At 37.3% G+C, this 57,671-nt stretch carries 44 protein-coding genes and 2 pseudogenes (2 of these 46 running past the window's edge); 26 read left to right on the top strand and 20 right to left on the bottom strand.

Annotated features, from left to right (window positions below):
- From recO to rpoZ, 9 genes are all read right to left on the bottom strand, one after another.
- Window positions 1–483, bottom strand: partial view of a DNA repair protein RecO gene (gene recO, locus ACFINS_RS03355; protein ID WP_375638092.1) — the 5' portion only. It extends 264 nt beyond the left edge of the window; the window shows 483 of its 747 coding nt (coding positions 1–483); it begins with the start codon at window positions 481–483; its stop codon lies beyond the left edge, outside the window.
- A 25-nt stretch (window positions 484–508) separates the two neighbouring features.
- The gene (gene era, locus ACFINS_RS03350) at window positions 509–1,414 is read right to left on the bottom strand and encodes a GTPase Era (RefSeq protein ID WP_375612948.1); all 906 of its coding nucleotides are present in this window, start codon (window positions 1,412–1,414) and stop codon (window positions 509–511) included.
- Complete coding sequence (gene rnc / locus ACFINS_RS03345) at window positions 1,407–2,114, bottom strand: ribonuclease III (RefSeq protein ID WP_375612949.1); 708 nt, start codon at window positions 2,112–2,114, stop codon at window positions 1,407–1,409. The genes era and rnc overlap by 8 nt, the downstream gene beginning before the upstream one ends.
- On the bottom strand, window positions 2,095–2,907 hold the full coding sequence (gene lepB / locus ACFINS_RS03340; protein WP_375611213.1) for a signal peptidase I: 813 nt from the start codon (window positions 2,905–2,907) through the stop codon (window positions 2,095–2,097). Before lepB ends, rnc begins: the two co-directional genes overlap by 20 nt.
- A 79-nt stretch (window positions 2,908–2,986) precedes the next feature.
- Entirely contained in the window at window positions 2,987–3,388 is a 402-nt protein-coding gene (gene acpS / locus ACFINS_RS03335) for a holo-ACP synthase (RefSeq protein WP_375629295.1), read from the bottom strand.
- 20 nt (window positions 3,389–3,408) lie between these two features.
- The gene (locus ACFINS_RS03330; RefSeq protein ID WP_375606309.1) at window positions 3,409–3,999 is read right to left on the bottom strand and encodes a DUF2062 domain-containing protein; all 591 of its coding nucleotides are present in this window, start codon (window positions 3,997–3,999) and stop codon (window positions 3,409–3,411) included.
- 93 nt (window positions 4,000–4,092) lie between these two features.
- Window positions 4,093–4,671, bottom strand: a complete 579-nt coding sequence (gene pyrE / locus ACFINS_RS03325; RefSeq protein WP_375629334.1) for an orotate phosphoribosyltransferase — start codon at window positions 4,669–4,671, stop codon at window positions 4,093–4,095.
- Between the two features lie 16 nt (window positions 4,672–4,687).
- Window positions 4,688–6,913, bottom strand: a complete 2,226-nt coding sequence (locus ACFINS_RS03320; RefSeq protein ID WP_375611211.1) for a RelA/SpoT family protein — start codon at window positions 6,911–6,913, stop codon at window positions 4,688–4,690.
- 128 nt (window positions 6,914–7,041) lie between these two features.
- Window positions 7,042–7,440: a DNA-directed RNA polymerase subunit omega gene (gene rpoZ, locus ACFINS_RS03315; RefSeq protein ID WP_273791104.1), complete on the bottom strand. Its 399-nt coding sequence runs from the start codon at window positions 7,438–7,440 to the stop codon at window positions 7,042–7,044.
- A gap of 570 nt (window positions 7,441–8,010) precedes the next feature.
- Between rpoZ and ACFINS_RS03310 the strand changes: the two genes are divergently transcribed.
- The gene (locus ACFINS_RS03310; RefSeq protein ID WP_375630891.1) at window positions 8,011–8,679 is read left to right on the top strand and encodes a uracil-DNA glycosylase; all 669 of its coding nucleotides are present in this window, start codon (window positions 8,011–8,013) and stop codon (window positions 8,677–8,679) included.
- A 48-nt stretch (window positions 8,680–8,727) separates the two neighbouring features.
- Here the strand turns inward: ACFINS_RS03310 and smpB are convergent, their stop codons facing one another.
- Together smpB and dapA are read right to left on the bottom strand one after the other, a co-directional pair.
- Window positions 8,728–9,204 carry an SsrA-binding protein SmpB gene (gene smpB, locus ACFINS_RS03305; protein WP_012231306.1) on the bottom strand — a complete coding sequence of 159 codons (477 nt, stop codon included), beginning with the start codon at window positions 9,202–9,204 and terminating at the stop codon, window positions 8,728–8,730.
- 18 nt (window positions 9,205–9,222) lie between these two features.
- Window positions 9,223–10,107, bottom strand: coding sequence for a 4-hydroxy-tetrahydrodipicolinate synthase (gene dapA, locus ACFINS_RS03300; RefSeq protein ID WP_375612952.1), 885 nt, complete (start codon window positions 10,105–10,107; stop codon window positions 9,223–9,225).
- A gap of 250 nt (window positions 10,108–10,357) precedes the next feature.
- Here dapA and ACFINS_RS03295 point away from each other — a divergent pair, with 250 nt between their 5' ends.
- Window positions 10,358–12,448 (top strand): lytic transglycosylase domain-containing protein, encoded by a 2,091-nt coding sequence (locus ACFINS_RS03295; RefSeq protein ID WP_375705895.1) that lies wholly within the window; start codon window positions 10,358–10,360, stop codon window positions 12,446–12,448.
- A gap of 1,033 nt (window positions 12,449–13,481) precedes the next feature.
- Here ACFINS_RS03295 and ACFINS_RS03290 read toward each other — a convergent pair.
- Window positions 13,482–14,252 carry an energy transducer TonB gene (locus ACFINS_RS03290; RefSeq protein WP_375649667.1) on the bottom strand — a complete coding sequence of 257 codons (771 nt, stop codon included), beginning with the start codon at window positions 14,250–14,252 and terminating at the stop codon, window positions 13,482–13,484.
- 242 nt (window positions 14,253–14,494) lie between these two features.
- Here ACFINS_RS03290 and ACFINS_RS03285 point away from each other — a divergent pair, with 242 nt between their 5' ends.
- From ACFINS_RS03285 to ACFINS_RS03265, 5 genes are all read left to right on the top strand, one after another.
- Window positions 14,495–16,672, top strand: coding sequence for a TonB-dependent hemoglobin/transferrin/lactoferrin family receptor (locus ACFINS_RS03285; RefSeq protein WP_375611208.1), 2,178 nt, complete (start codon window positions 14,495–14,497; stop codon window positions 16,670–16,672).
- Between the two features lie 263 nt (window positions 16,673–16,935).
- A complete protein-coding gene (locus ACFINS_RS03280; protein ID WP_375611207.1) occupies window positions 16,936–17,979 on the top strand; it encodes a hemin-degrading factor in 1,044 nt (347 codons plus the stop codon).
- Between the two features lie 18 nt (window positions 17,980–17,997).
- Window positions 17,998–18,900 carry a hemin ABC transporter substrate-binding protein gene (locus ACFINS_RS03275; RefSeq protein ID WP_375649502.1) on the top strand — a complete coding sequence of 301 codons (903 nt, stop codon included), beginning with the start codon at window positions 17,998–18,000 and terminating at the stop codon, window positions 18,898–18,900.
- 5 nt (window positions 18,901–18,905) lie between these two features.
- Window positions 18,906–20,003, top strand: a complete 1,098-nt coding sequence (locus ACFINS_RS03270; RefSeq protein ID WP_375638085.1) for a FecCD family ABC transporter permease — start codon at window positions 18,906–18,908, stop codon at window positions 20,001–20,003.
- Window positions 20,000–20,833: a heme ABC transporter ATP-binding protein gene (locus tag ACFINS_RS03265; protein ID WP_375611204.1), complete on the top strand. Its 834-nt coding sequence runs from the start codon at window positions 20,000–20,002 to the stop codon at window positions 20,831–20,833. The genes ACFINS_RS03270 and ACFINS_RS03265 overlap by 4 nt, the downstream gene beginning before the upstream one ends.
- 1,122 nt (window positions 20,834–21,955) lie before the next feature.
- Here the strand turns inward: ACFINS_RS03265 and ACFINS_RS03260 are convergent.
- The gene (locus tag ACFINS_RS03260) at window positions 21,956–22,930 is read right to left on the bottom strand and encodes a tail fiber protein (RefSeq protein WP_375611203.1); all 975 of its coding nucleotides are present in this window, start codon (window positions 22,928–22,930) and stop codon (window positions 21,956–21,958) included.
- Window positions 22,931–24,792: 1,862 nt separating this feature from the next.
- On the opposite strand from ACFINS_RS03260, the gene thiC reads away from it, so the two are divergent.
- The 9 genes from thiC to ACFINS_RS03215 all read left to right on the top strand — a co-directional run bounded on the left by thiC (window position 24,793) and on the right by ACFINS_RS03215 (window position 36,502).
- Window positions 24,793–26,628, top strand: a complete 1,836-nt coding sequence (gene thiC, locus ACFINS_RS03255; protein WP_375688906.1) for a phosphomethylpyrimidine synthase ThiC — start codon at window positions 24,793–24,795, stop codon at window positions 26,626–26,628.
- A complete protein-coding gene (locus ACFINS_RS03250; protein WP_375671830.1) occupies window positions 26,625–27,575 on the top strand; it encodes an FAD-dependent oxidoreductase in 951 nt (316 codons plus the stop codon). Before thiC ends, ACFINS_RS03250 begins: the two co-directional genes overlap by 4 nt.
- A gap of 3 nt (window positions 27,576–27,578) precedes the next feature.
- On the top strand, window positions 27,579–27,776 hold the full coding sequence (gene thiS, locus ACFINS_RS03245) for a sulfur carrier protein ThiS (RefSeq protein ID WP_273791115.1): 198 nt from the start codon (window positions 27,579–27,581) through the stop codon (window positions 27,774–27,776).
- A 4-nt stretch (window positions 27,777–27,780) separates the two neighbouring features.
- On the top strand, window positions 27,781–28,554 hold the full coding sequence (locus ACFINS_RS03240) for a thiazole synthase (protein ID WP_375629378.1): 774 nt from the start codon (window positions 27,781–27,783) through the stop codon (window positions 28,552–28,554).
- On the top strand, window positions 28,551–29,156 hold the full coding sequence (locus ACFINS_RS03235; protein ID WP_375611199.1) for a thiamine phosphate synthase: 606 nt from the start codon (window positions 28,551–28,553) through the stop codon (window positions 29,154–29,156). Before ACFINS_RS03240 ends, ACFINS_RS03235 begins: the two co-directional genes overlap by 4 nt.
- Complete coding sequence (locus ACFINS_RS03230) at window positions 29,147–29,905, top strand: hydroxymethylpyrimidine/phosphomethylpyrimidine kinase (RefSeq protein WP_375611294.1); 759 nt, start codon at window positions 29,147–29,149, stop codon at window positions 29,903–29,905. Before ACFINS_RS03235 ends, ACFINS_RS03230 begins: the two co-directional genes overlap by 10 nt.
- Before the next feature lie 448 nt (window positions 29,906–30,353).
- Window positions 30,354–31,193, top strand: a complete 840-nt coding sequence (locus ACFINS_RS03225; RefSeq protein ID WP_375638082.1) for a uracil-DNA glycosylase family protein — start codon at window positions 30,354–30,356, stop codon at window positions 31,191–31,193.
- Between the two features lie 73 nt (window positions 31,194–31,266).
- Window positions 31,267–33,894: an aminopeptidase N gene (pepN, locus tag ACFINS_RS03220; protein ID WP_375705894.1), complete on the top strand. Its 2,628-nt coding sequence runs from the start codon at window positions 31,267–31,269 to the stop codon at window positions 33,892–33,894.
- Window positions 33,895–34,180: 286 nt separating this feature from the next.
- On the top strand, window positions 34,181–36,502 hold the full coding sequence (locus tag ACFINS_RS03215) for an ATP-binding protein (protein ID WP_375705893.1): 2,322 nt from the start codon (window positions 34,181–34,183) through the stop codon (window positions 36,500–36,502).
- On the opposite strand, the gene ACFINS_RS03210 is transcribed toward ACFINS_RS03215, so the two are convergent.
- Window positions 36,499–37,023: a methylated-DNA--[protein]-cysteine S-methyltransferase gene (locus tag ACFINS_RS03210; RefSeq protein WP_273791214.1), complete on the bottom strand. Its 525-nt coding sequence runs from the start codon at window positions 37,021–37,023 to the stop codon at window positions 36,499–36,501. The genes ACFINS_RS03215 and ACFINS_RS03210 overlap by 4 nt on opposite strands.
- A gap of 443 nt (window positions 37,024–37,466) precedes the next feature.
- On the opposite strand from ACFINS_RS03210, the gene ACFINS_RS03205 reads away from it, so the two are divergent.
- The 4 genes from ACFINS_RS03205 (at window position 37,467) to ACFINS_RS03190 (ending at window position 43,303) form a co-directional block, all read left to right on the top strand.
- Entirely contained in the window at window positions 37,467–37,595 is a 129-nt protein-coding gene (locus ACFINS_RS03205) for a hypothetical protein (RefSeq protein WP_375705913.1), read from the top strand.
- Between the two features lie 240 nt (window positions 37,596–37,835).
- Complete coding sequence (carB, locus tag ACFINS_RS03200; protein ID WP_375705892.1) at window positions 37,836–41,321, top strand: carbamoyl-phosphate synthase large subunit; 3,486 nt, start codon at window positions 37,836–37,838, stop codon at window positions 41,319–41,321.
- Window positions 41,322–41,568: 247 nt separating this feature from the next.
- The gene (locus ACFINS_RS03195) at window positions 41,569–41,778 is read left to right on the top strand and encodes a cold-shock protein (RefSeq protein ID WP_012754908.1); all 210 of its coding nucleotides are present in this window, start codon (window positions 41,569–41,571) and stop codon (window positions 41,776–41,778) included.
- A gap of 322 nt (window positions 41,779–42,100) precedes the next feature.
- Window positions 42,101–43,303 carry a pyridoxal phosphate-dependent aminotransferase gene (locus ACFINS_RS03190; protein WP_375612967.1) on the top strand — a complete coding sequence of 401 codons (1,203 nt, stop codon included), beginning with the start codon at window positions 42,101–42,103 and terminating at the stop codon, window positions 43,301–43,303.
- Between the two features lie 1,164 nt (window positions 43,304–44,467).
- On the opposite strand, the gene ACFINS_RS03185 is transcribed toward ACFINS_RS03190, so the two are convergent.
- Both ACFINS_RS03185 and trxB read right to left on the bottom strand, forming a co-directional pair.
- Window positions 44,468–45,373: a LysR family transcriptional regulator gene (locus ACFINS_RS03185; RefSeq protein WP_273791217.1), complete on the bottom strand. Its 906-nt coding sequence runs from the start codon at window positions 45,371–45,373 to the stop codon at window positions 44,468–44,470.
- Window positions 45,374–45,415: 42 nt separating this feature from the next.
- On the bottom strand, window positions 45,416–46,372 hold the full coding sequence (gene trxB / locus ACFINS_RS03180) for a thioredoxin-disulfide reductase (RefSeq protein ID WP_375638079.1): 957 nt from the start codon (window positions 46,370–46,372) through the stop codon (window positions 45,416–45,418).
- A 310-nt stretch (window positions 46,373–46,682) separates the two neighbouring features.
- Between trxB and ACFINS_RS03175 the strand changes: the two genes are divergently transcribed.
- On the top strand, window positions 46,683–48,077 hold the full coding sequence (locus tag ACFINS_RS03175) for a TrkH family potassium uptake protein (RefSeq protein WP_375611192.1): 1,395 nt from the start codon (window positions 46,683–46,685) through the stop codon (window positions 48,075–48,077).
- A 1,219-nt stretch (window positions 48,078–49,296) separates the two neighbouring features.
- On the opposite strand, the gene ACFINS_RS03170 is transcribed toward ACFINS_RS03175, so the two are convergent.
- Window positions 49,297–50,355 (bottom strand): glycosyltransferase family 4 protein, encoded by a 1,059-nt coding sequence (locus tag ACFINS_RS03170; protein WP_375705891.1) that lies wholly within the window; start codon window positions 50,353–50,355, stop codon window positions 49,297–49,299.
- Window positions 50,356–50,372: 17 nt separating this feature from the next.
- A complete protein-coding gene (gene greA, locus ACFINS_RS03165) occupies window positions 50,373–50,846 on the bottom strand; it encodes a transcription elongation factor GreA (RefSeq protein WP_375628657.1) in 474 nt (157 codons plus the stop codon).
- A gap of 338 nt (window positions 50,847–51,184) precedes the next feature.
- Between greA and ACFINS_RS03160 the strand changes: the two genes are divergently transcribed.
- From ACFINS_RS03160 to ACFINS_RS03150, 3 genes are all read left to right on the top strand, one after another.
- The gene (locus tag ACFINS_RS03160) at window positions 51,185–51,499 is read left to right on the top strand and encodes an SH3 domain-containing protein (RefSeq protein ID WP_375612971.1); all 315 of its coding nucleotides are present in this window, start codon (window positions 51,185–51,187) and stop codon (window positions 51,497–51,499) included.
- Window positions 51,500–51,757: 258 nt separating this feature from the next.
- Entirely contained in the window at window positions 51,758–54,067 is a 2,310-nt protein-coding gene (gene uvrB, locus ACFINS_RS03155; RefSeq protein WP_375705890.1) for an excinuclease ABC subunit UvrB, read from the top strand.
- Window positions 54,068–54,734: 667 nt separating this feature from the next.
- Window positions 54,735–55,526: a BA14K family protein gene (locus ACFINS_RS03150; RefSeq protein ID WP_375611188.1), complete on the top strand. Its 792-nt coding sequence runs from the start codon at window positions 54,735–54,737 to the stop codon at window positions 55,524–55,526.
- Between the two features lie 70 nt (window positions 55,527–55,596).
- Here ACFINS_RS03150 and ACFINS_RS03145 read toward each other — a convergent pair.
- Window positions 55,597–55,908, bottom strand: a pseudogene (locus ACFINS_RS03145) (MBL fold metallo-hydrolase); the annotation flags it as partial.
- A 4-nt stretch (window positions 55,909–55,912) separates the two neighbouring features.
- Between ACFINS_RS03145 and ACFINS_RS03140 the strand changes: the two are divergent.
- Window positions 55,913–56,311, top strand: a pseudogene (locus ACFINS_RS03140) (sensor histidine kinase); the annotation flags it as partial.
- A 471-nt stretch (window positions 56,312–56,782) separates the two neighbouring features.
- The gene (locus ACFINS_RS03135; protein ID WP_375649438.1) at window positions 56,783–57,406 is read left to right on the top strand and encodes a BA14K family protein; all 624 of its coding nucleotides are present in this window, start codon (window positions 56,783–56,785) and stop codon (window positions 57,404–57,406) included.
- Between the two features lie 67 nt (window positions 57,407–57,473).
- Here ACFINS_RS03135 and ACFINS_RS03130 read toward each other — a convergent pair whose 3' ends face one another.
- A protein-coding gene (locus ACFINS_RS03130) for an MBL fold metallo-hydrolase (protein WP_375617610.1) crosses the window boundary here: on the bottom strand, window positions 57,474–57,671 show its 3' portion. The gene runs 453 nt beyond the window's last position; only the last 198 of its 651 coding nucleotides appear in the window; its start codon lies off the right edge, out of view; the stop codon is at window positions 57,474–57,476.

Genomic DNA, 57,671 nt, shown 5'->3' with positions numbered 1-57,671 from the left:
ATGAAGCCTTTCCTGACGACCTGTTGCAGCACAACAAGATAAATCAAGACCAAAACCAAGTTCTTCAAGAAGCCGCATTTCAAAACGTACAAGCAATTCTGCATTTACAAATGGTTCATCAAAATTCTGCATAAAAAGGTGTAAAATATCATATAAAATGGGGTGCGGATCACGTTCGGGAAGAAGCCGCAAATGAAAAGCTATCAATTGCAAAGCATAAAGTGCTTCTGGTAGACAGATTAATCGTGCCGCATGTAAATCAAGAGCTTCAAGCCGAAAAAGTCCCAAATGTTCGTCTAAACGAGCCCACCATTCAGCCTCCACAAAATTTCCAGGTTGAAGAAGAGCTGCCATGCGACGCGAGCGCCCCCCTTTTACCACTCCCATATAACGACCATGTTCACGTGTCATAATCTCAAGAATAACACTTGTTTCACCATATTGGCGTGTACCAAGTATAACGGCTTGTTCTTTCCACTTCATTTTACTTTAATTATTTTTAAAAATCTTATTTTAAAAAATCCAATCCCATTTCACGATAACGTTCTGGATCGGTATCCCAATTATCTCGCACTTTCACAAAGAGAAAAAGATGCACCTTTTGATCCATAATTTCCATGAGTTCTTTACGTGCTGCTTGACCAATCGCTTTAATTGTATCGCCTTTTGCTCCTAAGACAATTTTTTTCTGACTCTCACGCTCGACATAAATAACTTGATTAATTTTAACGGAACCATCTGAACGCTCTTCCCAGTTTTCTGTTTCAACCGTTGAGGAATAAGGAAGTTCATCATGAAGACGAAGAAAAAGTTTTTCACGCGTAATTTCAGCAGCAAGATGACGCATAGGCATATCAGAAATTTGATCTTCCGGATAATACCATGGCCCTTCCTGCATCATGTTACTCAACGCATGAAGTAAATCCTTGCAACCAGAACCGTTTAGAGCAGAAATCATAAATGTTTGCGCAAACTTTACACGTTCATTTATTTTAGTGGTTAACGCTAGAAGAGATGATTTAACAACTGTATCAACCTTATTAAGAACAAGAACTTTTTCTTGTTTCATATTGTTTACAATATCTAACATCATATCAACTTCATCCGAAAGACCACTTTGAGCGTCAATTAAAACGAGTAGAACATCAGCGCTCTTAGCCCCTCCCCAAGCAGCAGAGACCATGGCTCGTTCTAAGCGCTTATGGGGTCGAAAAACACCCGGTGTATCAACCAACACAATTTGCACATCATCATGAATGACAATACCGCGGATTAAAGTTCGTGTTGTTTGTACCTTATGTGTTACAATTGAAACCTTTGTTCCAACCAATTGATTAACCAATGTCGATTTACCGGCATTAGGCATCCCAATAAGCACAACAAACCCAGAACGCTTTTTCATAACGTCACTCATGATCATTTTTTCCTACTGTTTTCCATACACCCTCTCGTCGCAAAATTTTTTCAGCTGCCATTCTTTCAGCATATCTTTTGGAGCTTCCCTGCCCAATCTCTGAAGCAAACCCAGAAATACTGACCTCTACCATAAAAACAGGATCGTGATCTGGACCTGAACGTTTTATAACCTGATAATGTGGTTGTGCATTGCCTTGGATATGCGCCCATTCCTGTAATTCTGTCTTGGCATCACGTCGACCAGCATCCATTTTCTTTGCCCGACTTTGCCAATATTTTTGAATAAAAGGGCGAACGCTTTCCAATCCTCCATCGAGATATATTACGGCAATCAAAGCTTCCACGACATCTGCATGCATGTTGATAAGTCGACGCCCCTCAAAATTTTTCATCTCAAAACCAACACGGATCATATCAGGAAGTCTCATTTCACGCGCAATATCAGCACATGTCTGTGCATTGACCAGATGATTTAAACGGACTGATAATTCACCTTCACTTGCCTGAGGAAAAAGTTGATACAGCATCTCTGCAATCAAAAGCCCTAAAACCCGATCCCCTAGAAACTCTAGTCGTTCATAATTCCCCTGTTCCGAATCTTGTACACTCGAGTGTGTTAATGCCTTCTTTAACCTCTCTTCATCTTTAAAACGATGCCCCGTCAGCTTGAAAAGCTGATCAATCATGAGACGTTTCATCGTTGTTTCCTTGCTTGATAAGCGGCAAATCATGAACCGTATTTATGAAAGAAAACAAACGTTTCCAACGCACATCAAATGGCCAGCGCCAAATCTGCCAAGCACTTGAACCATTACTGATAGAAAAGAAAATCACGCTCGCGCGACCAATAAGATTTTCTTCTGGAACATAGCCTACATCTAAACGACTATCATCTGAATTGTCGCGGTTATCTCCCATCATAAAGTAATGTCCTTGAGGAACTTCAAAGACTTCTGTATCATCAACTTTCGGGATGAAAGCTAAATCAAGTGTATCATAACTGACACCGTTAGGCATTGTCTCGCGATAAACCTCAACAGGATAGTTAACCTCTGTTATATCAGAATTATCAATCTCCCCCATAAAGTGACGTGAAACAGCCTCATCATTAATATAAAGGACACTTTGACGGACTTGTATACGATCACCTGGTAGCCCAACAACGCGTTTTATATAATCAATCTTCGGATTACTTGGTAAGCGAAAAACGACCACATCTCCACGTTGAGGTTGAGATGCCCAAATCCGTCCAGAAAAAAGAGGAGGAGAAAAGGGGATGGAAAAACGAGAATACCCATATGCATACTTAGAAACAAACAGATAATCTCCCACCAACAAAGTAGGACGCATTGAACCGGAAGGAATACTAAACGGCTGGAAAAAAAGTGTCCGAATAAACGCTGCTAAAAGCAGAGCCTGTATTAAAACAGAAATAAATTCACGAAGCCCACCTTTTTTTTCTTTTTTATGCACTTTATCTTTTTGGATCATCACCAACTGCCTTCTCATCACAGATATAATTTTTTTCATCATAATATTCAAATAACAAAAGCACAATCTCTCATGCCATCTATCCACGTGGAAGTGCTTCGATAATAATAAATGCCTGTGCCCAAGGAAAATCATCTGTTATACTAAGATGAATAACTGCATCATGATGAGGAGGTAATAACTTTTGAAGTTGTATTTGCGCACGATTTGTTAATTGCATTATTGGTTTACCAGACGGCAAATTAACTACCCCCATGTCTTTCCAATTGATACCACAAGCGATTCCCGTTCCTAAGGCTTTAGCACATGCTTCTTTAGCAGCAAATCTTTTTGCATAAGAAGAGGAGCTTTTTTTGAGATTTTCAGATCTATTTCTTTCAATATCCGTAAAAATACGTTCAATAAAACGCTCACCATAACGAACCAACATTTTCTCAATACGTCGTATATCAACCAGATCATTTCCAAGACCAATAATCATAAGATATTACCCGATCTTTCTTACGATGAGCGCTTCTTTAAACGCCTTTTTTTTATAATCTTTTGATATCGCTTTTGTTTAAAACGAACCGTTGCTCTATAAACACCTATATAAGATAAACCACCAAAAACAATACCTAAAAGAGTTCCCCCTAAAATCATAGGACTCATAATTGTGTCCCATGCGCCTTTAAAGAGGAGAGAGAGATTTGACAATGTCAAACCATTAAATAGAGCACGAATTTGCGAAAGAGAAATCTCTTTGACATCGCTAAAAAGTGATAAACAAAAATACCCTACTTTATAATCAGCCATGACAATCAATAAAAATGTGAGTGGATTAGAAAAAATTGTCCCAATGATTGCGGCAGCAAAGTTTGCACGCAAAAGCCAAGAAAAAAATATTGCCAAAATAATATGCAGCCCAAAGAAAGGGGAACAAGCTAAAAAAACGCCAACAGCAACCCCTAATGCTACTTCATGCGGTGTTGCTGATATACGCAAAATACGTTTATGTATGTAGCAAAATGAGCGAGAAAATGAACGACGTGGCCATAACCAAAGTCGAATACGCGTTACAAAATCTATTGGTTCTCGACGACGAAAAAGCATATGACTCTCAATATACATCTTTTGATGATGAAATAATCTATATCATCCAAATTAATCTTTTTAAGCTTTTGCACAAAAAAAATAGAACGACAATTAAATATTTCGACTGCCTGGTTTAATCGCGGGAAGAACAGAAAGCTCTGCAGGAAGTGCATCACTAGCATAAGAGGTTATCTCGTATTCAGCAAGCGCAATCAATGGAACTCCAACATTGACCTTACCACCAGAACGATCAAGGATACATGCACTGGCCAACACCTCTGCTCCTGCTGCAACAAGCGCTTCAACAGTCTCACGAATGGAAAGACCCGTTGTTACAATATCTTCAACAATAACAACCCGTGCACCCTTCTTGATTTCAAAACGACGCAATTCAAAGATGCCATTTATACGCTCTACCCAAAGAGAAGGAACACCAAGGTGACGTGAAGTTTCATAGGAAGGAATAAGACCGCCAATTGCGGGACCAACAACATAGTCAATTTTTCCCTCGATAGATTTTTTGATTTTTTCAGCCAATCCACGACATAACTTTTCCGTCAAGTCAGCATGCATGAATACTTTCGCTTTTTGCATATAAGTCGCACTATGGCGCCCCGATGTTAAAATAAAATGCCCTTCTAGAATAGCATCTGCTTGTTTAAAAATATCAATGACATCTTGTGTATTCATTGCAAAATCTTTCTTTTTATCCATGAACCCGCCGTACTGTACTTACTGAACCTGCCTTTTTTAACTGAGAAAAAATACGATTCAAATGTTTTAAATCCCACACTTCCAAATCAATCATAATTTCTGTAAAATCTGGTGCTGTACGGATAAAAGATAAATTTTGGATATTGGCATCGTTAGCAGAAATTATTTGTGTAATTTCAGCCAAAGAACCAGGACTATTTACAACTAAAATATTCATCCGTGCAGGAAAACGTTCATTCATTTGGGCATCAATATCCCAGCGGACATCAATCCATCGTTCTGGCTGATCATCATACGCCATCAAAGCTGAAGACTGTATTGGATAAATAACAATCCCAGCTCCTGGCTGCATAATACCAACAATCCGATCTCCAGGTACTGCTCCTTCCGGTGAAAAACGTACGGGTATATCTCCACGGGTTCCTCTAATAGGCAAGGCTTTAGATTGATGATTCTCGACCATTGCATTCTTTTCATTTTCTGGAACTTTAAAAATCATACCTTGAGCATTTTCAATATTAAACCAACCTTCTTCCCCAGGCTTAAAAGATGACTTTTGTACCACACGGTGATCTTGATAATCAGGATAAACCGCTTTAATCACATCAGCGGAAAACAGCTCTCCACGCCCAACAGCAGCCAATACATCCTCTACATCTTTACGTGCTAAACGTGGCAAAACTTTCTTCAAAAGGTCTTTTGAAAATTGCTTTCCCATATATTCAAATGAACGCTCGAGAATACGATATCCTAAACCCGAATATTGTTTACGTACCGCTGCACGACTTGCTCGTCGAATAGCTGAACGTGCTTTACCCGTGACAACAAGAAATTCCCATGCTGCTGGCGGAATTTGAGCGTGTGAGCGAATAATATCAACCTCATCACCATTTTTTAATTTGGTCATTAAAGGCATAATACGACCATTGATTTTTACACCAACACAAGAATCACCGATGTCTGTATGGACGGCATAAGCAAAATCAATAGGCGTAGCTCCTTTAGGAAAAGCAATTAATCGACCTTTCGGCGTAAAACAAAAAACTTGGTCTTGAAAAAGCTCAAGTTTTGTATGTTCTAAAAACTCTTCTGGATTATCTCCATCAGACAAAGATTGTATCGTTTGACGCAACCATGCATAGGCATTCGTTTCACTTGATAACTTCACAGTCGAATAATTGGAACCGTGCTCTTTATATATGGAATGAGCAGCAACCCCATATTCAGCAACTTCATCCATAGCAGCCGTTCTAATTTGCAACTCAACACGTTGTCTTGAAGGACCAACAATTGTTGTATGAATAGAACGATAATCATTTTGCTTTGGTATAGAGATATAATCTTTAAAACGACCAGGAACCATTGGCCATGTCGTATGAATGACACCAAGAGCACGATAACAATCATTCACGGACTCAACAATCACACGAAATCCAAAAATATCCGATAATTGTTCAAAAGATAATGCTTTACTTTCCATTTTGCGAAAAACTGAATAAGATTTTTTCTGACGGCTTTTAACATCTGCTTTAATGCCATTTTCCAAAAAAAGTTTTGTCAATTCATTTTCAATTGTGGAAAGCAAATCACGGTTGTGTTTCAATAATTCAGAAAGTCGATTGGTAATCGTACGATAACCTTCTGGATTTAAATAAAAGAAAGAGAGATCCTCTAATTCCTCACGCATATCCTGCATACCCATACGACCTGCAAGTGGCGCATAGATATCCATCGTCTCTTCAGCAATTCGCCGACGTTTATCATCACGCATAACACCAAGGGTACGCATATTATGAAGACGATCAGCAAGTTTGACTAAAAGAACACGAACATCATCAGAAATAGCAATAAGAAGTTTACGAAGATTTTCTGCTTGTACGGCTTTCTTTGATACAAGATCAAGCTTATTAAGCTTTGTAAGCCCTTCAACCAACTTCCCAATTTCAGAACCAAAAAGCTGATCAATTTCTGCTCGTGTAGCGCTTGTATCTTCAATTGTATCATGCAAAAGAGCAACAGCAATCGTTGCCTCATCCAACCGCATATCTGTCAAAATAGCAGCAACTTCTAAAGGATGAGAAAAATAAAGATCACCTGACGCACGCTTTTGATGTGCATGCTTTTTCATTGCATAATCATAGGCCCTGTTTAAAAGAGCCTCATCTACGTCAGACTTGTAACGTTGAACACGTCCAACAAGCTCACACTGACGCATCATACGAGCATATCCTTTATCTTTTCACACCTCTAATCTTTATTGAACATGTCCTATCAATAAAAGACAAGAAAAATAATTGCTCCTTACATGACAAGGTATCTTTACTCCTGTAACATAAATTGCTGCAATTAATAATCGTCACTTTTTTCTGGAACAACCAAACCTTCAATACCCGCTAAAAGCTCTTCTTCTGACATATGATCAAATGAAGTACCTTCTTCTTGCGACGACGTATTAAAAACACTTTCAGCTTCACCTGAATGGGTAATAAATTCACTTGCCATTTCTGGCTCATCTACTTCCACATGCTTTTGCAACGAATGAATAAGGTCTTCCTTTAAATCAGCAGGCGACAATGTTTCTTCTGCTATTTCACGCAAAGCAACAACTGGATTTTTATCATTATCACGATCAACCGTAATCTGCGCTCCTTGTGAAATCTGACGCGCCCGATGACCTGCTAAAAGTACCAATTCAAAGCGGTTGTCAACTTTATCAATACAATCTTCTACCGTTACGCGGGCCATTTATGCCTCTTTCTCAAATAAAAAAATTTAATAGCGGATAGAGGAGTATATACAATAATCAAAATAAAACACAAGAAAAACAACACAAACTTTTATATTTTTTGATTAAAGAACTTATTTAAAAAAAATCTTGGAAAATTTATAAAAATGTATAACCTATTCATGCTTGTTATCAAAATTTCTTTTAAAAGCATTCCAATAGATTGACTTCAAACAAAGGGAGGTCTTTCTTGACAAAATACTTGTCTGGAGTCCTTATCCTTTTAAAAGGAATACCTGCTGTTTAAACCCTTTGCAATAACAGCAGCCTTATACATACTTTTTATGATAATATCTTTATCTAAAGAGAAAACTTTTTTCTTTGAACATCATGTGTATCGCACTCTTATTCATCGAATAAATTACTGAAAAATGATCTCTCTTTACACAATAATGAGCAATAAGTTTATATTAAACTTTCTTCTAAAAAAGTTTATTTATATTCATTATAGATTGTTTATCAAAACATAACCCGTCATATACGCTATATAAAGACTCAAAAAAATAGAAAAACGATTGATGCCTAACACCATGAATAGCCAATTAACATCACTTTGCCCAGAACCACCCCAAAATTGCAATTTATGTCCTAGGCTTCATCAATTTATCGCTGGCTGGCGTGTAAAAGAACCAAGTTGGTATAACGCACCGGTGCGCCCATTCTTTCCTTATAAAGGGCCAGATACAACACGCCTTCTTATTGTTGGGCTTGCTCCTGGATTACGCGGAGCAAATCGAACTGGACGTCCATTTACTGGTGATTATGCTGGGCACTTACTTTATTCAACTTTAAAAAAGTTTGGTTTTGCCCAAGGAACCTTTGAAGAAAGAGCAGACGATACTCTTGAACTTATTGATGCAGCAATTGTTAACTCTGTTCGTTGTGTTCCACCAGAAAATAAACCCACCGGTGCAGAAATTAACACGTGCCGCTATTTCTTCTCACCTCTTTTAACAAATCTTCCCAAACTTAAAGCCGTTATTACCTTAGGCACCATTGCGCACCATTCAACGATACGTGCCCTTAATGCAAAAGTTTTATCTCACCCTTTTGGACACGGTGAAATCAATAACATCGGCAGATTACGCATCTTTTCGAGCTATCACTGTTCTCGTTATAATACAAATACTGGGCGCTTGACAGACGCCATGTTTCACCAAATCTTTCAAGCAGCAAAAACATACTTAGATCAATGCTAAAACTGTTTTAAAAAGTGCTATAAATAAAGAATATCGAAATTGCATCCATCATCCATATCTTTTTAAAAGTCTTGCTTTTTCACGTCCCCAATCACGCTTTTTTTCCGTTTCGCGCTTATCATGAAGCTTTTTCCCCCGCGCTAGAGCGATCTCCAACTTAACGCGCCCTCGTTCATTAAAATAAAGTTTGAGAGGAACAAGTGTCATTCCTTCACGAGACGTTGCATTAAAAAAACGTGCCATCTCACGTTTTGAAAGTAATAATTTGCGCAAACGTCGTGGTTCATGATTAAAACGATTAGCCTGCGTATATTCAGGAATATAGCTGTTTACTAACCATAATTCCCCATTCTCAAAACTCGCATAGCTTTCAGCAATATTGGCATGATTAGAACGTAAGGACTTCACTTCCGCTCCCTGAAGGACAAGACCAGCCTCGAGATTATTAAGGATTTCAAAATTAAAACGTGCTTTACGATTGTCAGCAATTATTTTCCGTACGGGCGCGTTCTTTTTTTTATTCATGGCTTTGTCAATATCATTTTATGCTTTTAAAAGACCAGCATGACTGAGGGCTGCATCAATAATCTTCTTTGTTCTTTCTGTTAATGGAACAATAGGAGAACGCACAGTATCACCACAAAATCCTAATTTTGCAGCAGCATATTTAATACCTGCTGGACTAGGTTCAATAAACACAGCACGATTAAGAGGCATCAAGCGATCATTTAATTCTCGTGCTGTTTTATAATCACCACGAAAACAAGCGGCTTGAAGCTCTGCACAAAGCTTTGGAGCAACATTAGAAGAAACTGAAATACACCCCATACCTCCATGTGCATTAAAACCTAACGCCGTACAATCATCACCGGAAAGCTGCACAAAATCTTTTCCACACTTTTCACCTTGTTCACTAACGCGCTCAATTCTGCTCGTTGCATCCTTAACACCAATGATATTGTTAAAATCTTGATAAAGGTCTTTCATCGTTTCTACAGCCATATCGATAATAGAACGACCAGGAATATTATAAATTATAATCGGAATAGAAACAGCTTTGGCAATGGAAGAAAAATGCTTGTATAAACCAGATTGATTTGGTCTATTATAATAGGGAGTGACAACCAAAACTGCATCTGCACCAGCTTTTTGCGCGTATTGTGCAAGCTCTACAGCCTCGCTTGTGCTATTTGATCCCGCTCCAGCAACAACAGGAACACGCTTTGCAACCTGCTCAACACACAATTCTATAATCCGCTTATGTTCTTCATGACTTAACGTTGCTGATTCACCTGTTGTCCCAACAGGGCTTACTCCGTTAATCCCTTGTGTGATCTGCCATTCAACAAAATCACAAAACGCCTTCTCATCAATCGCGCCCTTGTTATCAAACGGTGTGATAAGCGCAGTTATAGCTCCCTTGAGCATGATAAACTCCCTATAATGTTTGCTTTTATTTTTTTATAATCGCCTTTTATAAATTTTAAATAGAACATAATCTTGCTCTATCATTGAAGCAAGATGAATTTCAAAAAAAGCCCCCATAAGATGAAAATGTCCCTCCTTAAATGTTGAACATTTCTTTAAAATAAGCCGTCTATATTAACGCGTTTTTCATGCTTGTGTTCTATAAATCCTTAAGTTTTTACAAAAAGCAAGGTCTCAAGGTCTTTTCTCTATGCGTGTATTATCCACCTCTCTTTTCGTATCAACCTTTACTACACTTATACTGGCAATAAGAATTTTATTTTCAAGTGCATACGCGCAAACACCCCTTTTGCAAGGGAAAGTACCAATCCCTTTGGTTCGCCCTACTCCCTTTACCGCAAAAGAAGCTCAAGAATCTCTTCAACAGATACACACTACATCACACAATACTGCTACACTTCAGCAACTGAAAACTGGGCTAGATGCACTAGCAAACAACAATATTGCAAAAACAATAAATCTTCGTAATTCAATGGAAAAACATAGCCTTGATCGTCATATTTTGACATGGGCGCTGGGGGTGTCAAACCAAGCTAATATACCCAGTTCTGAAATATTTAATGCAATCAACATGCTAAAAGGATGGCCCGGTATAGAAACGATGCAACGCAATGCTGAACGTGCTTTTCTTAACGAAACCAATATCACACACGCCATTATCCAAAAATTTTCTCATCATCCCCCCCAAACAGCACAAGGGATGGCTCTCTTCGCTAAAGCACTTATCGCAACGGGACAAATCACCCGTGCTCAACACATTATTGCACCATGGTGGCATAAAACACGGCTTAATGCACAAGAAGAAGTATTTGTTCTTAAAAATGCAAGTGCTGCCTTAAAACCTATTGATCATTTAAAACGCATGCAGTTTATGTTGTATGCACATCGTTTTGATTCAGCGGCACGCGTTGCAAAATTAGCCCATGCTCAATCTCTTTTTAATGCTTTTGTGGCGGTTGAAAAAAATGATCCTAGCGCAACACAAAAATTAAAAGCTTTAGAAAGAGTATGGAAAAAAGATCCTCTCTTCCAGTTTGCTCGAATGCGCCATCTGCGGCGAACAGAACAATATGATGCAGCCGCAACACTCATGATGAAAACATCACAAGATGCATTCCATCTTATGAACCCTCAATCATTGTGGAAAGAGCAACGCGCCCTTTCTCGTGAAATGCTTGATTTAAACAAACCCCAAATAGCTTATCAACTCGTTGCAAGGCACACTGGTATGACATCTGCATTAGCCGTCGATGCTGAATTTCACGCAGGATGGTATGCACTACGGTTTCTTCATAACCCTAAGTTGGCAATACAACATTTTTCACGCATTCCTCAACTCTCCTCTTTACCTTTTGCTGCATCACGTGGATATTACTGGATGGGACGAACAGCAGAAACGCTAAAAGAACATCAAAATGCCCAGCTGTACTTTCATCGCGCCGCTCATTTTGGCGCAACGTATTATGGTCAATTAGCCGCTGCGCGACTCAACCAAAAAAAATTTAATATCTCTTTTCCTAAACCAACAATCGCTGAGCGACAACATTTTAGTGCACGAAAAGCGATCAAAGCAATTCAACGTCTTGAAGAAGCTGGATATGCTGAGTTTGCTAAAGTTTTTTATAGAGAACTCGGAAAAAAAATAGAAAGCCCCGGTGAATTAGCTCTTCTGGCTGTTATGGCAGAAAAAAATGGTGACTATTATACCAGCCTCAGAATCGGAAAAATGGCTGCTTTCCTAGGAAAAAATGTCGGAGCACTCTCTCATCCTCTGGGAGCTATACCAGACTCTGCTCATATTTCTGTAGAAGAAAAATCGCTTATCTATGCCATTGCACGCCAAGAAAGCGAATTTAATCCAACAGCCATATCACAAGCAGGTGCACAAGGGATACTCCAATTGCTTCCTACAACTGCAGAAGCACTAGCAAAAAAATACTCAATCGCATGGTCTCCTAAAAGATTTAGCAGTGATGCGCGTTATAATGTGACATTAGGCACCCATTTTCTCAATGAACAATTGGAACGTTTTAATGGATCCTATATACTAACTCTTATTGGCTATAATGCAGGCCCCCGCCGTGTCAATGAATGGATCAAGCGCTATGGCGATCCTCGAGGACAACCTCTCGATAACGTCATCGATTGGATTGAACGTATCCCTTATACAGAAACACGGAATTACGTGATGTGTGTCATGGAAAATTATGGTGTCTACAAAGCGAGACTCACTGGGAAAATAGATATAAAAACCGACTTGCTTTCTGGTCGACGGAAATAATATGCCTTAACTTCCCAAATAGCATTTGAAATGCGTTCACAAGAAGTGTTTTTATTCCTTTTTAAATAGTACCCACATACCAACCTTCTTAGGATATATAAAAAGTAATTTTAATTAATTCAGTATTAATAAATTCGAAATGAGAAAACCCTCCGCTATTTTGGTCTTTTATTCCAAATACAAAATGATGAATTATCATTATAAATAAACATGTCGTACAAATAGTTCATTTCTTCTCAACATAAACGACAATATCATAGAGATTACAAATATAAGAAAAGAGTGAAACAAATAGCTCATCCTTTTACTGCTGCTTATTAGACAATATTCAAATCTTGTGAAACAGCATTTTTTAAAACTATTTTTTCTGCTTATAACATTTCTATACCAAATAAGAGCACGTTATTATATATATATATATATCGTTTGGATTATTTCTGATAACAGAAAGACAGACACATTGAGTTAGAAAGCCTTTAAAGACAAACAATTCTCTTCTGCCCCTTCCCTTTTCATTCGGTTTTACGACTTTTAAATATGTCAATATCTTTTAATAATAAAGATGAAACTTTGCTTTTTTCTCATTTTTACATATAAGCTCACATCCTTTACACAAAACAGAGCATCCCCAAATAGTATGTTTTTCTTATTTATATTATTGTTTTATTTTAATGTTTCTAAGTCCATTTCACAACGGTGTATCTGAAAAGTACTTACGAAAATCCTCTCACGAATGGTATAAAAATCGATTAGACACGATTAACCTTTAATTAATAAAAGCTATAGCTCTATCATCCCTTAACTCCCAATGTTGCAAAAGCCCTTTCATTTAGAGCACTCATAAGAAGTATATTCACTGCTTTTTAGAAGTTTTTTATCCATGCTCCTCCTCAACTTGTATCATAAGTAAGCGGATGGTTTTGATTGATTCAACATCAAAAAAATTCGAATAAATTATATTTGAACTTTCATCAAAATTATAAACAATCATTATAAATCAATATATTATAAGAAAATCGCCCCGTATAAAAAATCAGCTAAATATTAGGGATACTCTAATTGTTTTATTCACTTTTGATGGTGGTGGTGGTGGAAAAGAACCAACGCGTCGAAGGGCTGCCATCGCTAATCGATCAAGTTCTGGATCTCCAGCAGAAACAATGACACGACTAGAAAAAATACTCCCCTGCTCATGCACCATAAATTCTAACTTCACCGTTCCTTTTGTACGATTGGTGCGCTGTCCCACAATATAATTTTTTTGCCTTTCTAATTGTGACTGTACCTTTGCTAACCACTCCATTAACAACATATCTTCAAGCCCTGCTGTACCGCCGCCCTTGTTGATGGAAGAAGAACGTACCGCCTTTGCATTGGAGCGCTTTACTACGGCCTTTGGCATCTGTATTGTTTTTTTGATAAACGCTTTATGCTCCACTTTTTGAGGTAGGGGTTCTTCCAAAGGCTTTAAATCATCTTGTTCTACTATATGCTGAGGTTCTTCCGATTGAACTTCATCCACGGATTCCAATCCTTCTGACTCCTGCTCTAGGAGATCAGACTGTAATATTTCTTGTTCTGTATTAATATCCGACTCTCTATGAATATCTGGCAAGTCTGTATCAACATCCGGATATACAGTTTCTTGCACAAAAGTCAGCATAATCTCCGATGAGAGCAAGCCATTACTTATACCAGTACTTTGAAAATAAAACTGTGCTGCCAATAATACATGCAAAAAGAAAGCCCCAATAAATGCACCAATCCAAAGAGTTAATAATTGTTTCGTATTTGCAAAAATCATCGTTTCTTCTGCCACTATTTTAAGCTTAATATTGGTGTTCAATCTCATTAAAACAGGCTATTTTGAAATTGCAACTTTTTTCTTGACTGATTTTGTCATGTTTAATATGGTCTTCTAATGATTTTGTGCCGTTGTCAAAATCATTCCTACTTGGCTGGCAAGTTTTAATCAGTGAGTCCAGCCTTTTTGTATTAAAAAATTTCAAAACAGAGAGGGGATGTTTAAAAGGGTTATGATGTGTTATGCAAATAAGACGAAAAAATATCTATAAAAGCTGTGTAATTTTAAGTGCATTATCGGTCTGTATACCTTCATTTGTTTTTGCACAAAATAAAGATGGAAGTGCTGTCACTGAACTCAAACCAATCCTTATTAAAGGAAAAAAAATAGAAGATGCTTCAAATTCAATAACCATTCTGACTGATCGTAAGACCAACAAGAATATTGATGAAAGACAAATAACTGATGTTTATGATGTGAGTCGTCTTAATCCTTCCGTATCCTATAACTCAGAAAATAACAGTTTCGTTATTCGGGGTTTAGATGCAAACCGTGTTCTTACGACAATGGATGGTATTTCTCTTCCATGGTTTAATGATATATTCCGTGGTGGAGGTGGAAACACAACTTTTGATTTCAATGCTCTTTCTACGTTTGATACTATTCAAGGATCAGATTCTAGTCTTTATGGTTCTGGCGCCTTAGGGGGAATCATTGCGTTGCGTACCCTTGATCCTGAAGACCTGATCGTGGAAGAAAAGAATTGGGGAAGCCTTATAAAAGGTGGTTATAATTCTGTTGATAACAGCTGGCGCATCGATCAAGCTTTTGCTGTGCGTAATTACCGAACATTTTTACTTTTTCAAGGATCTTATGTAGAAGGTCATGAGCGCAAAAATATGGGAACAGTAGAAGGGTATGAGGAACGCACGCGCAAAAACCCTTCTCACTTTGATAAAAATAACTTACTTTTTAAAATTCATCAATATTTGAGTGATAATCACCGCCTTGGTTTTACCGCAGAGCGTTTTGGTCATAATAGTAACACACATGAATTAAATTCGTCTAAAAGATACGCTCCAGGTTCCGTTTATGAGCAGGATAATAAACTTCGTGAGCGCTTTTCTCTTTCTTATAATTATAATGGTAATGGTGATGCAGTTCTTGATGCGTTTAATGGGCAGCTTTATTGGCAAAGGCAATCAAGTCGTTACGTTATGACAGGCGTTCGTGTTTCAGCTCCCAAAGGGGATTATTTGAGAGATAATTTCTTGCGTAATATCAATTATGGTTTCAATGCTGATGCCCTTAAAAAAGTGGATTTTGGCACTATAAACCATACGTTAAAGTTTGTAATGAATGTTTCGTCATCTAAATTTCATCACTATTTGTTAGGTAAAGACAATTGTCATATAAAAGAATACGCTCGGGGATGTCTTTTTGTTCCTGCTAATCGATCAGATTCACCAGACACAAATGGTTACAATTTAGGTTTTGTTTTTGAAGATGAAATTGGGTTGGTTGATGATCGTTTTCGTATAACACCGGGAATCCGGTATGATTGGTACAAATATGTTCCTCAGAAAACACCTTCTTATGAGAAAGCACTGATTTCTGATAAATTCCCTCCAGAAAGAAATGGTTCACGCTTTTCTCCTAAATTACGCGTGGAGTGGGATGTTCGTAATCAAGTAACGCTCTATGCTCAGTGGGCACAGGCTTTTCGTGCACCACGTATTTCAGAACTTTACGTCTCTTATATCAAACCTTCTGCTTATTACGTGAAAGGGAATCCTGATCTTCAACCAGAAACAAGCAATGGGTATGATGTTGGTCTACGGTATGGAAATGTAAATTTCGGTGGTTCCTTCAATGCCTTTTTCAATAAATATAAGAATTTCATAGATACTGAGGATAGAGGGCCATCAGAGGAATTTAGATTTGCGCGTCGGCATTACATGAATCGTTTTCACGTGCAAATTTTTGGTGTTGAGACAAAAGCCCATTTAGTTCTTAAAAATGGTTTTCATAGCAATGTTGCTCTTGCTTATTCACAAGGAAAAGATCTTGATAAAAAGGAGTATCTTAACTCAATTCCTCCTTTGAAAGCAGTTATCGGATTAGGATATGCAAAAGAGGTTTGGGGAAGCGATATTATCCTTACTTTGGCAGCTAAACGTGACAAAGTAGCCGGAGAATCTGATTACCAAAAAATTCCAGGATATCATGTCGTTGATATGACAGGGTGGTGGAAACCATTCGGTGAAACGGGACCTATTCTAAGAGCCGGTGTTTATAATCTTTTCAATACAAAATATTGGAATGTATCTGAACTTCCTTCAGGTAAAAGTTCAACACCAAAAGATTATTATAGCCAGCCTGGTCGTAACTTTAAGGTGTCGTTTGTACAAAAGTTTTAGTCACTTCTGTTAATTATTCGGTCAATAAAATCGTATTGATAAAAGGATTAATTATTGTGTTTCTATTTTCAACATCTTTAAAATTACAAAGATTTGGTAGAAAAGTTTTAATTCTTTCTGTTTTATCGTTTTTTGATTGCTCAGCTGTTGGCGATAGAGTGTTATTTTGTGATAGATTGAACTCTTAAAAGAATTTAATTTATTGCCTTGGAATTGTAAAATTTGAAAGTTAGTTTTTGAGTTAAGTAACATAAGGTAAATTCATGGCACATACAGCTGAAATGATTCTTCGTTTGCGTGAAGAAAAAAAAGAAATGCGAAACCGCGATTTTGCGGTTTCGATTGGTATATCTGAAGCGGAGCTTATTGCGGCTTATTGTACCATTGGAAAAGCAAAAAGGCTACAAACTGATGTTGCTACTCTCTTGGAAAATGCACCTCGACTTGGAACCGTCATGGTCTTAACTCGCAATGAATATGCTGTTCACGAAATAACGGGACGCTTTGAAAAAATTGTTCAAAACGAACATATTCCTATCACACTTGGTGAAATTGATTTGCGTATTTTTACAAAACAATGGAAGTTCGGTTTTGAATATGATGTCGTTATTCTTGGAAAACCTACAAAAAGTCTGCAATTCTTTGATCAACATGGCGTTGCTATTTTAAAGGTCTATTCTAAAGATATGACAAATATGGAAGAGTGGAATAAACTTGTTGAAAAGCTCCTTCTTGAAGATCAGTCTCCTGTTCTTAACATTCTTCCCGTTTCTCTCCCAGCCCAATGTGACATAACAGAATTGGATATTGAGAGTTTTCGGGATCGTTGGCGGAAAATGACAGATGTACACCAACTTCACAAAATTATTTCCGAATTTAAAATTAATCGACATCATGCTGTAAAATATGTTGGTAATGAATTTGCCGATGAATTACAGGTAAATGCTGTTGAAATAATGCTTAACCAAGTCGCACAACAAGAACTGCCAATCATGTGTTTTGTTGGGAATAAAGGGTGTATTCAAATTTTTAGTGGGACTGTAAAAAATATTAAGCAAATGGGACCTTGGCTTAATGTTCTTGATCCAAGATTTGACCTTCATTTACTCACGTCTGGGATTGCTAGAGTATGGCATGTTCGCAAACCTACCCGTGATGGTTATGTCAGTTCACTTGAAGTTTTCGATAAAGATGATGAGATGGTTATTCAATTTTTTGGCGTACGCAAGGAGGGTCAAAAAGAACGTGAAGATTGGCGTTCTTTATTGAATAGTTTGCCATCATGCCAAGAAAACAGCAGTAACTAAGATAAGATAAGGTTAGACATGTTCATATCTCTTTTACATAGGTTATCAAACCTTTTTCTTACGTGTTTACTGCTCTCTCTTACTTGTTTTTCTAAACAAGTAATTGCTGAACCTGCAACGCGTTTTCCTGAAAATGCTCGAATTGTTTCTATCGGCGGAGCACTTACAGAAATTGTCTATGCATTGGGAGCCCAAGATCAACTTGTCGCCCGTGATAGTACAAGCGTCTACCCACAAGAAGCGCTCAAGCTTCCTGTGCTTGGATATATGCGTGCTCTTTCACCTGAGGGGGTTTTATCACTTGCTCCAGAGGGTATATTGCTTGTTGAAGGAAGTGGTCCCGCTTCAACAATTGATATTCTCAAAAAAACATCAATACCTCTGGTGATCATACCAGAAGACTACTCCCGTGAAAATGTGATAGAAAAGATTCGCCTCGTTGGTCAAGCCATTCATCGGGAAGTGCAAGCCGCGGCGTTAATTGAGAAATTGAAGCGTAATTTTTTAGACAACGATGCGCGTTTGGCGAAAGTAACAACACCAAAGCGTGTTCTTTTTGTTTTCTCTGTGCAAAATGGACGCGTCATGGCATCTGGAACAGGTACTGCAGCTGATAGTATGATCAAACTTTCAGGCGCTATCAATGCTATCACCGATTATAAAGGATATAAACTTCTCAACGGCGAAGCATTATTGAAATCAGATCCTGATGTTATTTTGCTTGTAAAACATGGTGCAAGATCAACCAGCATTGATAAGATTTTAGCCATACCGGCAGTTCAAGCAACAACTGCAGCGAAAAATCATGCCATAAAACAGATGGATGCTATGTATTTTTTGGGATTTGGTCCACGTACTGCAGACGCATCAAGAGAGCTTATTGAGATACTTTATGGTGCACATCAAAACGGTAAGAGCTGATAAAAATGGTAGACGGTACATCCAAGATGCATTTACCTAAAGAAAAAGAAGGTAAAAAAATAAACCGTTCAAAGCAGGGGAAGATTTTATTATTAAGCTTAATAATATTCCTTATTTTCAGTATTTTTGGTGGGCTCTTGAATGGTGCAGCAAAGGTTTCTTTCGTTGATCTCCTCCATGTGATACTTACACAAGATTTTTCGGTAAGTAGTAAAACGCGTGATTACCTCGTGCTCATCGACATAAGGCTTCCCCGTGTTATCTTGGGATTATTGATTGGAGCAGCCTTAGCTGTCTCCGGTGTTCTTATGCAAGGGCTTTTTCGTAATCCTCTTGCAGATCCCGGAATTGTAGGTGTATCAGCAGGTGCTGGACTTGGAGCAGTCTTAGCAATTGTTGTCGGCATTGCTTTTCCTGTTTCTTTTGCACCTTTTCTAGAGCCTTATAAAGTTATCATAGGTGCTTTTTTTGGTGGACTTTTATCAACGATTATTCTCTACATAATAGCAACGCATAACAGCTTTACCTCTATTGCAACCATGCTGCTTGCTGGTATTGCTCTTGGTGCATTAAGCAGTGCTGTTGTAGGAACATTGATTTTTGTCGCAAATGACCAACAACTGCGTGATATCACTTTTTGGAGTCTGGGCTCTCTTGCGGGCGCTACATGGTTGAAAGTATGGCTTGTTCTCCCTTTTATCGTTATTGGTCTTCTTTTCTCTCCCTTTTTATCACGAGCACTTAATGCCCTTGCTCTTGGAGAAGCTGTTGCTGGCCATATTGGTTTCCATATTCAACGCGTCAAAAATATTGCTATTCCCCTTGTTGCTCTTATGTGCGGTAGTGCTGTTGCTGTCAGTGGTGGTATTGGTTTTATTGGTATTATTGTTCCTCATATTTTACGTCAACTCATAGGTCCTGATCATCGCTATCTCATTCCTTGCTCTGCTCTCTTGGGAGCAGCATTACTTATTTTTGCTGATATGTTTGCACGCTTAATTGTTGCCCCCGCAGAATTGCCGATTGGGATTGTAACAGCGCTTTTTGGTGCACCTTTCTTTCTATGGATCCTTATATGCAAACGAGGAACAGACTTTTCATGATTGAAGCGACAAATATTTGTGTTCAGCGCGGAAAGAAGCAGATTCTTAAACACATTAATCTTCAAGCTAAAAGTGGTGCTTTTACCATTATTATTGGTCCTAATGGATCAGGAAAAAGTACTTTTATCAAAGCTCTGAGTGGTGAAATTCCTTATAGTGGAAAAATAACCTTAAATGGTTATAATGTATGCCAAACAAAAACTCATGTAATGGCAAAAATGCGGGCTGTACTACCACAATCAACAACGCTCGTATTTCCATTCTTAGTCCATGAAGTTGTAGGGCTTGGCCTTTCTGTAAACCAATTTAGCATTGCCAAAGCCGAATTGCAAAATCTTATCCAGAAAGCTTTAGAGTGCGTTGACCTTTCTGATTATGGCAACCTGTATTATCACCAATTATCAGGTGGAGAACAAGCTAGAGTACAACTTGCCCGTGTACTTTGCCAAGTCTGGAAACCTGTTCATAATGGGATTCCTCGCTGGATGATATTAGATGAACCTATTGCTAGCCTCGATATTCAACATCAAATCATCGTTATGGATATTGCTAAACAATTTGCTCATTCTGGTGGCGGCGTTCTTGCTGTTCTTCATGACCTCAATCTCGCGGCACATTATGCAGATAACATGATCTTGCTCAAGGAAGGTGAGATTTATTGCGAAGGAAATGCAACTAATGTGTTGACAACACAAAATCTCCGCGATGTTTATCATTGTTCTTTAAACGTTTCTGAATTACCTAAAGAAGATATCCCTTTTATACTCCCTCAAACGACATCCTCCTATGAAATTAGATCTCTAGGCTATCGGCTTCAATCTAAAAACTAAAGTCCATAGCAAAATAAAACACGCAAATATTCAAGAATCTTTTTTATTTTTATATGAACTCCTTTTTGTCATCTATCATTAAAAAAGAAGACCAAGCACCCTAAAGATATTTTTGGAAAAAACTACCAGTTTAAAATCTTTCAAGATTTTACGTAACTAAAAACATGTGAAGTTTTGTTTTGCTATCAAACTGTTAGATAATACGAATTTATACAACATAAATATGCGTTTTCCTACTCTTTATATCACTTTTATCTTTATAAAAATGATTCAAGAAATGCGTACAAATGCCTTTGTTATAATAACGGGTGTATTATTATATCTTCTAAGGACCATATAGAAATCAAGTACCTTTCTCCCCTGCATAAAAGATTTATTTGTAGCTTTAATGGTAATGTTTTCTTTATAATACATATACTTTAGCTTATTTGTATAAATAAATATTGATTTACAATGATATTTTTAATTTTCTTTCTCTATTAAAAAATTGTTTATTGGCATATCACAAAGAATTAACCTATTGAATAAAAACTTTAAAATAAACTTAATAACGCTTTTTGTAAGCCCCCTAATGCAAAAACAATGCGGAATATAGGGATGAGGAGAGAGTATAGAAATAGCGTTTGTCTTCTGCTTCATAAGCATAATGATGATTCCACTCAAAGGGGAACTATCATTTACAGATAAAGCCTCCTACCATGGCAATGCAAAGAAATGAAATCGACAACAAGGTGAGAAATATATTTATAAGATGAATTAACTCATACAGGGGTATGCTATTTTTGCACAAAAAACGCTAAAAATATTGTACTTTTTTATGCCTCAGGTTGAATAATTTTATTACCTTCCCCTATCAAAACACCTTATGAAAAAATATATCTCCAGATCTCTTCACGGCACAGTTTAAATGATTTTTAAACATTTTCCCTATGTTATCATATAATTATAAAATAAATTATATTCTTAACTCTTTCTTTCAATCATTTTAAATTTGTTTTTTGACGCTCTCAAGTATTCTATTAACAATATAGATTTCCTTTTCATATGTATAGAAAATAACGCGGAATTGCTCCGCGTTAACAAAATTATCAAGGTGTATAGATTATTATTACTTAAACATACTCATGATTTTATAGCATAGACAACGGTTGTATTAACAGGGCGCGTTTCTGCCTCACCCGTATGGGAAAGAGTTACCTTGTGTGTATGTGCACCAGCAGAAGCTGTTCTCCCTTTCAGGGTTGCATTATAAGTATAATGATTCGGGAGTCTCCCAATATCACCAACGGGCCATCCTACCCCTTGATACTCAAAATTATGCGCATGCTCGCCTGCGTTTTCAATACTCCCAATATGCGTATGTGATTTTATGCTATCTTGTTGTTCATCTGCAAACTTTCTACCACCATCTAAACCCCGACCATTATCAAAGCCGCGTAAAAACATGCCTCTAAAATCAGGAACTTTAAAAGTTTTATTGCTGTCTTTTCCCCATTTATCACCTATTGCCTCGAATAACTGCGGATAATCTTCACGCTTATAGGCCTTACCATCACATAAAAGCCAACCATTTGGCACATTTTGCATAGCAAATGTTGCAATAAATCCAGAGGGGAAACTTTCTATCTTTGGTGGTGTAGGGTTTAATAAATACCAACCCTCATGCTCTTTTATTAAAACACCATTATTGTATACCATTTCATAAATGCCATCTGTTTGAAATTCTCCACCTTCTAATGGTATAACCCCCGTATCAGTGGCTTTATAGATAAGCTTTTCTCCTATATTATTAACAGTTATTGTTGTCACGCCAATATTTACACCACAAGCTTTAAAACGTATGACGATATCATTGTTGTATTTCTTTATAGGCGAAACTGTCTTTAAGGTAATTAATGTTGTTTTATCTTCCAAATTTACTATAAAGCTTGAATTAATAGATCCACCATTATCTGCAAGATATTCGCGCACGCGCTGCATCATCGCCCTTGCACTATCATTAACAGAACTAGGCGGCTGTCCTTCTGCCCAATTAATGATACTATCTGAATAAGCATTTTCATCAGCCTTTAGAGACCAATCATAGATATTAGACATTTTAAATCCCCCATTATTTTCATAGTTTTTCTAACAACTTCTCGTTCTGTGCACTAAAATGTACTGCCGTTGTTTATTGGTACATCATAACCACTGCACCATCCTTATTTACGCATTTTATCTCTCTTCACTCCTTCCAATTTTATAACCTAAATTCACCAGACGCTTTTCATAACATTAGTATTAATGCTTTCTCTTCTAATGTATAATGTAACCACCTCATCTGATGTTACTTAATATCTTGTTTTGTTGCTTTGCTGTTGTTATATAATTATTTTTTCAATCTTGCATCTTGTTGCAAAATTTATAAATACTTCCAAAATTTTTCTTATTATGGATTTCATATAACCATTACTGAATGTAATAACTTATCATCCACATAGAAAGTTTCTGACTTAAACATTATCTTTTTTATTTTTTTTCAATAGTTTAAATCTATCTCCTCGATATTTTATACCATATATTTTAAACAAAGAAATTCTATCTTTTGGCTATCATTTGTATTAAAACTTTAAAAATTAGCTTCAAATTTTTTGCATGCTTCATTATGTTTTTATTCACATGCAAATACTTTGTTCTATTTTATTCAATTGATTTCTGAAATTGTGTCACAAGATTAGCACCAATGTTTTTTTGAATAAGCTTTTGTTCAATCTAAATGTATCACAGAGAATATATTCAATATGGACATTTGCTCCACACTTTCATTAAACTGGAAATAAAATACTTTGAAATATTAAATATCACACACCTTCACAAAATTTGAAGGTTGTATCCGATCCGGAAAAAATTAAAAAGCATAACCTAGCGCCCTCCCCCAATTTTTATGAACAATATCCTTGTTTTTTAAACGCCCCATAACCAACTTTTCCCCTCCCACACTTAGCACACCTGCCTCTATATATTATTATATGTATATCTTTTTTGCAAGAACAATAAATCATTCTAAACAACATCTTGCAATTATTGGTGTTCTTTTTAATTCATGGCAATATTATTTTTATAATAAAGATTAGGTATTGTTTCACGCTTTTGTTTATCGCATTCTTAATGGGAACATCCCCCTCATAAAGAATAAAGTACCCCAAACAAAATATAATGATATTGCATATTACGCACTTTTTAAGAAATATTGCTCAAAATATACTCCTTTCATTTTACGACAGCGCACGTCAATGATACAATAGCAAGCCATTATAGATCATCAGCTTTAAGCTTTTGAAGATACAAGTGGAATCCATCATACATTTTGTTGGCTCCCACGTTTTGACAGCCTCACTCTTAGAATGTTCATTAAATGACATTTGGCTTCCTTTCTTCAAGTGCTTTGCCCCATACGCTCCCACTTATGACGTGCAAGGAAGTGTTTTTATACGAAAAGATATATGATGAGAGGATCTTATGGTATTCTGAGTTATTATTTTAATATGAAAAAAATCTCAATCAAAGCCATAAACTATCTACTTTTCCCTGATAATCCGTTTTTAACTTTATTCTGGTTTATAAAAGCTTCAATATCATAGTTTATCACTTCATAATATCTATTTTCACTCTTAAAAACACACCAAAATCGTTTAAAATATATTTTTATGATTGACAATATAGATATTTAAGCCAACCATATTCGTATTAACAAAAATACTTCAAGTGGGAGGAGGCATGCAAATATTAGAATAGATATTGTATCAGTTTTTCAAAATAACTTTTCTTGAGCTGTATTGGGTTTTCTTTGCTACAAAGCAATACTATCTCTATTCATCTGAATGCTCGTGATTGATAATTTGAATACACCTCCATTAACATCGTAACTCCATTAACATCGCAACCTATTTTTGAACTCCGTGTCTATAAGGAAAAAGTTTGTGCAGAAAAATACTCCATCAATCAGTTGTAGCCCCTTTCCCGCTTCACGCAAAATTTATCAACAGAGCCTTCTCTTTTCTGATGTGCGCGTACCATTGCGTGAAATTTCACTGGCTGATGGCAGTGGTGAAAAACCTTTAAACGTCTACGATACTTCTGGCCCCTACACAGATAAAGATATGATCATTGATATTACAAAAGGCCTGCCAGCAATTAGCTTGCCTTGGCTCTCTAAGCGGGATGATACTGAAACTTATCCTGCACGATTAGTTAAACCTGAAGATAATGGATTGACTTCTGATAAAAACCTTACTCCAGCCTTTAAGCAAAAACGTTCTATTTTACGAGCAAAAAATGGCAAAGCAATTACACAAATGGCTTACGCACGCGCAGGCATTATTACCGAAGAAATGGAATATGTGGCTATACGAGAAAATGAAGGATTAGTAGTAAAAGAACGGCAGAATGTACCATCAAATGAAACATTTGCTGGATCAATACCAGAAATTTATACTGCGGAATTTGTGCGCAATGAAATTGCTTGTGGACGCGCCATTATTCCACAAAACATTAATCATCCAGAGTGCGAACCCATGATTATTGGGCGTAATTTTCGTGTTAAAATTAATGCTAATATTGGCAATTCAGCAGTAACTTCATCTATGGAAGAAGAAGTTGATAAAATGGTTTGGGCCATTCGCTGGGGAGCAGATACAGTTATGGATCTTTCTACAGGTCGAAATATTCACAATATTCGTGAATGGATTATTCGAAATTCTCCTGTGCCCATCGGGACTGTTCCTCTGTATCAAGCACTCGAAAAAGTACAGGGTATTGCCGAAAACTTAACATGGGATATTTTCCGTGATACCCTTATTGAGCAAGCAGAGCAAGGTGTTGATTATTTTACCATTCACGCAGGATTAAGATTACCATTTATTCCTATGACCATTGATCGTGTAACAGGTATTGTTTCACGAGGCGGTTCTATTATGGCAAAATGGTGTCTCCATCATCACAAAGAAAGCTTTCTCTATGAACATTTTGATGAAATTTGTGATATTGCACGCACGTATGACATCTCTCTTTCATTGGGGGATGGATTACGCCCTGGCTCTATTGCCGATGCCAATGATGAAGCCCAATTTGCAGAGCTTAAAACCTTGGGAGAATTGACAAAAATTGCTTGGAAAAAGGATGTACAGGTTATGATTGAAGGACCAGGACATGTCCCAATGCACAAAATTAAAGAAAATATGGAGCAACAATTAGATCTTTGTCATGAGGCGCCTTTTTATACTTTGGGACCTCTTACAACGGATATTGCTCCTGGTTATGACCATATTACATCAGCAATTGGTGCCGCTATGATTGGATGGTTTGGAACTGCTATGTTGTGTTATGTAACACCTAAAGAACACCTAGGACTCCCCGATAGGAATGACGTAAAAACTGGTGTGATCACTTATAAAATTGCTGCTCATGCCGCTGACCTTGCTAAAGGTTTACCTAGAGCACAATTGCGCGATAATGCTCTTTCGCGTGCACGATTTGATTTTAGATGGCATGATCAATTTAACCTTTCTCTTGATCCAGAAACAGCCTGTGCCTTTCACGATGAGACAATGCCTAAAGAAGCCCATAAATTAGTGCATTTTTGTTCCATGTGTGGACCAAAATTCTGTTCTATGCGTATTTCCCATGATATTCGTGAGGCAGCTGCAATAAGAAAAACAAAAGGGGAAGGTATGATCGCCATGGCCGAAAAATATCAGAAAAATGGTGACCTTTATATGGAAATTGTTCCTCCTCAAAAAAAGAAAGTAAATAGTTGAAGAACATTCTTATCAAAGGTGCAGGTGTAGGCGGCTTAACAGTTGCCTTTATGTTACAGCAAAAAGGTGCTTCTGTTACTGTATCGGCCCCCCCTCATTCACCTATAGGAAGTGCTAGTTGGTATGCAGGAGGAATGCTTGCACCTTACTGTGAAAGGGAAAGTGCAGAACAAATTGTTGAAGATCTTGGTGTACAAGCTATACAATGGTGGCGTAAAACGCTCCCAAACCTTGTCATACAAAAAGGCACTTTAGTGGTTGCACCTACACGAGATAGAGGAGAGCTTGAACGATTTTCTGTGCGTACGCATAATCACAAAACCGTAGATAATACAGAAATAGCTCATCTTGAACCAGATCTTGCGGAACGTTTTAACTGTGCACTCTTTTATGAAAATGAAGCCCATATTGATCCTCGCAAAGCACTTATGACTTTAAAAGAAAAGCTTCTCAACAATGGAGCCTGTTTTGTTGATGTAGAAATAGCTGAAAAAAATTTTGATATTGTTATTGATGCGACAGGAATAGCACGTTTAGGAAAAGATAAAAATATACGGGGCGTACGCGGCGAAATGCTTCTCGTGCGCTGCACCGATATTAAAATTTCGCGTCCAATTCGTCTTCTTCACCCACGGTTTCCTCTCTACATTGTACCTCGACAAGATAATATTTTTATGATTGGTGCAACGATGATTGAAAGTGACTTTGATGGTGCAATCTCTGTAAGATCAATGATGGAACTGCTCAACGCGGCTTATACTTTACATCCTGCTTTTGCTGAAGCAGAAATTATTGAATCTGGCGTTGGTGTTCGTCCATGTTATCCTAATAACTTCCCTTCTGTGCATAAAGATGGTAACTTTATTTCTATTAATGGATTTTATAGACATGGTTTTCTGTTGTCTCCAGAAATGGCAAAACGAGCAATGGAATTGGCATTGGAATAAAACATGCAAATATTTGTTAATGGTGAAACAGTCCAAACAGAAGTTATGACTCTCGGTCTCTTGCTTGAAGAATTGGGGTATGAAGGAAATTGGCTTGCAACTGCTGTTAACGCTGAAGTTGTTCCCATAGATGCACGAAGCCAATTTGTCTTGCATGAAGGAGATAAAATTGAAATTTTAAGCCCAATGCAAGGAGGCTAAAATTATGCTGAATCTTTATGGACGACAATTCTCTTCCCGTCTTCTATTAGGTACAGCGCAATATCCTTCACCAGCAATCCTTCGTGATGCTATTCATAAATCGAATACGGAAATTGTAACTGTTTCCTTGCGCCGTGAAACTGCAGGTGGAAAACAAGGTGGACAATTTTGGAAATTTCTTCAAGAACTTGGGGTAACAGTGCTTCCTAATACTGCTGGTTGTTATACTGTTAAAGAGGCCGTAACCACAGCCCAATTAGCAAGAGATCTTTTTAAAACAGCTTGGATTAAACTCGAAATTATCGGTAATTCAGACACCTTACAGCCAAATATTTTTTCCTTAATCGAAGCAGCTCAAATTTTAAACAATGAAGGTTTCAAAATTTTTGCCTATACAACGGATGATCTCATTGTTGCTGAAAAACTTTTTGACATTGGTTGCCGTGTTATTATGCCTTGGTGTGCTCCTATTGGTTCTGCCAAAGGACCTCATAATACTGATGGATTGCGTTCTATCCGTGCTTATCTTCCTGATGCTACTCTTGTTATTGATGCCGGCATTGGACGCCCATCACATGCCGCTATTGCGATGGAACTCGGTTATGATGCAGTACTGCTTAATACCGCAGTTGCTAAAGCAGGTGATCCTGTCTTAATGGCTGAAGCATTTTCTAAAGCTGTTCAAGCAGGACGTATGGGATATAAAGCTGGCATGATCGAAGCACGCAATGTAGCAGTCCCTTCAACACCAATCATTGGAAAAGCGGTATTTTCATGAAACTGGATCCATTTTACCTCATCGTTGATAACGCTGATTGGATTGAACGTTTGCTTCCTCTTGGTATCAAGCTCGTACAATTGCGTATGAAACATGAAAATCAACAAATAATCCGTCAACATATCAAGCGTGCAAAAAACATATGCAATAAATTGGGAGCACAATTAATTATTAATGATCATTGGGAAATAGCAATTGATGAAAAGTGTAATTTTATTCATCTGGGACAAGAAGACCTAAGCAATGCTGATCTTCACGCAATTCGTAAAAGTGGTATAAAAGTTGGTCTTAGTACACATGATGAACATGAATTGGATATCGCACTCTCTGCTAATCCTGAGTATATTGCACTTGGTCCTATTTATCCGACAATCTTAAAAAAAATGAAATGGATGCCGCAAGGACTAGAAAAAATCAAACAATGGAGAAAGCGGATTGGTGCTTTACCTTTGGTGGGTATTGGTGGTTTAACACCAGAACGCGCAGTGGGTGTTTTAAAAGCAGGAGCAAATAGTGCTGCTGTTGTGACTGATATTATCCTCCATAAAAAACCAGAAGAGCGTGTACAGCAGTGGATAAAAGTGACACAAACATGGCGTTGATACCTTCTATTCTTATTGTTGCGGGCACTGATCCAACAGGAGGTGCTGGTATTGTTCGTGATATAGAAACCTCTGCACATTTTCAAATAAAAGCAAATTTAGCAATTACTTGTGTTAACGTACAAGATGATAATCGCGTTGTCGAAATCATTCCAATGCGTGGAGACCTCGTCGCTGCGCAAATGCGTGCTGCCCTAGAAGCAAATCCAATAAGCGCAATAAAAATCGGTATGACGGGGACAAAAGCAATTATAGCAGCAATCTGTAACGTACTCAAAGACTATCCCCATGTTCCAGTTATTTTGGACCCTGTACTTGTCGCTTCATCAGGAGGAAAACTAATAACGGAAACAATCATCGACACGATGATCGATAAACTGCTTCCTCATGTTGATCTTTTAACACCGAATAGAGAAGAACTCGCTCTTCTTAGCAAAAGTCCATTGGCATCTCATGATAAGCAAGCAATACAACAAGCAAAAAAACTTTTGTCATTGGGAGCTCGCTCTATTTTAGTAAAAGGGGGACATGCAGAGGGGCCTCTTGCAATTGATAGCTTCATTGACAAAACTGAAGTCATAAATATCTCTACTCCACGTTTAAAAGGAACAATGCGAGGAACAGGTTGCATTCTCTCAAGCGCTATTGCAGCGCATTTAGCATTAAATGAACCTCTCATTTCAGCTGTAAAAAAAGCAAAAGCATATATCCACACATTGCTTTTAACCCATTGTAAAAATAGTTTATAACGTCTTAGTATTTTCTCATATAAAAGTAATATTTATATATTTCAATTAATATATTTAATTTTTTTAATAAAAGTTATTAAAAAAATATAATAATATAAAATTTATAATTAATCTTATAAATAAAATAATACAAAATTCACTTTCATTAAGTATTAAATATAGAATATAATGATAAAAAATATTATCACACCACTTTCATTCAGTAAAAAATTCTTTTAGTATGAGTGAGTTTATTCTGTTTAAAAAGTTGAAATAACGCAATTTAAACAAATTATACATTTAAAGATGCATATAATCGCGAACATTCGCATTTTACGATTTGCCTTTTTTGTGAAAAGAGAGAATCCTATCAGCGTTCTTATACATTAATGGCTAGCGAATACATTTAATAAAACTTGAAGGATAATTTTGTTTGATCTATAATCGCTAGATCATTAGAAAAAATAAAATGTTAAATCAAACACCATGCTCAATTTCCTATGAAGAACTCTTAAACTTTTATAAAGAAAGTGGTGCGGATGCCGTTCTGACAGATTTTCCTATTGATCGTTTTAAGCAGTCTGCTTGTTCAGAGAGAAAATTAATATCTGTCGTGAACATTTCTCATAATCAACAAGCATCTCCCAAAACATCTCCAACCGTAAAATTAGATCATCATCAGCTGCATAACTCTAGGACTATACAAAATGAATCCACAGCTATAGAGAGTGCAAAAAGTGCCAAGACACTTGATGAATTAAAATCTGCTCTCCTTGCATTTAATGGCTGTTCATTAAAATTGACAGCAAAAAATACCTGTTTTTCAGATGGAACAGCAGGAAGCCCCCTGATGCTTATAGGCGAAGCACCAGGACGAGACGAGGATATACAAGGAATTCCTTTTGTGGGAAAAGCTGGGATGTTGCTTAATAAAATCCTCGCATCAATTGGCTTAACAAGAAATAATGTTTACATTGCCAACACTATTCCTTGGCGTCCGCCAGGAAATCGTACACCAACACCAAGAGAAATTGCCTTGTGCCGCCCTTTTATTGAACGGCACATTTATTTAGCGCGTCCTCGTGTTCTTATAGCACTAGGAGGCGTTGCTGCACAGTTTCTTACTGGATCTCAAAATGGGATTATCCGAACAAGAGGGAAATGGCATATCTATGAAAGCGAGGATAATATAAAAATACCTGTTATGCCAACTTTCCACCCAGCTTACCTTCTTAGAACCCCTAGTCAAAAGAAGCTTACATGGATAGACTTCTTAGAAGTAAAAAATCGCCTCGACAGCCTTTTGTAATTCTTTAATCCTATATTGCTTCTAAAATTAACACACCCTTCTTTAACTCTTAAAATACAAATGGGAAAAAACTATGAAACAGCCAATAACATCTATTTATCGTTTGGAAGACTACCAACCAACCCCTTACGTTATCCCTAAAACACAACTTTCTTTCCAATTAGCACCGACAAAAACCTATGTTACAGCCATATTGTCTATTGAATCCCGTCACGATACAAAAGAATTAACACCTCTTGTTCTTTCTGGTGATGATCTTACTTTAATTTCCGTTTCTATTAATGATGAGATATTAGCCCCAAACACTTATAAAGTGACGCCTTCACGTTTAGAAATTACAACGCCACCAACGGTTCCTTTTACATTGAAATTGGTTACGGAACTGAATCCTGAAAGCAACCGCCAACTTATGGGGCTTTATCTTTCAAATGGTGTTTATTGCTCACAATGCGAATCGGAAGGTTTTCGTCGTATTACTTATTTTTACGACCGCCCAGATGTTCTTTCTACCTATAGAGTGAAAATTGAAGCAGATACCCAAACAATACCAATCTTGCTTTCAAATGGTAATCTGGTGGAAACAGGAACTTTAGAAAATAATCGCCATTTTGCCATTTGGGAAGATCCTTATCCCAAACCATCTTATCTCTTTGCTTTAGTAGGTGGAGATCTTGATAAGTTAGAAGACCATTTTACAACTGTATCTGGACGACGTATCGAGCTTGGTATCTATGTAGAAAAAGGAAAAACCGAACGCGCAACCTATGCAATGGATGCTCTTAAACGTTCCATGCGTTGGGATGAACAATGTTTTGGGCGCGAATATGATCTTGATGTTTTCAATATTGTTGCTGTTTCCGACTTTAATATGGGAGCAATGGAAAACAAAGGCCTTAACGTTTTTAATGATAAATATGTTCTTGTCGATCCTGAAACAGCAACCGATCAGGATTATAGAAATGTTGAACGTGTCATTGCACATGAATATTTTCATAATTGGAGCGGTAATCGTGTTACCTGTCGCGATTGGTTTCAACTCTGTTTAAAAGAAGGATTCACTGTTTATCGTGATCAGGAATTTTCATCAGATCAAAATGTACGCAGCCTACAGCGAATTGAAAATGTAAAAGCATTAAAAGCAACGCAATTTGCAGAAGATGCAGGACCTCTTGCGCATCCTGTGCGTCCTCGTCAATATAGCCAAATTAATAATTTTTACACAACAACTGTTTATGAAAAAGGTGCTGAAGTTGTTCGCATGATACGGACTATTTTAGGTCCTACTCTTTTTCGTAAAGGCACTGATCTTTATTTTCAACGTCATGATGGACAAGCTTGTACAATTGAAGATTTTATTACCTGTTTTGCTGAAGTGTCTGGTCAAGACTTCTCCCAATTCATGCTATGGTATGAACAGGCAGGAACACCCAATGTAGAAATCGATAGTCATTATAGCGATGGTGTTTTAACAATTCATGCAAAGCAACATATTCCCGCAACCCCACAACAAAAAACAAAAAAGCCTATGCTTATCCCTATCGCTTTTGGACTCCTAGGACCTAACGGAGAAAACCTCACCTATGAAGCAGATACAGATATTCAATCAGATGTTATGCTTTTATCCAAGGAAAGCCAAACCTTTACATTAAAGGGACTGCGTGAAAAACCCGTTTTATCACTGCTGCGAGACTTTTCAGCACCAATCATTCTACACACTCCATTCAATGAAAGAGAACTTATTTTTCTTGCACAACATGATGACAATCACATCAATCGCTGGCAATCTCTTAATCATTTAATGACGCAAGCTTTGATTCAAAGCATTCAAGATAAAACACAAGAAAAAGCAACACTTCCTTCTGCTTTGCTAAAGCTGATTGAAACGATTATAACAGATGAAACCTTAGAGCCTGAATTTCGTGCCTTCTGTTTAAATTTACCTAGTGAAGTTGAGCTTGCTCATACAATCGGTAAAAATATTGACCCAGATCGTATTCATTATGTCCGCAATCAGTTTTTAGTTTCACTTGCACAAACTCATCAAGAGCTCTTAACAAAATTCTATGGACAAATGCAAACCCAAGAGCCCTATTCACCAAACACTGCACAAGCTGGAAAGCGAGCATTAAAGAATATCATACTGGATTACCTTTCCATTGCTGACGCCAATCCAAATCGAGCTGCTATACAGTATGCAACAGCTGATAATATGACTGACCGTATGGCGAGTATCGCTGTTCTCGTGAAGCGTTTTAATGAAAATGAGCAGGCACAAAATGCCTTAAATGATTTTGAAAACCGCTATCGGCATGACCCTTTGGTCATGGATAAATGGTTTTCTATTCAAGCAATGGTTGCTGGCACATCAACACTCGAGAATGTTCAAAAGCTCATGCAACATCCGCTGTTTTCACAAGATAATCCTAATCGTGTACGTTCTCTAATCGGTGTTTTTGCCTCTAACAATCTCACGGGCTTTAACAGGATGGATGGAGCATCTTATCATTTTCTTTGCCAAGTCATTTTGGAAATTGACAAAAAAAATCCACAGCTTGCTTCACGATTATTAACAATGATGCGCTCTTGGCGACAATTAGAACCTATTCGACAACAAAAACTTGAAACTGAATTAAAAATGATTGCTGCTGCGCCAAAATTATCAAGCGATGTTGCTGATATCATCAACCGTCTGCTTACTTGAAACAAAAAATTATTTTAAATCAATATGCTATGATATTTTTTAAAATAAATTCTATAAACTATTCGATCATCATTAAATCTATAAACAGGCAATCTAAGCCTGTTTATAGATCACGTTTAAAGTACTTTTTTCTTTTCATATTCCAAAATCATAAAAGTAAAATTATTTTTTTTAAAAAAAAGACTGGACAGAAGACTCCTGTTTTGATTCATTGCACTCGATGGGGTTACTATGAATATCGAAGCAGTTTTTAAATCACATTATTCCAGAATTAAAGGAACGCGAGATGGCTAAATTGGACGCATATAATGCGCCAAGGGAGGTGTATGCTGATTCAAAATCAAGCGCTCAAAGTCGCAAGGAGCGGACAGAGCGTACCAATCTGTTTTCTGGTTCGGCCTATAAAAAACTTCTTTTTATTGAACCTTGGCTGCGACGTTCACTCCCATTTGTAATTCTTGCATTTCTTGTTATACTAGCAGCAATCCGTTCCTTATCAATCTATGATTGGCGCAACACAATTGATAAAAACACGCATTCTACCATCGCTCTCTTAGCTTCTCATATTACCAATATAATCGACCGTGACTTACTTGCCGCCACTCAACAAGGAAAAGCTGCTGCTCTTTCTCATAATCATTTACAAAATATCCTGACCAATTTTCGTAACAAAGGTTTTATAAAAACCAGCGCTGTTATTGCTATTGTCGATCAAAAAGGCAATGTCCTAGCTTCATCAAGTTCCGAGATTGTCTTAGGAAAACCCTTACAGGATTTTACCTCTGAAAGCATTACTTTACAAGCTCTAGGAAAACATGCTGGAATCATGAAAATTACAATAGGAAAAGATATTCCTGCTCTTGCTTCCTTTCAGCAAACAGAAAATGGACAATATGGGGTATTCATCAGTGAAAAAATGCAACATATTTACATGGAATGGCGGAAAGCTCTCTCGTTAAATATAACCATGTTTATTGGAACTAGTGGCGTTATCCTCGCTCTTCTTTATGCTTATTACAACCAAATTGTACGAGCACGCAAAACAGATCTTGTTTCAGAAAAAATTCAAAACCGTATTGATATGGCAATGATGCGTGGACGCTGTGGACTATGGGATTGGAATATGGCAAGTGGACGCGTCTACTGGTCACGAGCAATGTACGAAATGCTCGGCTATGTCCCTCAAGATGCACTGCTCTCAATTTCCCAAATTAGCGCCATTATCAATCCAAATGATGCGAATTTTTTTGATCTTGCTCAAGAATTAATGAGCGGTAAAAAAAAGCATATCGATATTAACGTTCCTATGCGTCATGCTGATGGTCATTATGTATGGATGCGCATTCGTGCCGAAGTTACTGAAGAAGAAGAACCCCATTTGGTTGGTATTTCCTTCGATATTAGTGAACAGCAACAATTGGCTGAACAAACAGCGCAAGCCGACCTTCGTATCCGTGATGCGATTGAAAACATTTCAGAATCTTTCGTCTTGTGGGATGCTGAAGGACGTTTAGTCATGTCCAACAGCAAATTTTGCGAATATGCCGCTATTCCTAAACAAATTCTCCAATCAGGTATCCAACGTGCAACCGTCGAAGCCATGGCACGCCCTGCACTCAGTGAATATCCCCTTAAAGATGATGGTACTGGTAACTTAACCAGTATTCGCCAAACGGCAGATGGTTGTTGGCTCAAAATTAACGAACGACGAACCCAAGATGGAGGATTGGTTTGTATTGGTACTGACATTTCTGAGCTTAAACAACAACAGGAAAAATTTGAAGACAGTGAAAGGCGTCTTTTTTCTTTCATTCAAGAACTCAAGCGCGCACGAGGGAGTGCTCAACAACGCGCAACAGAAGTTGAAAAACTTAATAAAAGTTTGAAAGCAGAAAAAGAACGCGCCGAAAGTGCTAATAAGGCTAAATCAGAATTTTTAGCCAATATGTCTCATGAATTGCGCACGCCTCTGAATGCTATTCTTGGTTTTTCAGACATCATGTTGCAATCAACTTTTGGCCCTCTTGGCTCACAACGCTATAAGGAATATATGCATGATATTTACAATTCAGGAACCCATCTTCTAACCCTTATCAATGACATTCTTGATATGTCAAAAATCGAAGCAGGAAGATTTACGCTTGATTGTAAAAATACCGATCTTGAGCCCATCATTAGTGAAGCAGTACGAACACTAACGCCCCAAGCTCAAGAAAAAAATATTGTTGTTACAACAAACATTACCCCAGAACTTCATGCTGAAGTTGATGGTCGTGCAATGAAACAGATTTTCCTTAATCTCATCTCTAATGCCGTTAAATTTACGCCTTCTGGCGGAAATATTGATGTCTGCGCTTTCAAGAAAAAAAATAACCTTATTTTTAAAATTACAGATACAGGTGTTGGTATTCCCCAATCAGCAATTAAAAAACTTGGGCAACCTTTTGAACAAGTCGAAAATCAGCTCACTAAATCTCATACGGGCTCAGGTCTTGGATTAGCCATTTCACGCTCCTTGCTAGAACTCCACAAAGGAAAACTTGAAATTACTTCAAAAGAAATGAAAGGAACAACTGTAACGATTATAATGCCCATTACACAAAGTTAAATTTTTCCATTTTGTTCCCGTTGTAGTAAAATCTGTTTCCGTTTTTCCCCCCAACGATACCCTGAAATAAAACCATTTTTACGCACAACACGATGACACGGAATGATAATAGCCAATTCGTTACGTGCACAGGCATGAGCAACGGCACGAAAAGCTTTCGGCATACCAATACGGCATGCTAAGATCTCATATGAAATTGTTTCACCACATGGTATATCACATAATACTGCCCATACTTGTCGTTGAAAAACTGTACCATTTATATCTAAGGGAAAATTATATTTTTTTACCAGCTTAGGTGTTTCTATCATGGCTATAATATGGGCAACTTCTCTCTTAAATGTATTGTCACCTACAACTTGTTGTGCATCACCAAAGCGTATCGTAAACTCCTGTAATAATTGCTCTATAGTGTCTCCTAACGCTATATGACAAATCCCTTTTTGAGACCTAGCCACCAAAAGCTTTCCTATTGATACATCTTTCAGACAGAATACTCTCGTTTGGGAAATATTCAGCATTTTAGCCTTCTTTATATTTTAAAAAGTTTTGAACATCATCCATAAAGTAAAGGGAGAGTATTCACTATCTTTTAAAAACAAACAAAATCATTCTGAAATTATCTCCTTAGCCATTGTATTAAATACACTCTCACCTTTTTATGAAATGGAAAGATACATAGATTGACTTTCTTCCTACCCTAAGACGGAAACTTCGACCAGAGCTGATCTATCAACAATCTTGCTATTTATCTAACAGATTCCAACTGAAACCATTTGATATAGTTTATTTCATAAGCTCTCTACACACAAATCTTGTCCTGAATTTTATCATATACTAACAAAAAATACCTTAATGTGGTCAATTTTCATACCTTATATCACAGCTCTAAACGGCAGTATTTTACGGAACAACACGATAAGCTTCCCACTTCATTTTACGAAATCCCATTGAACCATAAATAATGGCTTATGTTTTACAAGCAACAGAAAAAGAGCGTGCTCTCTTAGGCAAAAAATGTCATAAAACACAAAATATACCGGCAATGGATTGGAAAGATGTTCCGGCTTTTTATGCTCCACAGTATGCTTGAATATTCTAATTTGTTAGAGCACTGTTATTATTTTTTTATCAAAGGTCATACTTTTGATAGACTGACGAGATGACTCAACTCAAAAAAGAAATTTATCTTCAATTTTATGAAAAAAAGCATGGAAAAGGTATTTTAATGCTTACTTTCTTTGTCACTTAACTTATAAAATGATTGTAGCCTCAGAACTGAAATATTTTGCCCGCAACAATCGCACATAGATATTTGTCATAGGAAAAAGTCATGCCCAAACGCACAGATATAAAATCTATTCTTATCATCGGAGCAGGACCTATTATCATTGGTCAGGCATGTGAATTTGATTATTCAGGCACTCAAGCCTGTAAAGCATTAAAAGAAGAAGGTTACCGAATTATTTTGGTAAATTCTAATCCTGCCACGATTATGACAGATCCAGATCTAGCTGATGCAACTTATATAGAGCCCATTACTCCTGAAATAGTTGCCAAAATTATTGCTCACGAGCGTCCCGATGCCCTTTTGCCCACTATGGGAGGACAAACAGCCCTCAATACTGCTTTATCATTAAAGCGTATGGGTATTCTAGACCGCTATCATGTTGAAATGATAGGAGCCAATGCTGATGCTATTGATAAAGCTGAAGATCGTGCTTTATTCCGCCAAGCGATGGCAAAAATCGGTTTGGAAACGCCACGCTCTATGTTAGCCAATGCAACAGAACTGAAAGAAGAAAATCGCCAACAACACGCAAAAACGTGTGCTGAACTTAAAGCAAAACTTTCTGGTGCTGCGCTTGACAAAGCACTCGAAGAACTTGAGCGCAACTGGCGACATACCGAAGCTGATCGCAAACAACATTATATCGCTCATGCAACAGCAAAAGCAGTTCAAGCTCTTGATGTTGTTGGGCTTCCAGCTATTATTCGTCCTTCATTCACCCTTGGTGGAACTGGTGGTGGAATCGCTTATAACCGCTCTGAATTCTATGAAATTATTGAACGTGGGCTTGAAGCTTCACCAACAACAGAAGTATTAATTGAAGAAAGTGTTTTAGGGTGGAAAGAATATGAGATGGAAGTTGTTCGTGATAAGAACGACAACTGTATCATCGTTTGTTCTATTGAAAACATTGATCCAATGGGGATTCATACCGGTGATTCGATCACTGTAGCACCTGCTCTCACCTTAACCGATAAAGAATATCAATGTATGCGTAATGCTTCGATTGCTGTTTTGCGAGAAATTGGTGTTGAAACGGGGGGATCCAATGTACAGTTTGCTGTCAATCCTGAAAATGGGCGCCTCATTGTTATTGAAATGAATCCGCGTGTTTCTCGCTCTTCAGCGCTTGCCTCAAAAGCAACGGGGTTTCCCATTGCCAAAGTAGCGGCTAAACTGGCTGTTGGTTATACACTTGATGAATTAAAAAATGATATCACGGGTGGTGCAACACCAGCATCATTTGAACCTTCTATTGACTATATTGTGACAAAAATTCCTCGTTTTGCGTTCGAAAAATTTCCCGGTTCATCACCTGTCCTCACAACTGCGATGAAATCTGTAGGAGAAGTCATGGCAATTGGACGCACTTTTCAAGAATCGTTACAAAAAGCACTCCGTGGACTTGAAACAGGGCTTACGGGTCTTGATGAAATTGTGATTCCAGAGCATGCTGAAGGTGATGAAAAAAGTTCTATACGCTCAGCCATTGCCATACCAAGCCCTGATCGTCTACGCTATATTGCTCAAGCCATGCGCACAGGCTTACCCTTAAATGAGATTCACCAAATTAGCAAAATTGATCCGTGGTTTTTAGAACAAATAGCCTCCATCATTGAAATGGAGCAGCGTATCCGCATTCATGGATTACCCCAAGACGCAGATAATTTACGTATGTTAAAAGCTATGGGCTTTTCAGATGCGCGATTAGCCTCCCTTACAGGGAAAGAACCCGATTATATCGCAGCTTTACGTAAATCACTGAATGTTAAACACGTCTTCAAACGGATTGATACTTGTGCCGCTGAATTTTCTTCTCCTACAGCCTATATGTATTCAACATATGAAGTTCCCTTTGCAGGTGTAGAGCACTCGGAAGCACACGTTTCTGAACGCAAAAAAATTGCTATTTTAGGCGGTGGACCAAACCGCATTGGGCAAGGTATTGAATTTGATTACTGTTGCTGCCACGCTGCTTTTGCACTGCGTGATGCAGGATTTGAAGCGATTATGATTAACTGTAATCCTGAAACAGTTTCAACCGACTATGATACCTCTGATCGCCTTTACTTTGAATCTTTAACAACAGAAGACGTTATCGCTATTTTAGAAGCAGAACAGGAAAAAGGAGATTTGGTTGGAGTCATCGTCCAATTTGGCGGACAAACACCCTTGAAATTGGCAAGCGCTCTAGAAAAACACAATATCCCCATCCTAGGTACTTCACCTGACGCTATCGACTTAGCAGAAGATAGAGACCGCTTTCAAAAACTGTTATTTAAACTTAATTTAACACAACCTCAAAATGGTATTGCCCACTCCATTGAACAAGCACGCCTCATTGCCCACGAACTAGGCTTCCCTTTGGTTGTACGTCCCTCTTATGTTTTAGGAGGACGTGCTATGCAAATTATTCGTGATGAACGTAGCTTACAAAATTATTTACTTGAGAGTGTCCCTGAATTAATTTCAGAAGATATCAAAGTCCGTTATCCTAACGACACAACAGGACAAATCAATATATTGCTTGGTAAAAATCCGCTTCTCTTTGATACCTATTTAATAGAAGCAATTGAAGTAGATGTTGATTGTCTATGTGATGGTAACGAAACACTAATCGTTGGTATTATGGAACATATTGAAGAAGCTGGTATCCACTCTGGTGATTCAGCATGTTCTCTACCAGTCCATACGCTCTCAAATAAAATAGTTACTGAATTAGAGCGCCAAACCAAAGCATTAGCACAAGCACTTCATGTTCGCGGCTTAATGAATGTACAATATGCTATAAAAGATGACACCATTTATGTCTTAGAAGTCAATCCCCGTGCTTCACGTACTGTCCCATTTGTTGCAAAAACGATTGGTCGCCCTATTGCTAAAATGGCTGCACGTATTATGGCAGGAGAAACGCTTCATGATGCTCTTGAAGCTTATGGTGGATTACCTTCTTTGCAAAAAAAACAACATATTGCCGTCAAGGAAGCAGTATTTCCTTTTGCTCGTTTTTCAGGTGTTGATACACTTCTTGGTCCAGAAATGCGCTCAACCGGTGAAGTTATGGGACTTGACTATGAATTTTCGCTTGCTTTTGCTAAAGCCCAACTTGGAGCTGGTGTAAAACTCCCTAAAGAGGGAACTTTGTTCGTTTCTGTAAGGGATGAAGATAAAAAACGCATCTTAAATCCTGTAAAACGTTTAACTGAGCTTGGCTTTTCTGTTGTCGCCACAAGTGGAACACAAAAATTTCTCACCGAACACCACGTTGAAGCAAAAAAAATTAACAAAGTTCTAGAGGGACACCCCCATATTGAAGACGCTATTCGTAATCGCCAAATTCAATTGATTTTTAATACAACTAGCACTGCCAGTGCCATCTCAGACTCAAAATCATTACGTTATGCAGCACTCATGCAAAATGTTCCCTATTATACAACAATAGCTGGAGCCGAAGCCGTCGTAGAAGCGATCAAAGCACTCAAAAAAAGGCACCTTGAGGTACGTTCACTACAAAGTTATTTTAGTTGAATTTTTTTCTACTTAGCAAAATATACACTGTTTTCTTATTTTTTCTTTATATAAAAATTGATTAAGACTTGCTTTTTGTTCTAAAAACTTTTATAGAGGTTTCATCGAATTTTCGGTTACGTGACTTTCTTTCCTGTGCAATCTGCACTTTCGACGAAACTTCTCCCACCTAATTTCGATCTACAACCGTATTGAAGAAATGAAAGCTTCAATGCTCAATATAATTATATATTCTAAGGAGTTTCCTATGTCTACAGGAACAGTTAAGTGGTTTAATACAACAAAAGGTTTCGGATTCATTCAGCCTAGCGATGGTAGTGCAGATGTATTTGTACACATTTCTGCCGTCGAGCGTTCAGGTCTAAACAGTCTTAATGAAGGGCAAAAAATCTCTTATGATGTTCTTCAAGATCGTCGTTCAGGAAAATTTGCCGCTGGTAACCTTGCAGCACTTTAAAGTTTAAATTCTGCAATATTTTATTTAGAAATCTTCGTCTGTAAAGACGAAGATTTTTTTATTTTGTATAAAGCATTATTTTACCTTGTTAAAATAAAAGACTGCTTATCTCCTTTGCACAATTTATCAAACCTCTCTTATACTTCCTCAAAAACTTTCATAAAATCTACGAAGAGATTATCTTGTAAAATATCTCAAAAAAGAAGAATATAAAGCCCGTGTAAGAGTATTTTGGAAGTTTTTTATTGCATACAATATAATCTCTTATAGAATATCCTTAAAGCAATAACCATTTGTTGATATAATATAAGGATTTAAAATTATGGCTTTTATTGCCGACAAACTGTCTCGTATCAAACCTTCTGCAACAATTGCTGCTTCTCAAAAGGCCCGCCATTTAAAAGCATTAGGGCGCAATGTTATTGCTTTAAGTGCTGGAGAGCCAGACTTTGATACCCCAGACAACATCAAAAACGCGGCTATTGAAGCTATTCGAAGGGGAGAAACAAAATACCCTCCCATATCAGGAATTCCAGAATTGCGCCAAGCAATTTCTGCAAAGTTTAAAAGAGAAAATAATCTTCTTTACCAACCAGAACAAATTATTGTTGGTACCGGTGGAAAACAAATTCTCTTTAATGCATTCATGGCAACTTTGAATAAAGGAGATGAGGTCATCATTCCATCCCCTTATTGGGTTAGTTATCCAGAAATGGTCGCACTCAACGATGGTACGCCTGTCTTTTTAGAAACAAAAGCCGAATTTTCTTATAAACTCCAACCACAAGAGCTAGAAGCTGCCATTACCCCCAAAACCAAATGGTTCATCTTTAACTCTCCTTCAAATCCATCAGGTGCCGCTTATACACATAATGAATTGAAAAAACTTACAGATGTTTTAGTAAAATATCCTCATGTTTATATCCTTTCCGATGATATATATGAACATCTCACATATGAGGGTTTTACCTTTGTGACTCCAGCTCAAGTAGAACCAGCGCTTTATGAGCGTACACTCACAATGAATGGTGTTTCTAAAGCCTATGCGATGACGGGATGGAGAATCGGTTATGCAGGCGGACCACAAGAATTAATTAAAGCCATGGATACCATTCAAGGACAGCAAACATCTGGAACAAGTGTCATTTCACAATGGGCTGCGGTTGAAGCACTCAACGGGCCACAAGACTTTATTGCTAAAAATAAAAGTATTTTTCAAGCACGCCGTGATCTCGTTGTCTCCATGCTAAATCAAGCTCCTGGCATTCACTGTCCAACGCCTGAGGGTGCTTTTTATGTTTATCCTTCTTGCACTGGACTTATTGGAAAGAAAACACCCAATGGTCAACGTATTACGAATGATGAAGACTTTGCCATAGCGCTTCTAGAAACAGAAGCTGTTGCTGTCGTCCAAGGATCTGCTTTTGGACTTGGATCAACTTTTCGTATTTCTTATGCAACATCAGAAGAATTACTTGAAAAAGCTTGTATACGTATACAGCGTTTTTGCAACAGTTTAATTTAAAATTTTTAATATCATCTCTTGTGATTGTTTTTTGCCGAATGTTAGTATATCCGAGAAAATATCTGAAACTGTGTCATGGTCTAAATCTATCGATTCAGCAAAAATATCTATGAATAAACACAAAAATAGATGCTGTAGATAAAGATCAAAAAAATTTAGCTATCAAATAAATGAATCGGTCTATTATCATAAGAGATGACAAGCCTATTCTACTTTCTCCATTCAATTTATAACTCTAAAAAAGACCGAGCACTTTTAAACACAATTGCCCTTATAATCAAAGGCCCTTACAATAAAATCTCTTCTATTTCTCAGCTTCTTCTTCGTCCTAAAACGAAGAAGAAGCCACCTCCCATCGTTGTGTAAGCAATCCAGTTTCCTTTAAGTTCTATTTAATAACTACTTGATTTACTTCATAGGCTTTATGAACAAGACCTGCCTTAAATATTCACCTCACATTCTAATAAAAAGCACTTCATGTATAAGGTTTTAAATATTTTATATCACACCCCTAAAAGACAGACTTTTACAGTACAATAGAATATCCCCTCTCAAACTCCTCATTGAATTTTAGTATTCTTAAAAAAATTGTTGGATATCCACCAGTTTCGAAATTTTTTCTTTATCATCTTCCCATATATTGCAATTTCTAGGGACTCTTTCAAAAATTTAAAAAAAAAAGCCGGACATATGTCCGGCAAATTTGGAAAATCCTCAGAGATAAAATCAATCTGATAGATCTTCGTAAGGGAACACTCAAGAAAACGAAACTGGGAGGCAACATAATCAAGAGATAGTATTCTATGTCATTTTATAAGGAAAAGCACAATAAAGACTTAAGCGTATCTGCTATGCAATAAACACATAGCTTTAAATTTGTCTCCATCATGTACCACTCTCTTTAATTAAATAGTAAAAATGTTAACTACACCATCACACGATTGTCCATTTTTCAATATATAATAACCCTCACGGTTGCTAGTATTCATAAAAAACATTTATCCCTCTTTTCAAAAATATTTACCCGTACGGACTCCCTCCACTTTTAATGTGCAACAAATAATTTTAATTGATTCAATATAGGCAAATTTGAAACGAAAGAATATTACGGGAGTCTCAAGTTGCAAAACAGCTAATTATTCCTTATAAATTAAGATATTAATATTAAAAAGACCACTGGCGAGCTTTTAAAAAAATATAATCTCGAAAAGCATTTAACCTTGCCAAATTCTTTAAATTATAAGGATAACAAAAAAAAGTATCAAAAGAAGGAATATCAACCATATCAGGAAAAAGACGCACTAAATGCTCATCATTATTGACGATATAATCAGGAAGCACAGCAATCCCAAGATCACGCATAAGCGCATTCTTTATTGAGATGATATTGTTGATTTGTAAAACTGAAACGCGCAATGATCCATCACTTCTACCAGCCTTTTCCAACCAATTTAAACCAGACAAATAAGGTGGAACAGGTTCACCGAACGAAATAATACGATGCTCATCGAGATCAGACAATTTTTCCGGCTTTCCATAATTTGCAATATACTTTTCCGAAGCATAGACATGCATATGAATTGTAAAGAGTTTTCTTTGTATAAGATCAGGTTGTTTGGGTTGATGTAAGCGAACAGCACAATCCGCATGACACATTGTCAAATCAAGCTCTTCATCGGAAAGCAAAAGCTGAACCTGCATATCAGGATAAAGACTAAGAAATTCTGGCATACGCTCTGCAATCCACCCTGCCCCCATTCCAAAGGTCGAGGTCACACGCAAGTGCCCCGTTGGTTTTGCATAGCTTTCACTTAATTGCAAACGCACACTTTCAAGCTTCATCAAAACATCATGAGCTGTACGATAAAGAGTTTCTCCCTGTTCTGTAAGAATCAAACCACGCGCATGACGTTGAAATAAGGATACCCCAACCTCTTGTTCTAAAGCCGAAACCTGTCGTGAAACGGCTGATTGAGATAAATGAAGTTTTTGAGCAGCATGCGTAAAAGATCCCGCTTCTGCTGCAGCGTGAAAAACCCTTAACTTATCCCAATCCAACGGTGGCGCCACAATTAATTCTACCTCTATATTCTCTATGTTCTCAATGAATGACTAACGCCTGGGTATATCCAAAAACCGTTCTGCTTCCAACGCTGCCATACATCCTCTTCCCGCAGCTGTTACAGCTTGGCGGAATGTTTCATCTGTCACATCCCCAGCAGCAAAAACACCAGCAATGCTTGTTGCTGTTGAGTCGGGTGCTGTCCATAAATAGCCGCCTCGTTTTTGTTTCAGCTGTCCTTCAAACAGAGAAACAGCAGGATCATGCCCAATGGCAATAAATATGCCCTCTGCATTCACTTTCATCTCGTGACCTGTCTTAACATTTTTCAGACGTGCCCCTGTTACAACAGCGCCCATTGAATCTTGAGCTGGCAGCCCCACAATTTCTTCAACCACATGATCCCAAAGAACACGCACATTATTACAAGCCAGCAACCTATCTTGTAAAATTTTTTCTGCCCGAAACTGCCCCCGCCTGTGAACCACGCTTACACTTTTAGCCAAATGCGATAAATAAAGTGCTTCTTCAACAGCCGTATTTCCTCCTCCCACGACAATAACGTCCTTATCACGATAAAAAAAGCCATCACATGTAGCACAAGCGGAAACACCTCCGCCCATAAAGGTCTGTTCACTTTCTAAACCAAGCCAGCGCGCTTGAGCTCCTGTTGCAATAATCAGTGCATCACAAGAATATTGTGTTCCTGAATCCCCATATAAGACAAAAGGATACTTCAACAAATCAGCCTTTATAATTGTATCATAGACAATTTTTGTCCCCATATTCTCAGCTTGTTTTGCCATTTGTTCCATCAACCATGGTCCTTGAATGGGATCTGCAAAACCTGGATAATTCTCAACATCAGTTGTAATTGTTAATTGTCCACCCTGCTGCAAGCCCGTCACCAAAACCGGCTTAAGCATTGCTCTTGCTGCATAGACCGCCGCTGTATAACCAGCCGGACCTGAGCCAATAATTAGCAGACGAATATGCGATTGTACCATTAAATCCCCTTCACTTTATTATAAATTAATTATTCTATAAATGATAACGGAATGCAGCCTTTTAAAAAAATATTTTTCAAGAGCCCTAATTATGTTATGTATACTTCTTTTCAAGTTTTATGAAAAGGTCTGATTACTAATTCATCAAGGCACGCTAATGTTAAGAATTAATCCTTATCCTATAAAGAGAAAAATGTAACTTCTTATGAGCACAAAACCATAATAAAAAGAGATACAAAGATAGGGAACGATCATTTTTCAATTTATTATCAATGTCTGTGCACGTTTTGCCTTAATCATGGGAGGAGCAATGCTTTTGCCAATTTTTGTGGATTTGCACGACAACAATCGTAATTGGATAAGCTTTCTCTATTCTTGTGCCATAACCACCATGTTAGCAACGCTGATTCTTTTAGCAACTAAGGGAGCTACTTGTCGCTTTTCAGCACGGCTTGGCTTTATGCTCACTGTTTGTCTTTGGCTTACAGGAAGCATCGTAGGTGCCTTACCTCTTTATCTTTCTCCTCTTCCCATTTCTCTAGCAGGAGCCATTTTTGAATCTGTTTCTGGAATTACAACAACAGGCTCCACAGTCCTTTCTGATCTTGATAATTTATCGCGAAGTATTTTATTATGGCGTTCTCTTATATGCTGGATTGGGGGCATTGGTTTTATCGGTTTAGCCCTCTTAATTTTGCCTTCACTGCGTGTGGGTGGCGTGCGACTTTTTCATATGGAATCATCTGATAAATCTGAAAAAATATTGCCTCGCATCAACCAAATTGCTAACGGAATTATCATCGCTTATGTTGGGTTAACATTGGCTTGTATGCTTTCTTATTTTGCTGCAGGCATGAATTTATTTGATGCCATTAACCATGCAATGAGTACAGTAGCAACAGCTGGTTTTTCAACGCATGATGCTTCTTTTGGCTATTTTTCTGATACACCAGCCATCTTAATTATTTCAACAATCTTCATGTTGCTTTCTGCTTTACCTTTCGTACTTTATGTTAAATTAGTCCTTCCTGGACACTCCAAACGCTTCCTTGACCCACAAGTGATTGTTTTTCTCCATATCGTTCTCCTTTTTAGCTTTGCTTTAGCGGCATGGCTACGGTTTTATGATCATCGCGCGTTCCACTTGATTTTCCTTGATGTCATTTTTCACCTTTCATCCATTATTAGCACCACAGGTTATAGCGCTGAAGATTATCAACTTTGGGGACCGTTTGCGCTTGGAATTTTCTTCATTGTTTCTTTTACAGGCGGATGTGCTGGTTCTACTTCTGGTGGCATGAAAATCAATCGCCTTATTATTCTTTGGCGTATTACACAAACAAATATACAAAAACTTCTTTCTCCTAATGTTGTCGTAAAAGCTCGCTATGATCACTCAAATATATCAAACGATGTTGCTCAAGCCGTTTTATTTTTTGTATGTCTTTATATGTTCTGCCTTGTTATCGGCACTGCACTTTTGCTTACAACCGGTCTTGACTTTACCTCTGCCTTTACAGGTGTCTTAACCGCACTTTCAAATGTTGGTCCAGGCTTTGGAGATATCATTGGCCCTGCAGGTAATTTCTCTACAATCAATGATAATGCTTTATGGATTTTAAGTTTTCTAATGTTAGCTGGACGCCTTGAAATCATAACAATATTCGTCCTTTTTATTCCCGCTTTCTGGCGTGAACAATTTTAATGCATAACACTTTATTTTACCAAAATAAAAGGTATGAACAATATGCGTAATAATATTCAACCTTCACTCAATCGACCGAAAATTTTCTGAAATTTCAATCAAATTATCATATAGATGATTATACAAGTTAACATAAAAATAATTCGGCAAGAACAATCAAGTACCAAGAGCTTTCACATTCATAACATATAACTCTTTACTCTATTAAGCCCTTTTATCGTTAAAAATGGACACATAAAACATTCTTTTTTTTATGAATAATTTCTAATGCAAAAAATATGAATATTTGCTAATAAAAATGTTTTTTCTCTTTAATAGAACAACATCTTTATGGAAAATAGAATGCATTCTATTACAAATTTACAAGCTTGTTAAAAAACATCTCACAATACTCATCTTATTCATTTCACAACAATTCTTATGAAAGGTATAAGATATAATTGGTCCCATCATTTTTACTTAAATAATAAAGTGCATACCGAAACCACAACATAAGATACAATTAGCACCATCATATTATTTTTCTGCTGTTAATGTTGCAACAGACTGCATTTCAGACAATTTATAAGAAATCTCTTTACACCTTTCTTAAATAGTTTTTATCCGCCACATGCTCTCTTCCAATTGTGACGTGCAAGAAGATAGCTCTCATTGTTAATATCAACAGATTTTACATGAGAAAATCTTACGGTACTCAAAGCTCTTATTCAAATTGAAAAGGTAAATTATCTATAAAAATCATATATATATATATATATATTGATCTTAAATCCATCTTATTATGAATTTATTGAAAATATGTACGACTATTTTATCCATGGAGATACCATCATTATCTTTTTAAGACAAGAAAACGTTTTTTTTTTTGCTATCTATTTAAGTCTTACAAAACGAACAATATCAGCACGACCCCGTATAAGATAGTGCATAAATCCCCAGACTTGAGTTAAAGCATTATTTTCTTATTCTAAAATATCAATGAATAAAAGTAGCTTTCTTCTCTCCTAGTATGCTTTATCATAAACTACATATCGCTCTCAAGCGTATACATTTTTAATATTTTATCCAAAATTTTGAGAACTTTTTATAGCGTGCTACTAAAGACAATATAAATTTTGTAAAATAACATTTATATCATTGAGCTGTTTTCTTAATGACTATGAAAAACCTTTAAGAAAAATACTTTTATCATTCCTCAAAAAGATTTTTGATATAATAATCAAAGTGTTTTTTCTGCAAACAGTTCTTTGTAAACACTTTCAATCTTGCTTGCCTCTTTTTCCAAAGGAAAGTGAGTACGAACATGGGTTAAAGCTTTCTTTCCGGCTGCCAATGTTTTTTCTACATCAGCAAAATAAGGTTCAATTGCTGCTGTTAAAGCCGCTCCATCTCCTGCTTGAACAACCGTTCCTGTTCCCTCGACCACCAATTCTTTAAAAATTCCTACATCACTCGCCACTACAGCCGTCTGTGATGCCATTGCCTCCAATGGTGTCAGACCAAAACCTTCCAAACGAGACGGAGTTACATAAAGTGATAAACGGCGATACCACACAGGTATATCAAGCCTTTCACCAAGAAAAATAATGCGGTCGTTTAAACCAGCTTCAGCAATCTTCTGTCGTAATTTCTTTTCAAAACCATAATGCTGTTCTGTAGTCCGACCAGCGATAAGTGCTGTCCATTCGGGATAGTCAGGCAATAATGCCATCATCGCGTCCACAAACAAATCAGTACCCTTTAAATAGCGCACGCGCCCAAAACATCCTACCGCATATTTTCCTGGCACCCCAGTTGCTGGAAAGTAATCATCAGGAATTTTGGGGGGTGAAAAACGCCTAATATCCACTCCATGCATAATAACCTTATGAGGCACTTCTAGATAGGTTCCCGTACATACACTAGTAGCGATAACTTTATCCATACGACGAAGCAACCATTTGGTAAAAGGCTTGTGTTCGCGTCGAGATGCCGAAGTAAAGATGAGTTTAAGCTTCATTCGCAAAACATCGCGTAAAAACACCCCGCAAAGCATCTCAATATTGCGTCGTGCATGCCAAATACGAAATGGCTTCCCTTTCGGACTTTTCCAAAGTCCGAAAAGGTCCTTAAAGGCAAGTGTCGGTAAAGTTCGTGGTAAACCAAACCCCAAAGTGGATATACGCACACCCTGTTCGCGTTGCAGTGGAATAAGCTGAATAATCGTAGATGTTACTCCCGACAAACGCCTTTTAAAGTGAGGCGCAATAATTTCAGTTTCGTCCAAAGATACACGCATAATAATCCATATGTTATTTAGATGTACTGAACCTTAATGATCTCGTAATTATGCGCACCACCTGGTGCATTCACCTCAATCACATCACCTTCTTGCTTGCCAATAAGTGCACGTGCGATAGGCGAAGAAATAGAGATTTTACCAACCTTTACATCAGCTTCTTGATCTCCTACGATCTGATACACTTTTTTTTCTTCAGTATCCTCATCCAAGAGTTTAATGGTTGCGCCAAATTTTATTTTGTCACCTGAAAGACGCGAGACATCTATCACTTCTGCTCGTGCGATATAATCTTCAAGCTCATTTATACGCCCCTCATTAAGACTTTGTGCTTCTTTAGCTGCATGATACTCAGCATTTTCAGATAAATCACCATGCGCACGCGCCTCAGAAATTGCTTCAATAATTCGCGGACGCTCCTGTTGTTGACGCCAACGCAACTCTTCTTTAAGACTCTCAAAACCAGCTGTAGTCATCGGAACTTTTTCCATAATCCGTCCCTTTCTATTACACGGAAGGTTTAATAAAAATACAAAAAACGGCTTCCAAAATTACTTTTGGAATCCGAAAACTACGATCTTTTTTATTATATAGTACAGTATCGCTGTTTTCCATATAAAAATAAATAAAGGAAACAAAACATGCACAAATAGTGATTAAAACATCTCATTTTGGTGTTTAAAACGTTAAACTTCACTCTTCTCTTTAAAGTGTCCTAAAGAAGAAAGAATTGTATTTTTTTCTGTTTTATCATAATCTAGTAAAAGAAATTATATAGAATATGAAGAGAGAAGGATAGAAAATCTCTAAAGAAATTCTTTACAGAAAAATGAAAAAAATCGTCATTTTTTTTATGTTTGGCTCTTTCTTTTTAGCCACAACAATATCAGAGGCAGCAGATGCTTTTGTTACGAGAAATCTTAATTTTAGAACAGGTCCCAGCACTCAATATGCACTTTGCGGCTTAATCTCTGCTGGAGAATTAGTTTTTGTTAAAAACTGTGAAGGAAATTGGTGCCATATCCGATATAACACTCAAATAGGTTGGGTGTCATCTCGTTATCTTTCATTTAAAGATGGAAATGATCTTTATCACACATATACAATGTCTTTAATGCCCAAACGTACCGATTATTCTCCATAACAGCTATAATAACTTATGCCCTCTTGAATATCATCATGGCAAAAATGCAATAGTGTTCACGAACAACCACAAATATGCTCCTTCCAAAGAAATACTTCGAAGAATTTGTCTCATAAAAAACTTGATCAATATCCTAATGAAAGCTCTAATAAACCAAAATAAATCTGTTCAATAACGTTTTGCTGTTGTCGTAATAAATTTGTAAAAATTAGTATTTTCTTTAAAATCACCAGCACTTTTCTATCAAAGGATACAACAATGAAAAATGGTGTTACTGCAACAGTAGAAGCTCTTTCTGCTCTTATTGCTTCAGGTAATCCTCTTTTTAAGAATGGTGCATTATGGACACCTCACCGCCCCATTCGTCCTGAAAAATCTGAAGGTGGTATTCCATTTCAACTCGAAACATCTTTTAAACCAGCGGGAGATCAACCTCAAGCCATTAAAACTCTGGTCGAGGGAATTCAAAAAAATGAACGTACACAAGTGCTTTTGGGTGTTACCGGCTCAGGGAAAACCTATACAATGGCCAATATCATTGAAAAAACACAGCGTCCAGCTTTAATATTAGCTCCCAATAAAACTCTAGCAGCGCAGCTTTATGGGGAATTTAAAAGTTTTTTTCCCCATAATGCCGTCGAATATTTTGTTTCCTATTATGACTATTATCAACCAGAAGCCTATGTTGCACGCTCAGACACTTATATTGAAAAGGAATCCTCAATTAATGAACAAATCGACCGTATGCGCCATGCTGCAACACGCGCTGTCTTAGAGCGTGATGATGTTATTATCGTCGCATCTGTCTCCTGCATCTACGGAATTGGTTCCGTAGAAACCTATACGGCCATGACCTTCGAAATAGAAAAAGGGGACAAACTCAATCAACGAAAACTCTTGGCTGATTTAGTCTCTCAACAGTATTATCGACAAGATATCAACTTCGTTCGTGGTTCCTTTCGTGTACGAGGGGATACAATCGAAATTTTCCCTGCCCACCTCGAAGATCGTGCTTGGCGTATTTCGCTCTTTGGCGATGAAGTGGAAACAATTACGGAATTTGATCCTCTCACCGGACAAAAAACAGGCGATCTTCAATCAATTAAAATTTATGCCAACTCACACTACGTAATACCACGCCCAACACTTAACCAAGCGATGAAATCTATCAAAATGGAACTCGTTCAACGCCTCGATGAGTTGAACGAAGCTGGACGTCTTTTAGAAGCACAACGTTTAGAACAACGTACAGTTTTTGATTTGGAAATGTTGGAAACCACCGGTTCATGTCCGGGAATTGAAAATTATTCACGTTATTTAACAGGACGAAATCCCGGTGAACCACCCCCAACTTTATTCGAATATATTCCACTCAATTCTCTTGTTTTTATCGATGAAAGCCATGTAACCATTCCCCAAATTGGTGGTATGTACCGAGGTGATTTTCGCAGAAAAGCAACCTTAGCAGAATATGGTTTTCGCCTCCCTTCTTGTATGGATAACCGTCCTTTGCGCTTTGAAGAATGGGATGCTATGCGCCCACAAACGATTGCTGTCTCCGCAACACCTGGACGGTGGGAAATAGAACAATCTCACGGTACTTTTGCAGAACAAGTTATTCGCCCCACAGGGCTTGTTGACCCACCAACAGAGGTTCGTCCAGCCAAAAATCAAGTCGATGATGTTGTGAATGAAATTCGTAAAACAATTCAAAAAGGCTACCGCACACTAGTGACCGTCCTAACCAAGCGTATGGCCGAAGATTTAACGGAATATCTCCACGAACAAGGTATTCGTGTACGCTATATGCATTCCGACATTGATACATTAGAACGCATTGAAATTCTACGCGATCTTCGGCTTGGCACCTTTGATGTCCTCATCGGTATCAACTTGCTCCGAGAAGGCTTAGATATTCCAGAATGTGGTTTTGTTGCCATTCTAGATGCCGATAAAGAGGGCTTTTTGCGCTCTGAAACTTCCCTCATACAAACAATCGGACGTGCTGCACGTAACGTAGATGGCCGTGTTATCCTCTATGCAGATACGATCACTGGTTCCATAAAACGAGCCTTACAGGAGACACAAAGACGTCGACAAAAACAAATAGCCTATAATGAAGAACACCATATCACACCGAAAAGTATCAAAAAAAATATCGGAGATATTCTCAATTCAGGTTATGAAAACAACCATATTCGTACAAATATCCCTGATGTCATCGAGAAAAAAAATATGGTTGGCAACAATTTAGCATCTCATATTAAACACCTCGAAAAATTAATGCATGAAGCAGCTGCTGATCTTAATTTTGAAGAAGCAGCACGCCTTCGCGATGAAATCAAACAATTACAAAAGATAGAACTAGAACTCGCGGAGAATCCCTTAACACATCATAGAGAACAATCCCCCCAAAAGCCCGTGTTACAACCAAGTCTTTTCTCCAAACCAGACCTTGCACACATGGGACCAACCATGGACACTGGTATTTTGGAAAATCAAAAAGAAAAATCTCGTAAAAACACCCCTAATCAAGCAACGATAAAACGAAAAAAACGCAATCAATGAAGGAGCAAGAAATTTCACACCGCCAAAACTAATCTTTAGCTCTTCTAAAAAACTGACTATCGATGAAGAGCAAACAGTATTGCCCTAAAAATAGATAACAGCAAATATTAAAAATATTCCAATTTTTCTAAGACAACATAAGAGAGGATATTTTACAAAAAATGCCTAAACTTATTGACTTTTTAAAAAATCTTTCTTGTTCAACTTTATTATAAAAATCTTTAAAACTGTAAAAACTTCTAAAATATAAATAAATGCAGACAAATTTTAAAAAATATCTTCCATGAAACAAAATATTACTACAAATATATTATATTTATACAATTATACTACAATATATAATTTTATATTAATCATAATTATATAGTGATAAAACTATAGGCTTTATTTATAAAATAGTTATTAAATTACATTAAATTAATTGATAGGAACAAATTATTCCCAAATAAATACTTTATACAACATAGTAAAAATCATCTACTACCAATACAATCTTATCAATTAAATACATTAAATTGAAATCAAAATTTTGTCAGTATCTATGATAGCTTTTACTAAATGGCTTATTTATTTGTTTTGTCACAATAAAGTCCCAAATTGTTCAGGCTCTATTCAGTTTGAAACGTGTAGGATGTGAAAAATACGAATTAACACAAGGAGCATCATTATGAAAAAAGTGATCAGGTTAGCGGTATTATCAGCAATGTCAACTGTGACCATTTTGATGCCGCTAAATGCAACGCTTGCGGATATGGCATGGAATCGTAGTGACTCTATCTCGAGAGAAATAGATGATATGATGAGGAAGATGCGTAAAGAAAGAGATGATGCGATAAGGGAAATAAGGAAGAGAGCTGATATTCTGCCTTGCGGTTTTTCTCACTCCCATTGTTCTGATAAAAAACGTGGTTTTTTTTCTGATGATTTCCAAAAGTTTGTTGATGATTTCCACAAGAGTTCTGATGACAACAAGAGAAGATTTAAAGCCAAACATGAAAGGTCTGTAGCCAAACATAGTAAGACGGAACAACAACAACAACAACACCATCATCACCACCACCACCATTATCATCATGTTGAAAACAAAACATATCATTACGTCGAGCGCAAAAAGACAAAACACAGTAATATTCATATAGACAACTCAGGAGATGCTTTAGCGGTGGGCATTCTTGGTCTTGCAACAGGTACAATTCTTGGTACAATTTTAAAAAAACCAGAACAGCCACAAGTGGTTTATCAAATAGTACCACAAAGTCAGGTAATTTATCAAAAAGTTCCGCAAAATCAAGGGGTTTATCAAGTGCAGCAAACGGTGGCATATGAGCCATTCCAGCAATCATTAGAATCTGATTGGCTTAACTATTGCAAGAAAAAATACCGTTCCTTTAACCCTAAAACAGGGACCTTTCGAGACCGTAATGGTTTGGAACACATTTGTTATGCCCCAATAAATTAACTTCTGTTGCGTCCTACTAAAAAAGTTTTAAATGGCAAAAAAAACGCTTCAAAGCGTTTTTTTTGTTTTCTCATATATTAAAATCTTGAAGAAAAGGATTATTTTGGCGCTCATAGCCTATACTACTTTTGGGACCATGCCCACAGATAAAACAAACATCATCGCCTAAGGGTAAAACTTTTTCTCGAAGGGATTTCATCAATTTTTCATAAGAACAGAAGGGGAAGTCCGTACGTCCAATAGAACCACGAAAGAGAACAACACCCAAGAAGGCTAAGCGCTCTTTCTCATTGAAATAAATAACATGACCAAGGAAATGCCCCAGTGTATGCAAAACCCTAAACTCATGTCCAGCAAAATACACACACTCACCATCTTCTAACTATATCGAACAACGCACCACGATGCTTTCGGGTGTAAGCCATGATTTAAGAACCATTCTCACCCGTTTTAAACTTCAGCAAGCGTTAGCAAATACTGACTTTGATATCAAGCCGCTTGAACAAGATGTGAGCGACACGCAAAACATGTTAGAAGATTACCTTGCTTTTGCCCGTAGTGAAGAAAGTGAGTGTGTTAAAACTTTTGATTTAAATGCTCTTATGCAAAAATTCTCTACCGATGCACATCTTCACAAACGCCAATTTTCCTACACCATTGAAAGCCCTACACAAATACAAGCACGTCCACGTGCCTTCACGCGTCTCATCAGCAATATTGTGTCAAATGCATTTTGTCATGCCAATACTGTCAAACTAACAGCCATATCCCAACAAGAATGTTTCCCATATATCAAAAAAAGTTCCCGCAATATATTATATTTATACAGTTATAATATGATATCGAACTCAATATTTAGCCTCACAAGAGAGTGGTCAAACAGGACTGTATTCAATCACACAAATAAGGTTCTATCTTAGCACCATAAGCCTATAATAAAAACGATAACTTTTGTTCATACACCTATTGTTCAATTCATATTGTATCAAGCAATAAAAAATTACTCATCAATAAATAATTTATAACCAATAGTAAAAAATCTGGTGCTCTAAATACAAGCTGCTTAATTAATCTTAAGAAGAGTACATTAATTGAAATCAAAATTCTGTCATGATTTTATTTTATTGTATTGATAATATTTTTAACTAAATGAATTTTTATTTTTTTGTCACAATAAAGTCCAAAATTGTTCAGTCTCTATTCAGTTTGAAACGTGTAGGATGTGAAAAATACGAATTGACACAAGGAGCATCATTATGAAAAAACTCTTCAGATTAGCGGTATTATCAGCAATGTCTACTGCAACCGTTTTGATGCCATTAAATCCAACGCTTGCAGATATGGCATGGTATCATAACTATGACATGAGAAGGGAGGCTGGTTTACCGTCTCACAATTTTAGCTCCCATTTTTCTCATAGTGAACATCACTCTTTTGATAACCCCCACACGCGTCATTATGTTAGCCATAAATGGGGAGCACAACAACACCATCATGTTGAACACAAGACATATCATTATGTCGAGCGCAAAAAGACAAAACACAGTAGTATTAATATAAATAACTCAGGAGAAGCTTTAGCAATGGGCATTCTTGCTCTTGCAGCAGGTGCACTTCTCGGCAAAATTTTTAAAAAATCAGAACAGCCACAAGTTGTTTATCAAACCGCACCACAGCATCAAATTGTATATCAACAGGTTCCACAAGAACAGATAATTTATGAAGCTCCGCAAACGGTGGAATATGAGCCAGTACAACAATCATTAGAATCTGATTGGCTTAACTATTGCAAGAAAAAATACCGTTCTTTCAACCCTAAAACAGGAACTTTCCGAGACCGTAATGGTTTGGAACACGTTTGTTATGCCCCAATAAATTAACTTCTGTTCTGCCCTACTAAAAAGTCTTAAATGGCAAAAAAAACGCTTCAAAGCGTTTTTTATTTGCTCATATATTAAAATCTTGAAGAAAAGGATTATTTTGGCGCTCATAGCCTATGCTACTTTTGGGACCATGCCCACAGATAAAACAAACATCATCGCCTAAGGGTAAAACTTTTTCTCGAAGAGATTGCATCAATTTTTCATAAGAACAGAAGGGGAAGTCCGTACGTCCAATAGAACCACGAAAGAGAACATCACCCAA

The sequence above is a fragment of the Bartonella sp. AA2SXKL genome (assembly GCF_042197205.1).
Taxonomy (GTDB): domain Bacteria; phylum Pseudomonadota; class Alphaproteobacteria; order Rhizobiales; family Rhizobiaceae; genus Bartonella.
The sequence above is the reverse complement of the archived record's forward strand: the minus strand, read 5'-3'. Positions and strand labels throughout refer to the sequence as shown.

What these genes read in the sequence shown, in the direction of transcription:
- ACFINS_RS03225 (WP_375638082.1), top strand. Translation starts at nt 30,354, where the DNA reads ATGTTAAATCAAACACCATGCTCAATTTCCTATGAAGAACTCTTAAAC.
- smpB (WP_012231306.1), bottom strand. Translation starts at nt 9,204, where the DNA reads ATGAATAAAAAAAAGAACGCGCCCGTACGGAAAATAATTGCTGACAAT.
- ACFINS_RS03270 (WP_375638085.1), top strand. Translation starts at nt 18,906, where the DNA reads ATGGTAGACGGTACATCCAAGATGCATTTACCTAAAGAAAAAGAAGGT.
- trxB (WP_375638079.1), bottom strand. Translation starts at nt 46,372, where the DNA reads ATGGTACAATCGCATATTCGTCTGCTAATTATTGGCTCAGGTCCGGCT.
- ACFINS_RS03150 (WP_375611188.1), top strand. Translation starts at nt 54,735, where the DNA reads ATGAAAAAAGTGATCAGGTTAGCGGTATTATCAGCAATGTCAACTGTG.
- ACFINS_RS03175 (WP_375611192.1), top strand. Translation starts at nt 46,683, where the DNA reads ATGCTTTTGCCAATTTTTGTGGATTTGCACGACAACAATCGTAATTGG.
- ACFINS_RS03260 (WP_375611203.1), bottom strand. Translation starts at nt 22,930, where the DNA reads ATGTCTAATATCTATGATTGGTCTCTAAAGGCTGATGAAAATGCTTAT.
- ACFINS_RS03240 (WP_375629378.1), top strand. Translation starts at nt 27,781, where the DNA reads ATGCTGAATCTTTATGGACGACAATTCTCTTCCCGTCTTCTATTAGGT.
- ACFINS_RS03195 (WP_012754908.1), top strand. Translation starts at nt 41,569, where the DNA reads ATGTCTACAGGAACAGTTAAGTGGTTTAATACAACAAAAGGTTTCGGA.
- pepN (WP_375705894.1), top strand. Translation starts at nt 31,267, where the DNA reads ATGAAACAGCCAATAACATCTATTTATCGTTTGGAAGACTACCAACCA.
- ACFINS_RS03320 (WP_375611211.1), bottom strand. Translation starts at nt 6,913, where the DNA reads ATGATGCGTCAGTGTGAGCTTGTTGGACGTGTTCAACGTTACAAGTCT.
- ACFINS_RS03215 (WP_375705893.1), top strand. Translation starts at nt 34,181, where the DNA reads ATGGCTAAATTGGACGCATATAATGCGCCAAGGGAGGTGTATGCTGAT.
- pyrE (WP_375629334.1), bottom strand. Translation starts at nt 4,671, where the DNA reads ATGAATACACAAGATGTCATTGATATTTTTAAACAAGCAGATGCTATT.
- ACFINS_RS03190 (WP_375612967.1), top strand. Translation starts at nt 42,101, where the DNA reads ATGGCTTTTATTGCCGACAAACTGTCTCGTATCAAACCTTCTGCAACA.
- greA (WP_375628657.1), bottom strand. Translation starts at nt 50,846, where the DNA reads ATGGAAAAAGTTCCGATGACTACAGCTGGTTTTGAGAGTCTTAAAGAA.
- ACFINS_RS03265 (WP_375611204.1), top strand. Translation starts at nt 20,000, where the DNA reads ATGATTGAAGCGACAAATATTTGTGTTCAGCGCGGAAAGAAGCAGATT.
- dapA (WP_375612952.1), bottom strand. Translation starts at nt 10,107, where the DNA reads ATGCTCAAGGGAGCTATAACTGCGCTTATCACACCGTTTGATAACAAG.
- era (WP_375612948.1), bottom strand. Translation starts at nt 1,414, where the DNA reads ATGAGTGACGTTATGAAAAAGCGTTCTGGGTTTGTTGTGCTTATTGGG.
- uvrB (WP_375705890.1), top strand. Translation starts at nt 51,758, where the DNA reads ATGAAAAATGGTGTTACTGCAACAGTAGAAGCTCTTTCTGCTCTTATT.
- rnc (WP_375612949.1), bottom strand. Translation starts at nt 2,114, where the DNA reads ATGAAACGTCTCATGATTGATCAGCTTTTCAAGCTGACGGGGCATCGT.
- ACFINS_RS03230 (WP_375611294.1), top strand. Translation starts at nt 29,147, where the DNA reads ATGGCGTTGATACCTTCTATTCTTATTGTTGCGGGCACTGATCCAACA.
- ACFINS_RS03205 (WP_375705913.1), top strand. Translation starts at nt 37,467, where the DNA reads ATGGCTTATGTTTTACAAGCAACAGAAAAAGAGCGTGCTCTCTTAGGC.
- ACFINS_RS03285 (WP_375611208.1), top strand. Translation starts at nt 14,495, where the DNA reads ATGCAAATAAGACGAAAAAATATCTATAAAAGCTGTGTAATTTTAAGT.
- ACFINS_RS03290 (WP_375649667.1), bottom strand. Translation starts at nt 14,252, where the DNA reads ATGATTTTTGCAAATACGAAACAATTATTAACTCTTTGGATTGGTGCA.
- ACFINS_RS03310 (WP_375630891.1), top strand. Translation starts at nt 8,011, where the DNA reads ATGAATAGCCAATTAACATCACTTTGCCCAGAACCACCCCAAAATTGC.
- thiS (WP_273791115.1), top strand. Translation starts at nt 27,579, where the DNA reads ATGCAAATATTTGTTAATGGTGAAACAGTCCAAACAGAAGTTATGACT.
- carB (WP_375705892.1), top strand. Translation starts at nt 37,836, where the DNA reads ATGCCCAAACGCACAGATATAAAATCTATTCTTATCATCGGAGCAGGA.
- ACFINS_RS03210 (WP_273791214.1), bottom strand. Translation starts at nt 37,023, where the DNA reads ATGCTGAATATTTCCCAAACGAGAGTATTCTGTCTGAAAGATGTATCA.
- rpoZ (WP_273791104.1), bottom strand. Translation starts at nt 7,440, where the DNA reads ATGGCCCGCGTAACGGTAGAAGATTGTATTGATAAAGTTGACAACCGC.
- ACFINS_RS03235 (WP_375611199.1), top strand. Translation starts at nt 28,551, where the DNA reads ATGAAACTGGATCCATTTTACCTCATCGTTGATAACGCTGATTGGATT.
- ACFINS_RS03280 (WP_375611207.1), top strand. Translation starts at nt 16,936, where the DNA reads ATGGCACATACAGCTGAAATGATTCTTCGTTTGCGTGAAGAAAAAAAA.
- ACFINS_RS03275 (WP_375649502.1), top strand. Translation starts at nt 17,998, where the DNA reads ATGTTCATATCTCTTTTACATAGGTTATCAAACCTTTTTCTTACGTGT.
- ACFINS_RS03295 (WP_375705895.1), top strand. Translation starts at nt 10,358, where the DNA reads ATGCGTGTATTATCCACCTCTCTTTTCGTATCAACCTTTACTACACTT.
- ACFINS_RS03170 (WP_375705891.1), bottom strand. Translation starts at nt 50,355, where the DNA reads ATGCGTGTATCTTTGGACGAAACTGAAATTATTGCGCCTCACTTTAAA.
- ACFINS_RS03160 (WP_375612971.1), top strand. Translation starts at nt 51,185, where the DNA reads ATGAAAAAAATCGTCATTTTTTTTATGTTTGGCTCTTTCTTTTTAGCC.
- lepB (WP_375611213.1), bottom strand. Translation starts at nt 2,907, where the DNA reads ATGATCCAAAAAGATAAAGTGCATAAAAAAGAAAAAAAAGGTGGGCTT.
- ACFINS_RS03330 (WP_375606309.1), bottom strand. Translation starts at nt 3,999, where the DNA reads ATGCTTTTTCGTCGTCGAGAACCAATAGATTTTGTAACGCGTATTCGA.
- ACFINS_RS03135 (WP_375649438.1), top strand. Translation starts at nt 56,783, where the DNA reads ATGAAAAAACTCTTCAGATTAGCGGTATTATCAGCAATGTCTACTGCA.
- acpS (WP_375629295.1), bottom strand. Translation starts at nt 3,388, where the DNA reads ATGATTATTGGTCTTGGAAATGATCTGGTTGATATACGACGTATTGAG.